Here is a 54,301-nt window from a genome sequence, read left to right on the forward strand (position 1 = left end):
CGCAGAGTACTATCATTCGGTTCACCCGCTGGGTTCTCCATGATGGCCTCATATGGTTCAGGTTAAACTGCTGATAATTATACCTGAATCGGCGCAATGCCGCCACAAATCAGTATGTCATCTGGCGAATGCGGGTTTATGAAAGTTGCAGCGTGAAGACGCCGGAGTTCGGCCTTCTGCACCTTGCCCATCGCATTCCGCGGCAGTTCGTCCACGACGAAGATGCGTTTCGGCACCTTGAACTTCGCCAGAGTTTTCGAAAGCTCTCCGATGATCGCCTGTTCCTGCGGAAGTTCGCCATGCGCGGTAACGACAGCGATCACAGCCTCACCAAAATCGGGATGCGGTGCTCCCACAACCGCTGATTCACCTACTCCCGGCATGGCATCCAGAACCTCCTCGATCTCCTTCGGGTAGACATTGAAGCCGCCCGTGATGATCAGGTCCTTGGCGCGGCCGACGATGGTTACGCGGCCTTCGGCATCGATGGTGCTCACGTCGCCGGTGATGAAATAGCCATCCGCCGTGAAGTCTTCCTTCGTCCTCTCCGGCATTCTCCAATAGCCCTTGAAGACGTTGGGGCCCTTCACCTCCAGCACGCCGGGCTGGCCGCCAGTGATGCGAACCGAAACGCCGGGCAGGGCGAAGCCAACGGTGCCAGGCACGCGGTCGCCGTCATAGGGATTCGAGGTGATCATTCCCGTCTCGGTCATGCCGTAGCGTTCGAGGATTGCATGACCCGTCCGTATACGGAAGTCCTGGTGCGTCTCGGCGAGGAGTGGAGCCGATCCGGAAATGAAGAGGCGCATGGAACGCGCACATTCAGAGGTGAAGGAAGGCTCGGCGAGGAGCCGCGTATAGAACGTGGGCACGCCCATCATCAGGCTGGCTTGCGGCATGGCGCCGACCAGCGCCTTCACATCGAACTTGCCGAACCAGACGATTTCGCAGCCAGACAGGAAGGCCGTGTTGAGCGCCACATAGAGGCCGTGCACATGGAAAATGGGCAGGGCATGGAGCAGCACGTCGCTCGCGGTGATGTGCCAGAGCTTTACCAGCGTCTCGGCATTGGAGGAGAGGTTGCCGTGGGTGATCATCGCGCCCTTGGAGCGGCCCGTGGTGCCCGACGTATAGAGCAGGCCCGCGAGGTCATCGGCCCGACGCGGTGCCGTTTCATGACGATCGTCCATCGTGGCCGCCATGGTGGCAAGCGAGCCCTGGCCATCGGCATCGAGGTTGACGACCGCGAAGATCTTGTGCCGGTCAGCGAGCGTGCGCATGGCGGCCTGCCGGACGGGATCGCAGACGATGAGCTTCGGCTGCGCATCGCCCACGAAATAGTCGACTTCGGTTTCCGTGTAGGCGGTGTTGAGGGGCTGGTACACCGCGCCCGCCTTCAATACGGCGAGATAGAGCAGCACATTGGCGATCGATTTCTCGACCTGCACCGTAACCCGGTCACCGGGCTCGACGCCCAGCGCCGCCAGCGCGTTAGCATAGCGCGCCACCTGAGAGGCGAGTTCTGCAAAGCTGATGCTTGGCCCTCCGCCGGGCGTGCGGATCGACGTGCGGGAGGCGTGGTTCCGGAACGTCGATTCGAAGCGGTGATAAAGGTTCTCGCTCGACACTGTGAGTTGCTTTCCTGTCAGCCCGCCGTCATGGGCCTGTCATTTATGCGGAGCAGTCTTTGGCTTGCGGGACAATCTGTCCGTCCCGCCCAAGCCCCAAGTGACTGCCATGCCGTGGTGCGAGGCCACATGCCCCCTCTAGCCGAACGCATCCGGCATGGTTTTTCTTCTCAACCCTCGATGAAGGCCTTCATGCGCTTCAGGGCCTCGACGATGTCCGCCTCGCTCGCCGCATAGGAGAGCCGCATGAAGCCTTTGCCATTGGTGCCGAAGCTGTCGCCGAAGATCAACGCCACAAAGGCCTTGTCGAGCAGCTCCCGCGCCAGGTCGCGCGATTCCCATCCCGTCGCCGAGATGTTGGGGAACGCGTAGAAGGCGCCGCCCGGCACCCGGCAACGCACGCCCTTGATGTCGTTCAACCCCTTCACCACGATGTCGCGGCGCCTCTGGAAGCTCTTCCGGAAGGCCTCGATCTCGTCCATCGGCCCGGTGATCGCTGCCAGCCCCGCCATCTGCGTGGCGACACTGGTGCAGGAGTGGTCGACGGTGATGAGCTTCTTCACATACTCGATGAGTTGTTTTGGCCAGATGCCGAAGCCCAGCCGCCAGCCGGTCATCGCGAAGGTCTTGGACCAGCCGTCGAGAATGATGGTGCGGTCGCGCAATTCCGGGAAGCTCAGGAAACTGGTGAAGTCGACACCGTCATAGACCTGGTGGCTGTAGATTTCGTCCGACAGGATCGCCACGTCCGGAAAGCGCGCAAGGCCGTGCGCCAGCTTGGTGATCTCCTCGCGCGAGACGACGCCGCCCGTGGGGTTCGCCGGCGAATTGATGATGATCAGGCGCGTGGCGGGCGTGATGAGGGAAAGCACTTCCTCGGCATCGAAGCCGAAGTCCTTTTCCTCGCGGATCGGGTAGGGCACGGGCTTGGCACCGGATGAGCGCGCCGCATCGCGATAGGGCGGGAAGCCCGGATCGGGGTAGAGAATTTCAGTGCCCGGCCCACCAAACAGCTGGCAGGCGAAATAGAAGGTCACCTTGCCACCCGGCACGATGACGACCTCGTCGCCAGAGACGGGAACCTTGAAGCGGTTCCCTACATATTGCGCCACCGCATCTCGCAGAACGGGCAGGCCTTGCGGGCTGGTGTAGCCATGCGGGCCGTCGCGCACGGCCTTCTCGGCGGCTTCCAGAATGTGCTTCGGCGGGGTAAAATCGGGCTGGCCGATGCCGAGATTGATGACCGGGTGGCCCTTGGCTTTCAGCGCATTGGCACGGTCGAGAACGGTGAAGGCGGTCTCTTCTTCAATGGCCGCCACGGAGGGATTGAGTTTCAGCATCAGGTCACATCATCAATTGCGGGGTCAAGCAGGTGGCTGACATTGCGCCCGCCATGACCTGTATCTACGGCGGCCTTGAAGATTTCCGCAACGGATTCCGTCAGGCGTGAACTGCAACCCAGCTTTTCGGCCAGGTCTGCATAATAGCCAATGTCCTTCGCCGCGTTCGCAATTGCGAAACGATAGCCGTCGAAATCGCCCTTCAGCGCTGGTTCCACCATCTTGCGCAGCACGCCGGAATTGCCGGAGCCATTCTGCATCACCTCATAGAGGTCCTTCCAGTCGATCTGGGCAGTGCGGGCCGCGCCGAAGGCCTCCGACACCAGCGCCACCATGCCAGTGACCAGATAGTTCGAGATGAGCTTCGCCGTGTGCCCCGATCCCGGGGGCCCGAAATGCTTCACGGTGCTCGCGAAACACAGGAGGAGGGGATAGATCCGGTCGAAGGTTTTAGCACTGGCGCCGCAGAGCACGCCCAGCACGCCAAGTCCTGCCTGTTCCGGCCCGCCGGTCAGGGGAATGTCGGCGTAATCCACGCCCAGTGCGGAAAGTTCATGCGCGAGGCGTTTCGTGGCTCCGGGTTCGGACGTGCCGGAGTCCAGGATGATCTGGCCGGGACGGAGATGAGGCTTCAGCCCCGCGATCGTGTCCTCGACGACCTTCGACGTGGTCACGCAGAGCAGGATCACATCGGATACGGCGAGCCCCGCGAGGTCCTTCACTTCCCGTGCGCCCTGCCTCACAAGGTCATCCACAGGGGCCCGGTTGCGGTGCGCGATGACGTTTACACCATGGCCATGCTTCAGGAGATTGGCGGCCATGCCGTGACCCATCATCCCCGCGCCGATCAGTCCAACCTGCATGCTTGCCTCACCTGCGCTCACTCCTTATGGTCCGGCTCGAAAAAATCAGGAGTTGGCATCATGGCGCTGCATCGGAATTTCATCAATGGCGAATGGCTCGAGGGCAAGGGTATCCGCGAGAACATCAACCCGTCGGACATGAGCGATATCGTCGGTGAATATGCCCAGGCCGACAAGGTGCAGACCGAGGCCGCCATCGCCGCCGCCAAGGCCGCACAGCCCGCATGGGCCGCGACGACGCCGCAGGTGAAGGCCGACGCGCTGGAATTCATCGGCACCGAACTCCTCGCCCGCAAGGACGAGATCGGCCGCCTGCTGTCGCGCGAGGAAGGAAAGCCCCTCGCCAACGGCATCGCCGAGACAATGCGCGCCGCCCAGATCTTCAAGTTCTTCGCGCAGGAGGCCTTGCGCGTCGAGGGCGTTGCGATTTCCTCCGTCCGTCCCGGCGTCGACGTGACCATCACCCGCGAGGCGCTCGGCGTTGTGGGCTTGATCTGCCCATGGAACTTCCCGATTGCCATTCCCGCCTGGAAGATGGCGCCCGCCATCGCCTTCGGAAACACGGTGGTCTTCAAGCCCGCCGATCTGGTGCCGGGAACAGCCTGGGCATTGGCCGAGATCATCTCGCGTTCGGGGCTGCCGAAGGGCGTCGTCAATCTCGTCATGGGCCGCGGCTCGGTCGTCGGCCAGACCATGCTCGAATCGCGTGACGTGAATGCGATCTCGTTCACGGGCTCGGTCGAGACGGGCTCCAAGGTCGCCATGGCCTGTGCCGCGCGCGGCGCCAAGTTCCAGCTTGAAATGGGCGGAAAGAACCCGCTTGTCGTGCTGGACGATGCGGATATCAACATCGCGGTGGCGGCAGCACTCGATGGCGCCTTCTACCAGACGGGCCAGCGCTGCACGGCGTCCTCGCGCCTCATTGTTGGCGCAAAAGTGCATGACGCGTTCGTCGAGCGCATGGTCGATGGCATGAAGAAGCTGAAGGTCGACCACGCGCTGAAGGACGGCACGGTGATTGGTCCTGTCGTCGACGAGTCGCAGATGGCGCAGGACGAGCGCTATATCCAGATCGCGCGGGACGAAGGCTGCGAACTGGCCTGGGGCGGCGAGCGGCTCAACCGTGACACCAAGGGCAACTACCTCTCGCCCGCGCTGTTCATCGGCACCAACAATGCGCAGCGCATCAATCGCGAGGAAGTCTTCGGTCCGGTGGCATCCGTCATCAAGGTCGAGAGTTATGACGAGGCGCTGAGCGTTGCCAACGATACGGCCTTCGGCCTGTCGTCGGGCATCGTCACCACGTCGCTGAAATATGCCTCCGACTTCCGCAAGAAATCTGCGGCCGGCATGGTGATGGTGAACCTCGCCACGGCGGGCGTCGACTATCACGTGCCGTTCGGTGGCCGGAAGGGCTCAAGCTATGGCGCGCGCGAGCAGGGCCGCCACGCGGTTGATTTCTACACCGGGATCAAGACGGCCTATACGCTGGCGTAAGACACCACACACTTCTGTTGGCGAGAGCCCGACTCAATCAACCGGGGCCGGTACTTCGGTGCCGTCCCTGGACTTCCGTTCTCGCGCGAAGACGAAGAGGCCGCTTGCGACGACGATTGCGGCACCAATGAGCGTCCACATGTCGGGCACGTCCCTGAAGACGATGAAGCCGATCAGGATCATCCAGATGATCTGGGTATAGATGAAGGGTGCCAGCACAGAGGCCTGTGCCAGCCTGTGCGCCTGGATCAGCAGGAAGTGGCCGACACCTCCCGCCAGCCCCATGCCGAGCAGCAGATTCCACTCGATGCCTTGTGGCATCTCCCAATACCATGGCAGGGGCAGCACGGCGAACAGGGTGCCGAACAGGCCAACGTAAAACAGAGATGTTTCAGCCCGGTCGCGCCCTCCCACCTTGCGGGTCGCGATGTTGTAGATCGACCCGCAGAAGGTTGCGCCGAGGGAAAGAAACATGGCCCAGTGGAAACTCATCGTGCCCGGCCGCATGATGATGAGAACGCCGATGAAGCCGACCACAACCGCAAGCCAGCGGCGGATGCCCACATGCTCGCCCAGCAATGGCACCGACAAGGCGCAGACCCAGAGCGGAATGGTGAAGGAGATCGCTGCCGTCTGCGCCAGTTGCAGATAGGTGAGGGCGATGAAGTTCAGCACGGTCGACGCCAGCAGCATCAGCCCACGGATGAATTGCAGACCGATGTGGCGCGAAATGATGATGGCCGGCCGCCCGGTGCGCTCGATCAGGCCCATCGCCAGCAGGAGGGCTATGAGATAGCGGAAGAACACGGCGACGGGCGGCGGCAATGTCTGCATCACATACTTCGCCAGTCCATCGAGGACCGCGAAGATCAGGACGGCGGCAGCCATCAGCAGGATGCCTTTGACGTTGGGGTTCATCCGGTCAGTTCATTACGCGCTTTGGCGGTCAGTTCACATCGGCTGCGAGCCTACCCACCCCTGCGATTTCCGCATGGTGCTTTCGTGTGACTGACGATGGCTTACGCCAGCACGACGCCCGCCTCGGCGAGGGATTTCCGTGTCGCCTCCGCCGAGCCATCAAGGTCGATCGCCCGGCAGGCGGCCTCGATGACCTCGGTGTCGAATCCCAGCTTGCGGGCATCTTCCGCCGAGAAGCGCACGCAGAAGTCGAAGGCGAGCCCCACGCAGACGACTTTCTCGAAGCCACGCTCCTTGAGGTAGCCGCCGAGGCCCGTCGGTGTCTTCTGGTCGTTCTCGAAGAAAGCCGAATAGCTGTCGATCTCCTGCCGGAAGCCCTTGCGGATGATCAGTTCCGCATGGGGAATGTGCAAGTCCTTGTGAAAGGCCGCGCCTTCCGTGTCCTGAATGCAATGCTCCGGCCAGAGCGTCTGCGGGCCATAATGCATCATGGCGATCTCGAAAGGGTTCTTCGCGGGGTGCGAGGTGGCGAAGGACGAGTGAACCGCCGGGTGCCAATCCTGCGTCAGCACCACATGCCTGAAGCTCTTCGCCAGCCGGTTGATGAGGGGCACAACCTCGTTGCCGCCCGGAACGGCGAGTTTTCCACCGGGGCAGAAATCATTCTGGACGTCGATGACGATGAGAACGTCGGTATCCTTCCACATGATCGTCTCCTCACTCTGCGATGGCCGCGGCGCATCCCTTGAAGGCCGGGAACCGGTCCACAATGACATAGACGGGGATGGGCCGCATCACATGGGCAAGACGGCCCTTCTCCTGGAAGATCGAACGGAATGACCCGCTCTTCAGTTTCTCGACAATCGAGGGCGCAATGCCGCCTGCGAGATAAACCCCGCCGCGTGCCTGCATGGTCATGGCGGCATCGCCCGAGATGCGGGCAAGCCAGGTGATGAACTGGTCCAGCGTCTTCACCGCCGCAGCGTCGGTGCCTGCGAGTGCTGCCTGCAAAACCTCTTCGGGCGTCTGCTGGGCCGGCTTGTCGGCAATCGTGCGGTACATGAGCAGAAGGCCGCCGCCCGTGATGGCATCCTCCGACTCGAAGGGCGTGCCGGGCTTCGACATCTTTTCTCGCCAGTCGAATTCCTCGCGGGTGGCCACCGGGAGCGTGATGTGGCCCACTTCGCCGGGAAGCGCCATCCATCCGCCCAGCGGCAGAGGCGCAAGCGTCGCCATGCCGAGGCCCGTTCCCGGTCCCAGCACGATCTTGACACCGGGCCGCGGTGGCGTTTCGCCGCCGATCTGGACAACGTCGTCGCCCTCCAGATGAGGAAGCGACATGGCCAGCGCCTCGAAATCGTTCAACAGCCGGAACCGTTTCGCCACAGCGGCCTTCCGCAGCGATTCCCGTGTGAAGCTCCAGTCGCGATTGGTGAGCGAGACGACCTCGCCCTCGACCGGTCCCGCCACGGCCACGGCGGCGGCCGCCAGTTCCGTCAGGCCTCTCGCCTTCACATAAGCGCCGATCGACTCTTCCAGGGAGCCGAAATTGTTGTTTTTCTGGACCGCAATGTCCCGGACTCTGGTGGAACCGACGTCCACCAGGCCGAAACGCGAGTTCGTTCCCCCGATGTCGCCGACAAGTGCCAGTTCAGCCATGATATAAACCCCTGCTTCCCCAAGTGCCATGCCACGGCGCGTTGGGCAACAGCGAAAGCTTTGACCCTCCAGCAAAACCCGTCTAGGAAGCAGGTCAACCAATCACACCCCGGATTTGACGTGACCAACCCGCTCGAACAGGAAGTGGCGCGCAGGCGTACCTTCGCCATCATTTCGCACCCCGACGCCGGCAAGACGACGCTGACCGAAAAGCTCCTGCTGTTCGGCGGCGCCATCCAGCTGGCAGGCCAGGTGCGCGCCAAGGGCGACCGCCGCCGCACCCGCTCGGACTGGATGTCGATCGAGCGCGCCCGCGGCATCTCGGTCGTGACCTCGGTCATGACCTTCGAATACGGCGGGGTCGTCTTCAACCTGCTCGATACGCCGGGCCACGAGGACTTCTCGGAAGACACCTACCGGACGCTCACGGCTGTCGATGCCGCCGTCATGGTGATCGACGGCGCCAAGGGCATCGAGGCGCGCACCCGCAAGCTGTTCGAGATCTGCCGGTTGCGCGACATTCCGATCATCACCTTCGTCAACAAGATGGACCGCGAGTCGCGCGATCCGCTCGATCTTCTGGACGAGATCGAGAAGGGCCTGGCCCTCACGGTTGCGCCCATGGTCTGGCCCATCGGGCAGGGCAAGGACTTCGCGGGCACCTATGACCTCAACACGCCGCGAGTCCGCCAGCTGGAGCAGGACCCCGATGGCGTTCCGGTCTCAGGCCCCGCCGATCCGCTCATCGATACGCTCATCAAGGGCGAAGTTCTTGCCAAGTGGCGCGACGAGATCGAACTGGTGAAGGACCTTTGCCACAGCTTCGACCGAGAGGCCTTCCTCGAGGGTCACCTGAGCCCGGTCTATTTCGGCTCGGCCATCAAGAACTTCGGCGTGCGCGATCTTCTGGAAGCCTTGATCGCCTATGCGCCGCCGCCGCGCGACCAGCAGGCCTCGGGCCGCGTCGTCCACGCGACGGAGCCCAAGATGACGGGCATCGTGTTCAAGATCCAGGCGAACATGGACCCCAACCATCGCGACCGCATCGCCTTCATGCGCCTTGCGTCGGGCAAGCTCACGCGTGGCATGAAGGTGAAGCTGGTGCGGACCGGAAAGATAGTGGCGCTCAACGCGCCGCAGTTCTTCTTCGCGCAGGACCGTTCGATTGCGGATGAGGCCTATGCGGGCGATGTCGTCGGCATTCCGAACCATGGACTCCTTCGCATCGGCGATACGTTGACCGAAGGCGAGGACATCGTCTTCACCGGCGTTCCGAGCTTCGCGCCGGAAATCCTGCGCCGCGTGAAACTGGGCGACCCGATGAAGGCCAAGAAACTTCGCGAGGCGCTGGAGCAGCTGGCGGAAGAGGGCGTCGTGCAGCTCTTCATTCCGGCGGACGGCTCTCCTGCCATCGTCGGTGTGGTTGGTGCGCTGCAGCTCGACGTGCTGGCTGACCGCCTGGCCAATGAATACGGCGTTCCGGTCACATTCGAGCCATCGCGCTATGAGGTGATGCGCTGGATTTCCTGCGCCGACCCGAAGAAGCTTGACGAGTTCCTCACCGCAAACCGCTTCTCGATCGCAACCGACCTTGACGGCGACCCTGTCTTCATGGCGCAATCGGCGTTCAGCCTGAACTACACGCTGGAGCGGGCGCCGGAGATCAAGACGACTGAAATCAAGGAAATGCACAAGGCTGCATGAGCCTGAACCTGCCATCCCTGCCCATTGACTTCAGCCTGGCCCATGCGGTTGCCATCGGCCTGATCTTCTTCTTGTGGGGGTTCTACACGCCGATCCTCAGCCTCATCGGCAAGGGCTCGCTCAACACGCAGCTCCATGCCGTCCGGCTGCGCTGGCTGCACATGCACCAGAGCGTATCGCGCGACCAGCGCGTCATCGACGCGCTGATGCTTGGGCATATCTCCAGTTCGGTGTCCTATTTCGGTTCTGCGACGCTCATCCTTCTCGCTGCACTCGTCGGCACGCTCGTCAACATCAACCGCGTCTACATCGTCACGCGCGAACTGACCTTTCTGGCGCCCATGAGTGCTGATCTCTTCGCGCTCAATTTTGCGCTGGTGACGCTCATCTTGGTATTGTGCCTCTTTGCCTTCACCTACGCGTTGCGCAAGATGGCCTATGTCTTCGCCATGCTGGGCGGCCTCGACGTCGCCGCCGCCTCGACGCCGGAAGTGAGCGTGATGGCCGACCAGACGGCACGCGTCCTGACCGAGGCGGTGAAGTCGATCAATAACGGCATTCGCGGTTTCTACTACGCGGTCGCCTCGCTGTTCCTGTTTTCTGGCGCCACGACCTGCATCGTGGCAACGTTGCTCATCACGGCGCTGCTCTACTACCGGCAGCTCTACTCACCGACGGCTGTTGCAATCGCGAAATATGTGACGGCGCTGAAGCGAGTGAAGGAATAGGCGCTCAACCCCTGAGCGCCGCCGCCTCGCGCGCCAGCTTTTCGATTCCCGCCCAGTCCTTCGCCTCGACCAGTTTTTTCGGTGCCATCCATGAGCCGCCGATGGTGATGACGTTGGACAGCTTCAGATAGCTCTGGGCATTGGCGACATTGATGCCGCCCGTCGGACAGAAGCGAACCTGCGGCAAGGGTGATGACAACGACGAGAGATAGGGCACACCGCCTGCGGGTTCGGCGGGGAAGAACTTCTGGATCGCATAGCCCCATTCGAGCAGCGCCATGCATTCCGATGCCGTCACGCCGCCGGGCAGCAGGGCGATGTCGTGGTCTTCCGCCGCGCCGAGCAGCCTGCCAGTCGATCCGGGAGAGACCGCAAACTTGCAGCCCAGTTTCTCGCTGTCACGCAGTTGGTCGGGCGTCAGCACCGTGCCGGAGCCGACGATGGCGCCCTCGACTTCCGCCACGATGGCGCGGATACAGTCCATGGCCTTCGGCGTGCGAAGCGTGATCTCGAGGACAGGAAGCCCGCCATTGACCAGCGCACGCGCCAGCGGCACCGCGTCTTCCACGTTCTCGATCACCATCACCGGCACCACGGGGGCGAGCTTCAATGCGGCCTCGAGGCCCTTCTGGTATTCGCGTGTCATCGTCCCACTCCGAATATGGAAGCGCCCTGCGCGGCAGAGCCTGCAATGTTGCGGAATGCGGCAAACAGCTCGCGGCCCGTGCCGGCCTCGTTCCGCGACAGGTCGAGTTTCACCGCATCGCGCGTGGAAAGGTCGGCCAGCACTTCCAGCGTGCCATTGTCCGCATCGAGCCTGACGATGTCGCCGTCACGGATCTTCGCGATCGGACCGCCATCGACCGCTTCGGGCGTCAGGTGAATGGCGGCGGGCACCTTGCCGGAGGCTCCCGACATGCGCCCGTCGGTGACAAGCGCCACGCGGAAACCCTTGTCCTGCAACACCGCGAGAGGCGGCGTAAGGCGATGAAGTTCGGGCATGCCGTTGGCCTTGGGCCCCTGGAAACGGACCACCGCTACGATGTCCTGGTTCAACTCGCCCGCCTTGAAGGCAGCCTGCAGGTCTTCCTGCGAATGGAACACGCGCGCCGGGGCCTCGATCACATGGCGGTCGTTGGGGATCGATGATGTCTTGATGACGGAAGTGCCGAGATTGCCCGAGAGCACCTGCAATCCGCCGGTGAGCTGGAAGGGCTTGCCGCAGCCGCGAAGCACGGTCTCGTCATGCGAGGCTTCGGCGGCGTCCGCATAGACGAGTTCGCCCTGGGGGCCGAGTCTTGCTTCCTTCGTATAGTTCGAGAGGCCCGAACCCATGATGGTCGAGACATCCTCGTGCAGGAGGCCGGCGCCCAGCAGTTCGCGGATGAGGAAGCCCATGCCGCCCGCCGCGTTGAAGTGGTTCACGTCGGCCTTGCCATTCGGATAGACGCGCGTGAGGAGGGGGACTGCTGCGGAGAGTTCGGCCAGATCGCTCCAGTCAAGCGCGATGCCCGCAGCCGCCGCCATGGCGATCAGGTGGATCGTGTGATTGGTCGAGCCGCCGGTGGCAAGGAGGCCCACGACGCCGTTCACCACCGCCTTCTCGTCATAGATGCGGCCGATGGGGCGGTAATCATTGCCGAGTGCGGTAATGGCGAGCGCCTGCCTCGCCGACTCAGCGGTAATTGCATCGCGGAGCGGCGTGCCCGGATTGACGAAGGTCGAGCCCGGCAGGTGGAGGCCCATGATCTCCATGAGCATCTGGTTGGAATTCGCAGTCCCGTAAAATGTGCAGGTGCCGGGGCCATGGTAGGACTTGGCTTCGGCTTCCATCAACGCGTCGCGGCCCACTTTGCCTTCGGCATAAAGCTGGCGGATCTTGCCCTTTTCCTCGTTCGGCAGGCCGCTCGTCATCGGGCCTGCGGGAATGAACACCGCGGGCAGGTGGCCGAAGGATAGCGCGCCGATCACGAGGCCCGGAACGATCTTGTCGCAAACGCCGAGGTAGACGGCCGAGTCGAACATCTGGTGCGACAGCGCCACGGCGGTGGAAAGTGCAATCACGTCGCGCGAGAAGAGCGACAGTTCCATGCCTGTTTCGCCCTGCGTGACGCCGTCGCACATGGCGGGAACGCCGCCTGCAACTTGAGCTGTGCCGCCTGCCGCACGGGCCGCCTTGCGGATCAGGTCCGGATAGGTTTCGAAGGGTTGGTGCGCCGAGAGCATGTCATTGTAGGCGGTGACGATCCCGATGTTGGGAGCGGAGCCGTTGCGCAAGGCATCCTTGTCGGTGCCGCAGGCTGCAAAGCCGTGGGCGACGTTGGCGCAACCCAATGATTTGCGCTTCGGTTGCCGGGCCACGGCCTCATCGATCATGTCGAGGTAGCGCCGGCGCGAGGCCTTGCTGCGCTCTACGATCTTTTCAGTTACGGCCGATATGGTTCCGGTTACGGACATCGAAGCCTCCTGTTTCAGGGACACCAGTAGAGCGTGACAGGCGTCGGACTGCGCAGCACGGCGCGCACCGGCATGTCTTCTTCCGGGCCATCGGCCAGCGCCTTGGCGAGCACCAACTTCTTGTCGGCGCCCTCAATATGAAGTTTCAGACGGCCAGCGGCTTCCAGAACAGGAAGCGTGAATGTAAGGCGGGGCTCGCCCGCACCCGGCGCCCGCATCTCGATCAGGCGCTTCGGTGTGTCGCTGTCGATCGCTTCAGCGAGGTGGTCGCCGCCGGGAAAGAAGGACGCCGTGTGACCGTCATTGCCCATGCCGAGGACGACGACGTCGAAGGCCGCGGCCTTCGCGGCATCGGCATTGTCGAATAACGGAACGAACGATGCCGCCGCCGCGCGGTTCTTCAGCAAATGGGCGCGGACGAGACGGGCATTGGAGCGCTCGCTGGTTTCGGGCACCTGGCGCTCGTCGACGAGCGTCACCGTCACGCGCTGCCATGGGAGCTCAGCTTCCGAGAGCTTCTCGAAAAACAGCTTCGGCGTCGATCCGCCGGAGACGGCGAGGGTCGCCTTGCCCTTGGCCTCGATGGCGCGCAGCAATTCGTCGGCCACGTCGCGGGCGAGCGTCTCGGCGAGAGGCTCGCGGGCCTCGAAAATGCGTTCAGCTTCGATCATAAGTCCTGGTCCTCATACCATGTGCGGCCGTCGCGTTCGATCAACGCCACGGCGGCTGACGGTCCCCACGTGCCCGATGTATACGCCTTCGGCAACTCGCTTGATGCGGCCCACGCATCGAGCACCGGGTCGATCCAGGCCCATGCGGCTTCCACTTCGTCGCGGCGCATGAACAGCGCCTGGCTGCCACGCACCACATCCATGATGAGCCGTTCATAGGCATCCGGATTGCGCACGTTGAAGGCATCCGCGAAGCTCATGTCGAGCGGCACGTGAGACAAGCGCATGCCCCCCGGGCCCGGATCCTTGATCATCAGCCACAGCTTGACGCCCTCATCCGGCTGCAGGCGGATGACCAGCCGGTTAGGCGCGATCGGCCCGGCCGATGGTTCGAACACCGAATGCGGGATCGGCTTGAAGGTGACGACGATTTCCGAAACGCGCGAGGGCAGCCGCTTGCCGGTGCGGAGGTAGAAGGGAACCCCGCTCCAGCGCCAGTTGCGGATCTCGGCCTTCAGTGCCACGAACGTCTCGGTCTTGGACGTGTTGGAGCCAAGCTCTTCGAGATAGCCCTTCACCGCGCCGCCATTGGCAGCGCCTGCGCGATATTGTCCGCGTACGGAGAGATTTGCAACGGCATCGCCGGTGATGGGCGCCAGCGCCTTCAAGACCTTCAGCTTCTCGTCGCGGAGCGCATCGGCGGCGGTCGATGTCGGCGGTTCCATCGCAACGAGGCACAGGAGCTGCAACATGTGGTTCTGCACCATGTCGCGCAATGCGCCCGCCGTGTCGTAGTAACCAGCGCGGCCTTCGACACCCAGCGTCTCGGAAACAGTAATCTGCACGTGGTCGATATGCGCGGAATTCCAGACGGGCTCGAACAGCGCATTGGCGAAGCGCAGCGCCATCAGGTTCTGCACCGTCTCCTTTCCGAGATAGTGGTCGATGCGATAGATCTGCGGTTCGCTGAACACACGGCTGATCGACTCGTTCAAGGCATGTGCCGAGGCGCCGGATTTCCCGAGCGGCTTCTCGATCACCACCCGGCTCTGTGGCGTCACCAGCTTGTGCGTGCCGAGCTTCTCGCAGATCGGGCCGAAGAGATCAGGCCCGACGGCGAGATAGAAGACGCGGATGCGGTCGAGGCCGGGCTGCAGGGACTTTTCCAGTTCCATCCAGCCGTCGTCTTGGGCGGCATCGGCGGCGACGTAGCTGAGGCGGTCGATGAACCGTGCCATGACATCGGCGTGGCGCTCGGATTCGTCCACATGGGCCTCGAGCGATGCCCGCGCGAAGTCCTTGAACTCGTCGTTCGAGAAGGGGCGGCGGGATGAGCCGATGATGCGCGATTCTGGCGGGATCTGGCCCTGCAGGTCGCGATGAAACAGGGCCGGCAGCAGCTTGCGCTGCGAAAGGTCGCCCGTGGCCCCGAAGACAACGAGATCGAAAAGGTCGACGGGGATGATGCGCGGGGTCATGAGTTTTTTTCCGCTTGTTTCTGATGTGCGCCGCTCAAATAGCGATTTTCGGGCTCAAGTCAATGAACGGGGCAATACGTCAATGCAAGTGATTTATTGCAATTCATCGATTTTTACCTCATAGTTGCTGAAAAATCAGGATGTTGGGAGGGCGGCATGATTGTGTGTTGTGGCGAGGCGCTGATTGACTTTCTGCCTCGGAAATCCGCCGATGGATCGCCTGTCTACCAGCCCTTCTGCGGCGGTTCGGTCTACAATACGGCGATTGCGTTGGGCCGGCTTGGCGTTCCCACGGGGCTGTTTACCGGGCTCTCCACCGATTTCTTCGGCGACATGCTTCGCGAGGGGCTGAAGGCCAGCAAGGTCGATCTCCGTTACACGAAGATCTGGGACAAGCCCTCCACACTTGCCTTCGTCAAGCTCACTGACGGGCATGCACGCTATTCCTTCTTCGACGACAATTCGGCCGGCCGCATGCTGGAGAAGAAAGATTGGCCCAAGCTGGACGCAAAAGTTCAGGCGCTGCATTTCGGGTCCATCAGCCTCATCCCCGAGCCCGGCGGCACCACGCTCGAAGCGCTGATGAAGCGCGAGGCGAAGTCGCGCGTCGTCTCGCTCGATCCCAACATCCGTCCCGGCCAGATCAGGAACAGGCGATCCCACCTCGCGCGACTCTCCCGGATGATTGCCATGGCCGATATCGTGAAGGTGTCCGACGAGGATGTCGCCTACATGACGGGCAAGAGCGACTTCAAGGCCACGGCCCGGAAATGGCTTAAGCTCGGTGCCAAGATCGTCGTCATCACGCGCGGAGGCGATGGGGTGGAGGCCTTCACGCAGGGCTTTGCACTCAGCCGTCCGGCCGAAAAGGTGAAGGTCGCCGATACAGTCGGCGCGGGTGACACGTTTACTGCGGGACTTCTCACGGCCTTGCGGCAGGCGAAGCTGCTCGACAAGAAGAAGCTCGCAGCGATTTCGCAGACCGATCTCGAAAAGGCGCTGGGCTTCGCAGCACGCGCCGCCGCCGTCACGGTTTCACGTCCCGGAGCCGATCCGCCGTGGGCGAAGGAACTCGTCTAGCTTCACTCAATCGCATCGCGCTTTCGCCAGAACGCCCGTTGGGCTATCGACCCGGCCATGACTTCGTCTGAGTATCCTGTCGACCTCGTCATTCCCCAGCTTTCACAAGCGCTGGCGGCTGGTCCCTGCGCGTTGCTCGTGGCGGAGCCCGGTGCGGGCAAGACGACGCGTGTGCCGCTGAAGCTGCTCGATGCTGCCTGGTTGAAAAACCAAAAGATCGTGATGCTGGAACCCCGGCGGTTGGCCGCGCGCAATGCCGCGCACCGCATGGCCGAGACGCTGAACGATGAGATCGGCGGCACGGTTGGCTATACAGTGCGGCTCGACCGCAAGGTCTCGTCCCGCACCCGCATCGAGGTCGTCACCGAGGGCATCCTCACGCGGCGGCTCCAGTCCGATCCGGAGCTTGAGGGAACGGGCCTTGTGATCTTCGACGAGTTCCACGAGCGCTCGCTTGACGGTGACCTGGGCCTCGCCATGACGCTCGACATCCAGCGCGGGCTTCGCGACGACCTCAAGATCCTTGTCATGTCGGCAACACTCGACGCGGCGCGGGTCTCGGCGCACCTGGACAATGCACCCGTCATCGATGCGCCGGGCCGCGTCTATCCCGTCGAGACCCGCTACCTCGACAAGGCGCAGCGGCAGACCATTTCAGCCGATGCGGCGCGCGCGGTCTTTCGTGCGCTCGACGAGACGGATCAGAGCATCCTCGTCTTCCTGCCGGGCGAGGCTGAAATCCGCCGCACGGAAGGCGATCTCAACGTATCGTCGCTGCCGAAGGGCACCACGGTGCGCCCACTCTATGGCGCCATGGGGTTCGCGGAGCAGGATGCCGCGATCCGTCCGTCGCCTGCAGGTGAGCGAAAGATCGTGCTGGCCACCACCATCGCCGAGACCAGCCTCACCATCGACGGCATCGGTGCTGTCATCGACACAGGCTTCAAGCGGAGCCCGCGGTTCGATCCGGCGTCGGGCATGACGGCGCTCGAAACCGTGCGGGTGTCGCTGGCCTCTGCCGACCAGCGTCGGGGCCGCGCCGGACGACTTGGGCCCGGCGTGTGCTACCGCCTCTGGCCCGAGGCCGAGACACGGGCTTTGGCACCCCACGACCAGCCCGAAATCTTCGTTGCCGATCTTGCACCGCTGGTCCTCGAACTCGCTGCATGGGGTGTGGCCGATGCAAAGGCGCTGCCCTGGCTCGATCCGCCGCTGGCCGCGCCCTTCGCGCAGGCGCAGGACCTGCTCAAGCGGCTCGAAGCCATTGATGACTCTGGCAAGATCACGCCCATGGGCAAGGACATGGTGAAGCTGCCGCTGCATCCGCGCCTTGCCCACATGGTGGTGAAGGGCGGAAGCGCTCTTGCTGCCGATCTCGCCACTTTGCTCTCAGAGCGTGACGGGCTTCCCCGGAGCGCTGGTGCCGACATCACGTCGCGACTGTCCCAGATCAGAGGCGGTGCGCGCGACCGCATCCGGCAATCGGCAAAGCAGGTCCGCCAGATCGCCGGAATCAGGGATGAAGCCTCGGACGTGAGCGCAGGCGTGCTCATCGCCTATGCCTTCCCTGATCGCATCGCGCAGCGCCGTGGCGGCGACCGGCGATATCGGTTGTCGGGGGGCGGTGGGGCCGTCCTTCCGGAACACGATGCCTTGATGACGCAGGAATGGCTGGCGGTCGCCACCACGGATGGCGCCTCAGGCGACCAGAAGATCTACCTCGCAGCACCCCTGTCGCTGCATGAGATCGAGGAGCATTTCGAAAGCCAGATCGAGGCGCGGGATGGTGTGTTCTGGGATAGCCGCGCCAGGGCGGTGAGCGCCACGCGGTCGCGGCGGCTCGGTGCGCTGGTGCTGGAGGAGAAGCCGCAGCCCAAGGCCGATCCAGAAATGATTGCCGTGGCGATGACGCAGGGCGTGAGGGAGATGGGGCTGACCTGCATTCCGTGGAGCGATGGCTCGCGGCTGTTGCGTGCCCGGGCGATGTTCCTGCGCCGGCTTTACCCCGAGGACGGCTGGCCGGACCTTTCGGATGAGGCGCTGCTCGCCTCGCTCGAAGACTGGCTCACCCCCTATCTCGCCGGCATTAGCCGCAAGGCCCATCTCGACCGGCTGGACATGCACCAGATCATTCAGGCCATGATCCCGCATGAACTGTACCGCAAGATGGATCGCCTCGCGCCAGTCAGGATCGAGGTGCCTTCCGGTGCCGATGTGCGGATCGACTATGAGACGGAGGGTGACCCCGTGCTGCGCGTCCGCCTGCAGGAAATGTTCGGGCTTGCCCGCACGCCGGCCATCGCCGAAGGCCGCAGCCCGCTCCGCATCGAGCTGCTTTCGCCCGCAGGCCGCCCGCTTGCTGTCACCCAGTCGCTCGATACCTTCTGGACCAACGGCTACCCCTCCGTCCGCTCCGACATGCGCGGGCGCTACCCGAAGCATTCCTGGCCGGAAGACCCCCTCAACGCGACGCCGGTGAGGCCGAGAAGGCTGCGCTGATGCGGTGCTTGACCTTGTGGGGTGCCGATGCCAAACACCGCCCCAATCATGATTGACACCGCTCACATCCGCAATTTCTCCATCATCGCCCACATCGACCACGGCAAGTCGACGTTGGCCGACCGGCTGATCCAGCTTTGCGGGGCCGTGTCGGACCGTGAGATGGTGAGTCAGATCCTTGATTCGATGGACCTTGAGCGCGAGCGCGGCATCACCATCAAGGCCAATACCGTCCGCCTCGACTATACGGCGAAGAACGGTGAGAAATACGTGCTGAACCTGATCGACACGCCCGGCCACGTGGACTTCGCCTATGAAGTCTCGCGCTCGCTCGCTGCCTGCGAGGGCTCGCTGCTGGTCGTCGATGCCTCCCAGGGCGTGGAAGCCCAGACGCTGGCCAACGTTTATCAGGCGATCAACAACAACCACGAGATCGTGCCCGTCCTCAACAAGGTCGATCTTCCCGCCGCCGAGCCCGACCGCATCCGCCAGCAGATCGAGGACGTGATCGGCATCGATGCGTCTGACGCGATCCCGATTTCGGCGAAGACCGGCATCGGCGTACCAGATGTTCTCGAAGCCATCGTCAACCGCCTGCCGCCACCGAAGGGCGACCGCGACAAGCCGCTGAAGGCGCTGCTGGTCGATAGCTGGTACGACACTTATCTGGGTGTCGTCGTGCTGGTGCGCATCATCGACGGCGTGATGAAGAAGGGCATGCGGGTCAAGCTCGTCTCGACCAATGCCATCTACACGCTGGAGCGCATCGGCGTGTCGCGGCCCAAGAAGGAAATGATCGATGAACTCGGTCCCGGCGAAATCGGCTTCTTCACGGCGTCGATCAAGCAGGTGGCCGATACGCGCGTGGGCGATACCGTGGTTGATGACCGCGCGGTGGCGGTGACACCGCTTCCGGGCTTCCGGCCGGCGCAGTCCGTCGTGTTCGCGGGCTTCTTCCCCGTCGATGCGGCGCGCTTCGAGGACTTGCGCGATGCGATGGGCAAGCTGCGGCTGAACGATGCGAGCTTCTCGTATGAAATGGAAACCTCGGCTGCCCTTGGTTTCGGTTTCCGCTGCGGCTTCTTAGGCTTGCTGCATCTCGAAATCATCCGTGAGCGGATCGAGCGTGAATTCAACGTCGACATCATCACCACGGCGCCAAGCGTCATCTACAAGGTGAACATGCGCGACGGCACGCAGATCGAGTTGCACAACCCGGTCGACCTGCCCGACCAGACGCTGATCCTCAACATCGAGGAACCGTGGATCGAGGCGACGATCCTCGTTCCCGACGATTACCTGGGCTCGATCCTGAAACTCTGCGAGGACCGCCGCGGACGCCAGAAGCAGCTCACCTATGCGGGCTCGCGCGCCATGGTCGTCTATGACATTCCCTTGAATGAAGTGGTGTTCGATTTCTACGACCGCCTCAAGTCGGTTTCGCGCGGTTATGCCAGCTTCGACTACAAGATGATCGGCTATGAGGAGGGCGATCTCGTGCGCCTGCAAATCCTCGTCAATGCCGAACCCGTCGATGCGTTGGCGATGGTCGTCCACAAGGGCCGTGCCGAGCAGCGCGGCCGCGTGATGTGCGAAAAGCTGAAGGACCTCATTCCGCGCCACATGTTCCAGATCCCGATCCAGGCCGCCATCGGCGGAAAGATCGTGGCGCGCGAAACGCTCTCCGCAATGCGAAAGGACGTGACCGCCAAGTGCTACGGCGGCGACATCAGCCGCAAACGCAAGCTTCTGGACAAGCAGAAGGAAGGCAAGAAAAAGATGCGGCAGTTCGGCAAGGTCGAAATCCCGCAGGAAGCCTTCATCTCAGCTCTGAAGATGGATGAGAACTAGACGCCTCTGAGCGACCGATCCCACTTCACCAGCTTCCCCGCCGCCCACCAGCCGAAGAATGCGACGGCGGCGCCGGCGTAGCCGTCGATGGCGTAGTGCCAGGCGAGGTGGATGGAGCCGATGAAGATCAGGCTGGCGAATCCTGTGAGCAGCCAGCCGATCCAGCGGTGGCCGGAGGCGAAACCAAGTAGCGCGAAGAGGACGCTGGTGCCGACGTGCATCGAGGGCATGGCGGAGATGCCGTTCACCACGCCGGTTCCGGTCTCGTAGTTGCGCCACAACTCGTCCATCACGTTCAGCGACCAGATGGGATAGTGCGTGTTGGCTGTGTCGAGCCATGACATCAATGGAACGTAGGGGTCGGGTCCGGCGATGAGCTTGCCATAGAAGCACGGGCCAACCGATGAAAGCAGTGTGCCGAGGACGCAGGTGCCGAGGAACCATGTCAGCGTGAAACCGAGCAGGAAGCGCTGACGGAGTTCGGTGTCGTGTTTCGCGAAGCCCTGCCAGAACCACAGGGTGAACATCACGAAGAACCAGGCATTGTAGTTCACGTTGAGAAGAAGCGTGATCCACGCATGGTCCAGCAGCGGGCTCAGCCATTGGAAGGGATGGGTGCCGAAGTGCAGCGCCTTGTCCCATTCCATGAAGGTCACGTCCCACTGGAACGGAACGGCCAGCGGAATGGCCCGCTTGATGAAAGTATAACCCACCATGTAGACCGTCATGAAGATGACGGCATGGAGCCCGTTCGAGATGCGGGTGGGGGTAAAGTAATCGTCTCTCAGCTTGGCGCCGAGCGCGAGGGCGAGGCTGCCCTGATGGCCTGTTCGCGCGAGGCGCACCGTCTCCTTCGCGAGCCCGATGATCATCATGACGAGCAAGACCAGCAGCACGGGGCCGGAGAAGATCATCACCATCTGCAAGTCGAGCGGAATGCCGAGTACTTGCGATTCGAGAACCGCCGCCGTCAGAACGAAGAGCGCAAAGGAGTACAGGAGCGCATGGGTGCGGAGGCCGTCGCGGATTGCATTCAGTGTTTCAGCGGCGCGGCTGACGGGAACAGCGAGAGAGGTCATGCGAAGCTCCGCTTCACCCACCAGCCGCTGAGTTTCCAGCAGGCGATGGCGATCAAGGCACCCAGATAGCCATCGACGGCATAGTGCCATCCGAGCAGGATGGACCCTAAGAAGATCGAGAGCGAAAACAGCGCGCTGAACCAGATGAGCCAGCGTTTGCCCGAGGCCAAGGCGCAAAGGATGAAGAGGATCGTCGTCGCGACGTGCATGGAAGGCATGGCCGATACGCCCTCGATCTCGCCGAAACCGTCAAGGTGGCTTTGCCAAAGCGTGGCCTGCGTCGGCACGGCCCAGATGGGATAATGCGAGTTTGCCTCCGCAAGGTAGGACATGAGCCCGGCATACGGGTCCGCGTCCGTCACCACGAAGCTGTAGAAGCACGGGCCTGCCGAGGACAGAAGCGTGCCGAGCAGGCAGGTGCCGACTGCCCACGTCATGAGATAGGACAGGAGATACTGTTGGCGAAGCCGCGTGTCGTCCTTCCGGAAGCCCTGCCAGAAGAAGAAGGCCGTGAGCACGGCGAACCACAGGTTATAGTTCACGTTCACCAGGAAAGTGACAAACGGATACTGGAACAGCGGCGCCAGAATCTCGTGCGGCAGCCAGCCGAAGTGCAATGCCTTGTCGAGCGCCATGAAGGGCTGGTCCCAGGCGAAGGGAATGGCGATGGGGATGTTCTTCTTGATCGTGAGGAAGCCGACGAAGAATACGCCGTTGGCGGTGAAGGCGTGGATCGTGTTGGAGACGCGCGATGGTGCCAGGATGTCGTCGAGCAGCTTGGCCTTGAGCGCCTTCGCGGGGCTTCCCTGATAGCCGGTCCACCACAGCCTTGCCAATTCGATGGCGAGCCACAGGCCGATGATGAGGAAGAGGAAGACGAACGTTGTGCCGCTGACGATACCGACGAGGCCGAAGGACAAGGGAACGCCCAGCCACATGCTCTGGATGAGGCCCACGCCATAGGTGCCGAGCGCCAGCGCATAGAGCATCGAGTGCTGGCGGAATCCGGCCAGCACGGCGGCTCCGGTCTGCCTCAGTCTCGCCGATGCCCCGGCCGTCAGGCGTTGGGCAAGCCTATCATAGGTGGTCGTGGTCATCATATCCCCGTCGAACGCGGAGCCTATCCTGCGACAATTGCGTTAAGGACGGGTTTGGGGATGATCCGAATGGAAAGCTGGACCATATTTTGGAATGATTCTAAGATTAACTCCCGCATGAATGGACTGACCCGATCTTGAAAAGCTTCTCCGACCTCACCGAACAGGAAATCCTGGCCCTCGCCATCTCCAGCGAGGACGACGATGCGCGCGCCTATGCGGGGTTCGCCCATTCCCTGATGGACACGTACCCGGCATCCGCCAAGGTTTTCATGGAGATGGCGGAAGAGGAACACGACCACCGCCGCTGGCTGACCGAGCTCTACCAGAAGAAGTATGGCGACTTCATCCCGTTGATCCGACGCAGTGACGTGCAGGGCTTCGTACGCCACAAGCCCGCGTGGACCATCGGCAAGATGAACATCGAGGAGATGCGCCAGCGCGCGGAAGTCATCGAACTCGAGAACTATCGCTTCTACAAGCAGTCCGCCGAACAGAGCCAGGATCCGCAGATCAAGAAGCTACTGCTGAACCTTGCCGAGGCCGAGAAAGGCCACGAATCGCTTGCGGTGAAGCTGGGCTTCCAGCACCTGACGGCAGATGCCAAGATCGAAGAAGGCGAGGCCAAGCGCCGCCTGTTCCTCTTGCAGGTCATTCAGCCCGGCCTTGTGGGGCTTATGGACGGCTCCGTGTCAACACTGGCGCCGCTCTTCGCGGCCGCCTTCGCCACTGGCAATACATGGGAGACATTTCTTGTCGGCATGGCGGCCTCGGTCGGCGCTGGTATTTCCATGGGGCTCGCGGAAGGTCTGTCAGACGACGGAAAGCTCACGGGCCGCGGTCATCCGCTGATTCGCGGTGTCGCTGCGGGTGTCATGACGGCGGTTGGCGGACTGGGCCACACGCTGCCCTATCTTATCCCCGACTTCCAGATTGCCACCTGGGTTGCGATCATCGTCGTGTTCTTCGAACTCTGGGCGATCTCGTGGATCCGCTACAAGTACATGGACACGCCGTTCCTGAAGGCGGCGTTCCAGATTGCGGTGGGCGGCTTTCTTGTGTTCCTGACGGGCATTCTGATCGGCAGCGCCTGACCGGGCAGGCGAGCCATCACGACATGCGGATCAAGACGGCGCCCGCGACGATGAGCATGGCGCCGGCAAGCCGTGGCCATGTCACGGTTTCCTTGAGGTAGCGCATCGAGAGCAGCATGACGATGAGAATGCTGGTCTCGCGCAGTGCAGCCACGCTGGCAATTGGGGCTTCCGACATGGCCCAGATGGCAATCCAGTAGGCGCCTGCGGAGAGCAATGCGCCGGCCGTTCCCGATTTCCAGAACGGCGCAACCTGACGCACGATGCCGGGGCCCCTGAGCCAGAAGGCCGTTCCAGCGAGGAAGATCGCATCGAAGACAAAGACGAGTGCGGCATACGAGGAGGGCGAGCCCGAGACGCGCCCGCCCAACCCGTCGACCACGGTATAGGCTGCAACGAAGACAGACGTGCCCAGCGCGAAGAACAGCGTTGCCGGATCGAGGCGAAGACTGTGCTTTCCCCTGAGACTCACGAACCAGATGCCGGCCACCAGAATCCCGATCCCCAGCGCACCGATGGCGCTCACTTCTTCATGGACGATGATGACAGTGGCGAGAAGCGTGAGGAGCGGGGCAGCTCCGCGGGCGATGGGGTAGACCTGGCTCAGGTCGCCTGTGCGGTAGCTGCGGGCGAGGAAAAGATTATAGCCCAGGTGAAGCACGCCGGATGCCAACGCATAGGGGAGCGAGGCGGCGGCGGGCCACGGAAACACCGCGAGCATGCCGAGCCCCATCACGCCCATGAGCGTCTGGATGAGGCAGAGGGACAGGAAGCGATCCAGCTTCAGCTTGACGAGGACGTTCCAGCTCGCATGCATGACAGCGGCGAGGAGAACGGCGAGAAAGACGGTGAGATCCAAGGCACTTGCTCCGGCGCGATGCCTTAGCCCAAGAAGGGGCGAATCACCACGAAGCTTTCGTGCGGCCTATCGGCGGTCAATTGACCGCCAGAGACTCTAGCAGCCGGTGCAGGCCAGCGTGGCGGATTGACGGGGGCGAAGGGCGATCTGCTCGCTCATCGAGAAGCTTGTCGCTCCGAGGATGTTCTCGCCGAGAAAAGTCGCAACGTAGGGCGAGTAAGTCGTGCAGAGTACGGCGACGATCAGGTCATTGCCGTCGGTCATCAGATTGTCCATGTCGGCAGTGCTCGGCGCGGCGCAATTGGCGCCATTGGCGGACCGTCGCGTCCACTGGTTGGTTATGGTGCCGCTTACTCTGCGATACTGATGTACCTCGACCCGGATGTTGGTCATCGGCGTGGGTTTCATGACCAGCGCCGCGGCCCTGAAGTAGTCGTCAATATCGGCGGCTGTCAGTGAGGTATCGTTTTGCGTCACGAGATCGGCTACCACGCTGGCGGCATAGGTCACCTTGCGATTCAGAGAGATCATCGCGGTCAAGTCGACGAGGCCAAAATACAGGAACAGAAGAAACGGCATGATGAATGCCACTTCCAGCGCGGCGAGGCCGGATTGGTTCTTCCAGAGGCGGACAAGTGTGCGGAGCATGTGCATCAGGTTCCAAACGGCTCGTTGCGGAAAACGGCAAGGCCATAGAGGCGGCGGATGCGCCCGTCTCTGAAGTTGCCAAGGAAATCCATGAAGGGGAAGGCGAAATCCCAATCGTAGGTGGCTATCACGGTCGAAGCTCTGAGCTGTCCTCCCGGCTGATACACCATTGTATAGTCGCTCCCGTCTGCTCCAACGCCAACAGTCAGGGGGTCGGCGATGGATGTCGTGAGCGCCGCAAATGTGGTGGCGCTGTTCACGTAGACGTTGACCGCTCCATTGCAGTCGATGATGATGCTCACACCCTCGCAGATCTTGTCCTTGAAGTCGGAAGATGAAAGGATGATTGTTCCGTCTCCCGCCGAGACCTGGCCGGTTCGGACCATGCGGGCCGCTTCCTGGACGGAGTTCTGGATCACGTATTCCGTGAAGAGCATCAGCCCGGTCTCGCAAATGCAGCCGAGCACGAAGAAGAATGGTCCGGCAACAAGTGCGAACTCGACCGCCGTCGCACCGTCCTGCGAACGCTTGTATCGGGCGGCAAGGCGCCCCAGCCAGGAACTTGAAGGAATTTTCATCACGGTCTCCTGTCGCGGAGAACCCCGGTCTTCTCGCTGACCGGCTCTCCAGAACGATTAAATGCTAGCAAAACGGCATTTAGGATTGGTGAAACACTCGATTCAATTTTTACACAATCTTGCCAGGACGGCTGCCAAAATGGAAAAGCCCCGGAGATCCGGGGCCTTTGGTCGAGATGGATGGAATGACTATTGTGAGGGATCGTTCTGGCCGTTCCCGCCATCGGTGTCTTCTTCGCCGGGCTTCTGGTCTTGCGCAATGCCGAGCTTGTTCTTGTGCTGTTCGTGAACAACCTTGAACGCGTCCTTGTCGTCGCCAATGTGCAGAACCACCTCGCAATCACCCTTGCATGTATAGGTGGAGCGCAGAACACCGCCGGGTGAGCCCTTGAACACCACCGCGCTGTAGTCGTCTTCGAGGCCGACATTCACATTATACTCGGCGAGCGCATTGCCGCCATCGTCAAGGACCATGACATTGGTCTTTCCGAAGGCGCGGCCATGCAGGAAAAGTTGATTGCCCTGGATCGTGACATCCACAATGCTGGGATTGCCGACAACAACCGTGCCCGGAGCCCGATCGAGCCTGATGATTCTCGACTGATCGGCCAGCACCGTCAGTGATTCTGCGGCGTGGGCTGAAGACACTGATGCAAATAGAGCCAAACCCATCAAGGCGGAGAAAGCGTGCAACTTGGTCGGGATAGACATGTGAGCATGGACTCCGGATAAGGGACCGCAGCGACGAGGCGGGACCCGCTGTTATTCGGCCCCCATTTGACGCAAGAATGGTGAATCTTCCCTTAAGCCTTCTGCCGCGCGGCAAAGTTCCCTCCTGCACAGCGATCATCACCAGCCGTTCCGCAAGGTTTGTGGCCGGGTCAAAGGCATTCGTTCTCTTTCATTGAACAACTGTCCCAATGTTCACCTGGTGTAACTACAGGAGAATCTTGCACAATCTCATAGTGCAACGAATTGCTTCTTTGGCCTGCTGTGCTTCACAGAGTAATTCTCCTGCTCGATGTCAAAATACAGAAAATAGTAACCACGATATACAAGTATAAATTCAATTTTAAAGAACGAATAAATGCTTCGTAAACCAAAATGCCCAAGCCTGACAGCATTTAAGACCTTTAACGGCTCGATTTACTTGGCATTAAAACGTCCCGCCTAATGTCCGGAGCATGGTTCACGGAAGACAGCGCAGAGAGCGCGGTTGAGTATGAGCCAGGTGCTGTAATCTAGTGGAGTTTAAAATGAACAAGTTCATGCGTTTCGTGAAGGATGAATCTGGCGCAACGGCTATCGAGTATGGCCTGATCGCTGCTGCCATGGGCCTCGCCCTCGTGACCGCCATGCCGATCCTGGCCTCGGCTGTCACCGGCAAGTTCTCGTCGCTCGCCGGCCACATTTCGTCTGGTACGTAATACCATCGCTGCCTGAGGCAGCGGCGGTTCAACACCATCTCAATACGGGAAAGTTGCAAAATGAAAAATCTCCTCCGTTTCGTGAAAGACGAGTCGGGCGCGACCGCCATCGAGTATGGTCTGATCGCTGCTGCCATGGGCCTCGCCCTCGTGACCGCCATGCCGATCCTGGCCTCGGCTGTCACCGGCAAGTTCTCTTCGCTCGCCGGCCACATTTCGTCGGGCACGTAATCGCGTTTCCTTGCGCTGCCTCCGGGCTGCCGAAGGAACTGACGACCGGAATCCACCGGCTTTCGAGCCGGTGGATTTTTTGCGCAGGCCTGCGCCTTAGAGTTAACCCGCTCTTAAACCACCCCGTGGGACTGTCGCTCCACCATCTCCCCTTCATACCGTGGACTAGATCGGTCGCTTCATGACAGGCTTTCTTTCCGTAACTGTATTCCCGCTTCTGATGATCGTTGCCGGGGCGGGCGACGCACTCTCCATGCGGATTCCGAACTGGCTCACGATCCTCATCGCGTTGTTGTTCTTCCCGATGGCATTCATCACCGGAATGCCCTGGGACATGATCCTGCTGAACATCGGCGTTGGCTTCGGCATGTTTGTCGCGGGCTTCATACTCTTCTCGTTGGGGCTGTTTGGCGGTGGCGACGCGAAGCTCCTCGCTGCAGCCGGCCTCTGGCTCGGCTGGCCCGATCTCATTCCGTTTCTCGTGATGACAGCCTTCGCGGGCGGGATTCTCGCGCTCTGTGTCGGGCTCTGGTCCGCAATCAACGTCGCATCCGAGATCAAGGATGGCTCGATCTTCCGCCGCCTGGGGTCGATCAAGCCGAATGTTCCCTACGGCTATGCCTTCGCCATTGGCGCCATCCTCGCGTTCCCCCAGAGCTGGTGGATGCCGGCCGGGATCGTGTGAGTCATGAACAGAGTTAACGCAAATTTGACCATTCCATCAGAAAGTAGACAACGCGGAACAGCGTTTGCGTCGCAGACAAGGATTTATCGATGAACAAGGCACGTATTCTCATTCTCGGGCTGGCGCTCGGCTCCGCTGCTCTGGCCGGTGTGCTTGCCAAGGGCGTGATCGGCAAGAAGTCCGTCAAGGAAGTCGTCGAAGTCAACAAGGTTCCGATGGTGCAAGTCCTCGTGGCCTCCAAGGACCTCGCTCTCGGCGAACGTCTCGGCGATGCCGCCATCAACTGGCGCGACTGGCCGCAGGACAATGTCGGTGAGCTGATGATCACCAAGGATTCGAATCCCGACGCGCTCGAGAAGATGAAGATGGCGCGTGCCCGCCTGCCGATCTTCAGCGGCGAGCCCATCGTCGACCGCAAGCTGGTGATGCCCAATGAAGGCGGTTTCATGAGCGCTATCCTGCCGCAGGGCATGCGCGCCATCTCGGTCGCCATTTCCGAGCGCTCCGCCGTGAGCGGCTTCATTCTTCCCAACGACCGCGTCGATGTCATCCTCACGCGCAAGCTCGATGGCCCGGATGGTTCGGGCAAGGTTGTGCGCAGCGAGACCGTTCTCACCAACGTGCGCGTCCTGGCGATCAACCAGACCTTCCGTCAGGAAGCCGGCGAGGACAAGGTCACCGTCACCGAAGGCAAGACCGCGGTGCTGGAACTGGATCCGCAGCAGTCCGAAGTGATCACCAAGGTCGAGGCCGCGGGCGAGCTCTCTCTGGCGCTCCGCTCGATTGCCGAGGGCGGGGATAGCGGTGTGCAGGACACAAGGCCCGTGCTCTCCGACGCCTTCAAGGGCAGCAAGAAATCCGCCGATGGCGATCGCGTGATCGTCCGCTACGGCGTCGAAACCGTCATCACCAGCCGCTGAGGCCTATGAACATGTTCCTCTCCAATATCGCTCACCTGCTCGCCGGCCGGCACCGTTCCGGGACTTCGCGTGTGGCTGTGATGGCAGGCGCCACTCTCGCGCTTGCTTCCATGGCGCTGCTTCCCGCGGCTCCCGCCTTCGCCACGGATTACGATTTCAGCCAGACCACTGGCGGCCAGCAGGATGACGGGCACTTCCTCCGCATCGGCCTCGCCAAGAGCGCGGTGATCAAGCTGCCCGCGGACGTAAAGGATGTCATCGTCGGTGACAGCGCCGTCGTCGATGTTGTCATCCGCAACAAGACCACGGCCTATCTCTTCGGCAGGTCGCCGGCTCAGACCAACATCTTCTTCTTCGACGCCAACGGTCAGGAAGTGCTTCACCTTGATCTCGAAGTGACGCTCGACTCGAAGGCCATCAAGAAGCTGATTGATCGCACCATCCCAGGTAACAAGATCCAGGTCGATACGACCGGCATGAATGTTGTGCTGAAGGGCACCGCCGCCAATGCCGTCGAATCGAAGATGGCCGAGGATCTGGCGCTGCGCTTCGTGAACGATACCTGCGAATGCAAGATCCTCAACACGCTGAAGATCGCCGAGGGCGACCAGGTGATGCTGAAGGTGCGGGTTGTCGAGCTCAAGCGCACGGTGATGAAGCAACTCGGCATCAACATCAATTCGCAGTTCAGCGTCGGCAAGTTCGATTTCGGGTTCAATTCAAACCCGATGCCGGTCAACCAGCCGGCTATCTTCGACGCGGTGGGGTCCTATCTCGATGACGGCGTCTCGGTTGACGTTCAACTCAAGGCCCTCGAGACCCAGGGACTTGCGACGACACTGGCCGAACCCACGCTTACCGCAGTATCGGGTGCCCCGGCCCGTTTCCATGCCGGCGGTGAATATCCTTACGACTATTGCACCGGCGATATTGGTGACCGCAGTTGCAGTGTGTCGTTCAAGCCTTACGGCATCTCACTGGACTTCACACCGACTGTCCTTTCGGAAGGCCGGATCGGCTTGAACGTCCGCACCGAGGTGAGCGACATCGGTGAGATCACCAGAAGCGGCGAGCCCACGATCGACACGCGCAACGCGCAGACGTCGGTCGAAATTCCCAGCGGCGGTTCGATGATGCTTGCGGGTCTCATCAAGGATGTCACGACACAGGATCTCGACGGGACACCCGGCTTGCGCTCCGTACCGGTTCTGGGAGCTCTGTTCGCCAGCCGCTCCTACCAGAAGAACCAGAGCGAGCTTGTTGTGATCGTCACGCCCTACATCGTGAACCCGGTGCACGAGTCCGATCTTGCGACGCCGATCGACGGTTTCAATCCGCCGACAGACGTGCAGCAGATATTCTTCGGGCGCCTCAACAAGATCTACGGCCCGCCCGGCAAGCACCCGAACGGTGTCTACCATGGCCAGGTCGGCTACATCATCGAGTAGGTTGGAGAGAGTCATGACGTATCATCCGATGTTTTCCTCCAGCGCACGCCGCGTGCCGACGATGCTGGCCTTGATGACCGCGGTTCTTCTCGCCGGCTGTTCGCAGGAGTACGGCACCTTCGACGACCAGTATGTCGCAACCTCGATCGAGGAGCGCTATCCGATCAAGGTCGTCGATGCGCCTGTGAAGATCAACGTATCGGCGAAGGCGGGAAGCCTGCGGCCCGAGCAGCTCAACAGCGTGATCAACTTCGCCCAGGACGCGCGCGGCAATGCCACCTCCATCGTTTCGGTGACCTATGCTTCCGGCAGCAGGTCGGCCCGCAATGTCGCCGAGCAGACAGTCGGCGTGCTGGTGGAGCAGGGCGTTCCGCGCTCGATGATCCGCACCAGCAGCTACAAGGGCACCGCGCCAAGCGTCACGCTTGCCTTCCACCGCAAGGTCGCCGTCACCAAGGAATGCGGTGACTGGTCGGAAAACCTCAAGGGCAACAACTATAACGAGCCCTATCCCAACCAGGGCTGCGCGCTCCAGAACAACATGGCCGCCATGGTGGCAAGTCCGGAAGACTTCGAGACTCCGCGTGGCATGTCGCCGGCCTACGGTGCGGCGCGCTCGGGCGTGATCAAGAAATACAACGCTGGTGCCTGGACGGCGCCCAACACCGACCCTGGCTTCTCCGAGCCCGCTACGGCGGGCGGCGGGCAGTAAGCTGTTCAACAGATTGAAATATTCAGGACGGGCACAATGATAAACCAAACCGCGCAGGCAAATGCCGGCTCTTTCGGCAGTGACCAGAGTCTTGTTGCCCTGGTGCCCCGCATCAACATCCATGCTTTCTGCGACAACCAGCAGACAGCCGAGACGATGCAGATGGCAGCTGGCGACCGCCGCATGGCCAGGGCTCACACGACCATCCAGCTCGGCGGCATCATGGCAGCCGTCCAGGTGTTCCAGACTCAGGCGACCCCCAACGTGCTGCTGGTCGAGACCCATGGATCGCGCGATGTGATCCTGTCCGAGCTTGGCGAACTGGCTCAGGTCTGCCAGCCCGACACCAAGGTTATCGTCATCGGCCACCTGAACGATGTAGTCCTCTACCGCGAGCTCATCCGGCAAGGCGTCAGCGAATATCTCGTGGCGCCGCTTCATCAGATGCAGGTGATCGAGACAATCGCCAATCTTTACCAGAATCCCAAGTCGTCGCCGCTTGGCCGCGTCATCGCCTTCGTTGGCGCCAAGGGTGGCGTCGGCTCCAGCACGGTGGCTCACAACACCGCCTGGATGATGTCGAAGCGCTATGCGACAGAGACTGTCATCACGGATCTCGACCTTGCCTTCGGAACGGCGGGCCTCAACTTCAATCAGGATGTGTCCAGCGGCATCTTCGACGCTCTCGGCCAGCCTGACCGTCTCGATGCTACCCTGATCGAGCGGCTTCTGACTAAGCTCGGTGACAAGCTCAGCCTTCTCAGCGGTCCGGGCGGTGTCGACCGTGACGTGAGCATCGAAGCCCATGCCATCGAGGTGATCCTCAATGCCATGCGGTCGAGTGTTCCCTGCATCGTGGTCGACGTGCCGAACATGTGGGCACCCTGGATCAAGTACACGCTGATGCATGCCGACCTGGTGGTGATCACAGCCACCCCGGAACTGGCAAGCCTCCGCAACACCAAGAACTTGGTCGATCTCCTGAAGTCCGCGCGGCCCAACGATCCGCCGCCGAAACTCATTCTCAACCAGGTGGGTGTTCCGAAGCGGCCCGAGATTCCTCCGGCTGACTTTGGCAAGGCCGTGGGCATCGATGTCGCCTGTATTCTGCCGTATGACGCGCAGACCTTCGGCACGGCTCAGAGCAATGGCCAGATGGTCTTCGAGGTCGCAGCGAAATCAAAGGCCGCCGAGGCCCTTGGCAACTTCGTCCAGATCATCGCTGGAACCGACAAGCCTGCCAAGCGTGCGGCGAAGCTCTCGCTGCCCCTGCTCGGCAAGCTGTCGATGCTGAGGAAGAAGTAATGTTCGGAAAGCGCTCAGACGACAATCGTGCAACGACCGGCCTGCCGCCCGCCGGTCAGCCGTCAGTTCCGCCGGCTGCCCTGTCAGCGCCTGGTGCCGCCATTCCCGACCTGCCAATGCCCGGAGGATTTGGTGCGCAGTCCGCCCGGCCCGCGCAGCAGGCAAGCGCCCCTGTCGCGGCCCCGGCCCAGAAGAAGCCAGAGGCGAGCGCTGGTCCGCGGAAATCCGAAAACTACTACGACATCAAGAGCACGATCTTCAACGCGCTGATCGACGCCATCGACCTGACCCAGCTCGGTCAGCTCGACCGCGACGCCGCGCGCGACGAGATCCGCGACATCGTCAACGAGATCATCACCCTGAAAGACGTGGTGATGTCGATCGCCGAACAGGAGGACCTGCTCGAGGACATCTGCAACGACGTTCTGGGCTATGGTCCGCTGGAGCCTCTGCTGGCGCGCGACGACATCGCCGACATCATGGTCAATGGCGCCAGCACGACATTCATCGAAGTTGGCGGCAAGATGCAGAAGACAGGCGTGCGCTTCCGCGACAACGCCCAGCTTCTCAACATCTGCCAGCGCATCGTGAGCCAGATCGGCCGGCGTGTTGACGAAGCAAGCCCGATTTGCGACGCCCGTCTCATGGACGGTTCGCGTGTGAACGTGATCGTGCCGCCTCTCGCCATCGACGGCCCGACCCTCACCATCCGCAAGTTCAAGAAGGACCGCCTCAAGCTTCCCGATCTCGTGAAGTTCGGATCGATCACGCCGGAAGGCGCCACGATCCTCGAGATCATCGGCCGCGTGCGTTGCAACGTCCTGATCTCCGGCGGTACGGGTTCAGGCAAGACCACGCTCCTGAACTGCCTGACCGGCTACATCGACCACGATGAACGCGTCATCACCTGCGAAGACGCCGCCGAATTGCAGTTGCAGCAGCCGCATGTGGTGCGTCTCGAAACCCGCCCGCCCAACCTTGAGGGCGAAGGCGAGATCAACATGCGCGATCTCGTCAAGAACTGCCTGCGTATGCGTCCTGAACGCATCATCGTCGGCGAAGTCCGTGGCCCCGAAGCCTTCGACCTCCTGCAGGCGATGAACACGGGTCACGACGGGTCGATGGGAACGCTCCACGCCAACTCTCCGCGTGAAGGCATCTCGCGTCTGGAATCGATGATCACTATGGGCGGCTTCTCATTGCCGTCCAAGACCATCAAGGAAATGATCTGCGGCTCGATCGACGTCATCGTGCAGGCCTCGCGCCTGCGTGACGGTTCGCGCCGCATCACCCACATCACCGAAGTGGTCGGCATGGAAGGTGACGTGATCATCACCCAGGACCTCTTTGTCTACGAAATCGTGGGCGAGGACGCGAATGGCAAGATCATCGGCCGCCACCGCTCGACAGGCATCGCGCGTCCGCATTTCTGGGACCGCGCACGCTACTACAATGAAGAACGCCGCCTTGCCGAAGCCCTCGAGAAGGCCGAGGCACGGAACGAGGTTGACTGATTGATCCTTCCAGAAAGCAGGTAGTTCGATGTTCTTCGGAGCCGATCTGACACAACTCGCATTCATCGCCATGGTTGCCGTGGCCGTGGGCGGCGTTGCCTTGGCGCTTTTGTTTCCGCTGATCTCAGGTGGTGGTGCGGAGGCCCGTGTCCGCGCCATTGCCGAGAACAGGAAAGCCATGTCCTCGCAGAAGCAGTCTGCCTTCAGCAGGCTGGTGGACGGCCAGAAGGACAATCGCCGCAAGCAGGTTCAGGAAACGCTCAAGCAGATTGACGAACGCGAGCGGCAGCGCAAGAAGCGCATGACCCTGCGCATGATGATCATGCAGTCCGGCCTCGACATCTCGCCCAACATGTTCTGGGTGATTTCGCTGTTCACGGGGATCGCGTTTTCAGTGCCGCCGCTGGTGTTCGGTGTGCCGTGGTACGTGGCCGTGCTGGGCGGCATCGTGGGCTTTCTCGGCTTCCCGCGCTGGTTTCTCAATTTCCTCCGCAAGCGCCGGCAGAACATTTTCCTGCATGATTTCGCCGATGCCATCGACGTGATGGTGCGCGGCCTCAAGGCGGGCCTTCCGGTATCCGATGCCATGAAGATCATCGCGGCCGAGTCGGGCCCGCCCGTTGGACCCGAGTTCATGGAAGTTGTCGAGGGTCAGCGCGTGGGTATTACCATCGACCAGGGCATCGAGCGCATGTTCGAGCGGATGCCGCTGTCGGAAGTCAACTTCCTCGGCATCGTCATGTCGATCCAGTCGAAGACCGGCGGCAATCTTTCCGAAGCGCTGGGCAATCTTTCAAAGGTGCTCCGCGACCGCAAGAAGATGAAGGCCAAGATTCGTGCCGTGTCGCAGGAAGCCAAGTCCTCGGCGGCCATCATCGGCGCGCTGCCCTTCGTCATCATGGGTGCCCTCACCGTGCTGAACCCCGAGTACCTGAACCCGCTCTTCAACACCAGCACCGGTAACATCATGCTGATGGGCTGCGGAATGTGGATGCTCACCGGCGTCCTGGTGATGCGCAAAATGATCAACTTCCAGATCTAGAATCAGGGCTTTACCCATGTTGAACTTCATCGCCAGCCTGCTTCAGATCGAAACGATGATCACGATCCTGATCGGGCTGGCTGCTTTCGCAACGGTGCTGACCATCGCAGCGCCGATGCTGGAAACCGACACACTGAAGACCCGCATGAAGTCGGTGGGTCAGGAGCGCGACAAGCTGCGCGCCGCGCAACGCGCGCAACTGGTCGGCAACGAGAACAAGCTTCGCGACAAGAAGCAGGTCGGACTGGCGCAACAGCTGGTTGACGCGCTTAACCTGAAGAAGGTGTTCGAGGCCGAAGCCTCGCGCGACCTTCTCCGCCAGGCAGGCCTGAGAAGCGAGCGTCATCTCGTGACGTTCCTTGCCGCGCGGTTTGCCGTGCCGCTGGTCCTCGCGGTTCTCGTGTTCGTCTATTCGTCGACGCTTTATGCCGACAAGGTAGCCCCGCCGATGCGGCTGGCCGCCACCGGCATCGGCGCCGTGTTCGGATATTATCTTCCGTCGATCTTCGTCAAGAACATGGTTGGACGCCGCCAGGAGTCGATCCGCAAGGCATGGTCCGATGCGCTCGACCTCCTGCTCATCTGCGTTGAATCCGGCATGGCGATCGAGCCGGCGTTCCAGCGCGTGGCCCGCGAAATTGGCTCGGCCTCCGTGCCGCTCGCCGAAGAAATGACGCTGACGGTTGCCGAACTCTCCTATCTGCAAGACCGCCGCAAGGCTTATGAAAATCTGGGCAAGCGCACTGGTCTGTCGACCGTCAGATCGGTCGTCACCAGCCTCATCCAGTCCGAGCGCTACGGTACGCCGCTGGGCACCGCGCTGCGCGTTCTCGCCCAGGAAAACCGCGATACCCGCATGGCAGAAGCCGAAAAGAAGGCTGCGGCCCTTCCGCCAAAGCTGACGGTTCCGATGATCCTGTTCTTCCTGCCGGTCATCTTCGTCATCATCCTCGGGCCGTCCATCATCATGGTGATGAAGCTCGAATAGGATTTACCTGTGAGTGCGTGCGTAGGAAGGCGCGGGCTGCGTATCTGCCCGCGCCTTTTTTATGCCGCGCATCTTCACGCCACGCCTGGACCATCCAACCGGACAAGACAAAGCCCGCGGAGTGTCATCCGCGGGCTCATGGAAGCCTGGTAGTGAGGCGGACGATCAGCCCGAGGCACCCTCGCTGATCTGCTGCCACGTGTTGGGCTGGGACAGCATCTTCTGCAGGTAGGCCATGTTCTCCTGAACCTGTTCGGCCGGCAGGTCCTCGCTCGCAAGCTTGCTCGCCTCGTCGAAGCGGCCTTGCAGGCCGACGACCAGAGCAAGGTTCTGGCGAATGCGCGGCTCGGTCTTGGAGCGCGGGATGGCATCGGCCTGGCGCAAGGTTGTCTCGGCCTGCTTCAGGTCGCCCTCAAGTGCAAAGGACATGCCCATGTTGTTCTGTACCGAGAGGTTCTGCGGGTCGAGCGTCAGCGCCTTCTGATACTCAGCGCGTGCCTTCTGATAGAGGCCTTGCTGGTCATAGGCGGAACCGAGTGCCGAATGTGTACGCCAGTCCGCATCGCCAGACTGCGCGGCGCGTTCCAGCACGGGGACCGCTTCGTTGGACCGCCCGATGCTCACAAGCTTGCGGCCATAGAGACTCGCGAGCTTGGTGTTGGCCGGGTTGAGGGCAACAAGCTTGCGGTAAACCTCGAGCTGCTTCTTGCTCTGGCCGATGGATTCGAGAGCATTGGCATAGGCAAGGCCCTTGCTGACGTTCTTTGGGTCGGACTCCCATTTCTTGCTGAGTTCCGCGGTAGCCTCATAAGAGACTGGCACAGAGGTGGAGGCTGTGGAGAGATCGCTGGAAGAATCGAGACTGGAGCTTGACTGCTTGCAGCCGGCAAGGGCCGTCGCCGATGCCAAGGCAAAGAGAATAGCAATGTACCTGCCGCAGCGCGCCATGATCGAACTCCAACACTTCAGTCGTGGAATGATCTTTGGCGGCGACTGGTCAATAATTGATTAACCATACGCGTTAACCGGGTTAAGAGAACTCAATTCATCAGGAGCTTGCCCATGCACGATCCCGCCGACCTTCTTCTCAGCCCCTCCCAGCGCGGCATTCCGCTGTCAGTCATTCCGGCCGACGGGTGGAGGAAGGCGCGCGCCGAACTCGATGCCGACGCGCGGGCCTGGACGGATGCCCATGGCTTCAAGGCCCAGCCGGGCAAGGTCCTCGTGGTGCCGGGTCCCAAGGGTGCGATCGGCCGTGTGCTGGCCGGTGCGCCGTCCGATGCCGATCCCTTCTCGCTGTCGAAACTGTGCCGGTCGCTTCCGGACAACACCTATGCTCTCGACGGCGCGATCGGAAATGCGGAGCTGTTCGCGCTCGGCTGGTGTCTCGAAGCATATGGGTTCGACGTCTATGGCAAGACTATGCCGCCGCTGGCGAAGCTGGTGTGCCCTAAGGGCGTGGACCGCGAGGCGGTACTCCGCGCCGCGAAAGCCACCTATCTGGTACGCGATCTCATCAATACGCCCGCTTCCGACATGGGGCCGGACGAGCTTGAGGCGGCGGCCCGCGCGGTTGCTGCGGCCTACAAGGCAAAGCTGAAGGTCACATCCGGGCGCGCTCTCGAAGAGGGCTTCCCGATGATCCACGCGGTCGGGCGCGCCAGCCCGCAGGCGCCGCGCCTCATTGATTTCTCCTGGGGACCGGCGGGCGCCCCCAAGGTGACGCTCGTCGGCAAGGGTGTCTGCTTCGATACGGGCGGCCTCGACATCAAGTCCGCGTCCGGCATGGCGCTGATGAAGAAGGACATGGGCGGTGCCGCCAATGTGCTCGGCCTCGCGCAGATGATCATGGGGGCGAAGCTCAAGGTGCGCCTTCGCGTGCTGCTTCCGGTGGTCGAGAATTCGATTTCGGGCAATGCCTTCCGGCCGGGCGACGTGCTTGTCAGCCGCAAGGGCATCACGGTTGAAATCGGCAACACCGATGCGGAGGGCCGGCTTGTGCTGGGCGACGCGCTGGCGCTTGCGGACGAGGAGAAGCCCGACCTGATGGTCGACATGGCAACGCTCACGGGTGCCGCCCGCGTGGCGCTGGGTCCTGACCTGCCGCCCTTCTACACCAATGATGACGCACTCGCCGAGGCCATCGCCGTAGCTGGACGGCGCGAGAACGATCCCGTCTGGCGGATGCCCTTCTGGCAGCCCTATACGCGGCTGTTCGAATCCGGCGTGGCCGACATGAACAACAGCGGCGATTCAGGATTTGCGGGCTCGATCACCGCTGCCCTGTTCCTCAAGCGTTTCGTGGAGCAGGCGAAAGCCTACGTCCACTTCGATGTTTTCGGCTGGACGCCCATGCCTCGCGCGGGACGGCCCAAGGGCGGCGAGGCGCAGGCCATGCGAGCGCTGTTTACGGTAATCCGGGAACGCTACGCCAAGTAGCTTGCGCGGGCGTGGGATTCCCGCCAGACTGATACGGCTCCGAAACGACCCCCCGGTTGCGCAGGAAGGTCCCGTATGCCCGTTGCGTTGACGACTGCCCAGGCTCTCACCCTATGGCATGATGTGTCGCTGTCGATGGTGAAGGATGACGAACCGGATCTCTCCATCCGGCAGATGTCCATCCTCCTCACCATCTATCTCGAAGCGCCGCCCCACACGGTGCGCGGCCTCGCGGGAAAACTGGGCGTATCGAAACCCGTCATCACGCGGGCGCTCGACTCGATGGGAAAGCTTGAACTGGTGACCCGCAGGCGCGACGAGAAGGACCGCCGCAACGTGCTCATCCAGCGCACCGTGAAGGGCGCGCTTTACCTCGAACGCCTTGCGGACACGATTGGCAATATCTCGCGAAGCATCTAACACGTTACTCCATGACCAAGCTCGACCCGCGCCTCAACGCCTTCCGCCCCAACCTTGCTGACATGGCCCTCAAGGGCCAGGTAGAGGCCGCCAGCTATATCGAACCGCGGAACATGCAGGTGATCGAGCCCGTCATCGGCGTGCACAAGGCACCGCGCTTCGATGCCATGCAACTCACTCAGGCCCTGCTGGGTGAAAGTGTGAAGGTCTTCGCCGAAGAGGAGGGTTGGGCTTGGGTTCAACTCGAACGCGACGGCTATGTCGGCTACGTCAACGCCAATGCGCTGAGCGGAAACATCCTGTTGCCGACCCATCGCGTCGCGGTGCCGTCGACCTTCATGTATCCCGAGCCCAACCTCAAGACGCAGCCCGCCGTGCTCCTGACCCTGAATGCGCAGGTGACGGTCACCGGTGGCGACGAAAAGTTCTCGAGACTCTCAAACGGCCGCTTCGTCTTCACGCCCCACCTGAAGCCCGCACAATCCTTTGAGGCAGACTTTGTTGCGGTTGCCGAGATGTTCCGGCACGTTCCCTATTACTGGGGCGGCAAGTCAGTGCAGGGGCTTGATTGTTCAGGGCTGGTGCAAGTCGCGCTGGAAGCCTGCGGAAGGCCAGCGCTGCGTGACAGCGACATGCAGGAGAACTCACTCGGCCAGAAGCTGATGGTCAATGATCTCGACGGGTTGCGGCGCGGCGATCTCGTCTTCTGGGACGGCCATGTCGGCATCATGAGGGACGCCGCGACTCTCCTTCACGCCAATGGCCATCACATGATGGTGGTGGCTGAGCCCCTGAAGGAAGCGGTCGACCGCATTGCGGCGCGCTACGGGCAGATCACCTCGATCAAGCGGCTCTAGCGCATTGGGCGAACAAGTGGAATCACTTGCGAAGCGGAAAATGCGCCAGATTGAAAGCGTTCGAGCAACTTGTCGGCGGTCATCTGACCGCCGGTTGCTCTAATACCCGCGCGCCCGGTCCACCAGATTGTCCAGCGCTTCGCCGCGCTGGTGCTTTGCAATGTTGCCCGCCACATAAGCGCAGATCGTCTCGGGGTCGCTGTCGGCGGCGCAATGCGGCGTGACCGTCACCTTGGGATGGGTCCACAAGGGGCTGTCCTCTGGCAGTGGTTCCGTCGTGAACACGTCAAGCGTTGCCGCATGAAGCTCGCCAGCATCGAGGGCGGCCAGAATATCTTCCGCCACCTGCTGGCGGCCACGGCCGGCATTGATGACGATGGGAGCGCCGAAGGGGCCTTTCCGCGACAGCTTGCGGATCGTTTCGCGGTTGATGATGCCGTCGGTGTCGGCGGTCGCCGGCAGAAGCGAAACAAGAACGTCGGTGCGGGCGAGGAAGGCATCGAACTCCGATTCGCCTGCAAAACTTTCCACACCCGGAATGGTCTTGCGGCTGCGGCTCCAGCCTGCGACGCGGAAGCCCAGGTCGCGCAGGCGTTCGGCTGAATCCGCGCCCATCACGCCCATACCCATGATGCCGACGCTCAAGTGCTTGGCGGCATGCGTGGGGAAACTGTCCCACACCCGGCGCTTCTGGTTCTCGTCCAGCCGGCGCTGCTGGCGGTGGTGCATCAGCACGTGCAGCACGATATATTCCGTCATGCGGCCTGTCAGGTCGGGATCGTTCACGCGCACGATGGGGATGTTGTCCGGCAGGGTCGGGTCCTTGAGGATTGCGTCGACACCCGCCCCAAGCGACATGATCACCTTGAGGTTCGGCAGGCTCTTCACCACGCCGGGCGGCGGCAGCCAGGCGGCACAATACTCGATATCCTCAAGGCGCCCCATGGCGTCTGGCCAGGCACGCACATCGAGGCCGGGCGCCACCTTGCGCATGGCGGAGGTCCACACGTCGATCGGCCATGTGGGCAGAATGAAAAGAAAAGCCATCTACTGATTCACCACACCTTCGGGCGCGACCTTGAGGTTCAGGGCCGCCGCAATGAGAGCCTTGGTATAGTCGGTCTTCGGGTTGGTGAAAACCTCTGCCGTAGGCCCGCTCTCCACCGTCACGCCGTTCCGCATCACGATCACTTCGTTTGCCAGCGCGCGGACCACTTTCAGGTCATGGCTGATGAACATGTAGGCGAGGTTGTGGGTTTTCTGCAGACCGCGCAGCAGGTCCACGATCTGCGCCTGCACCGACATGTCGAGGGCAGACGTCGGCTCGTCCAGCATGATGAACTTCGGCTCCAGCGCCAGCGCACGCGCAATGGCGATGCGCTGCCTCTGGCCGCCAGAGAACTCATGCGGGTAGCGATCCATGGTCGAGGGGTCGAGGCCCACTTCGGTCAGGGCCTTGGCGACGACATCGCGGCGCTGCTGATAGGAGAGCGAGCGGCCTTGCACCGTCAAGCCTTCTTCCACGATCTGCTGGATCGACAGGCGGGGCGAGAGGGAGCCGAACGGATCCTGGAAGACGATCTGCATCTCCTTCCGCAGAGGCCGCATCATGGACGTGTTGTAGCCGTCGATGCGCTGGCCCATGTAGACGATGGGGCCTTCGGAGCGGATGAGCCGCAGGATCGCGAGGCCGAGCGTAGTCTTGCCAGAGCCCGATTCACCCACGATTCCCAGCGTCTGGCCGCTTCGCACCGTGGCATCGACGCCATCCACCGCCTTGATGTGGCCGATGGTCTTGCGGAAAAATCCGCGCCGGATCGGAAACCAGACCTTGAGGCCCTTTGTTTCGACGACGACGGAAGCCGTGGGATCGCTCGGCGGCGGCGCGCCCTTGGGCTCCGCCGTAAGCAGCATCTGCGTATAGGCGTGCTGGGGATTGGCGAAGACCTCTTTGGCGTCTCCCGCCTCGACCACTTTCCCCTTTTGCATGACCACCACCGTGTCGGCCATGTGCCGCACGATGCCAAGGTCATGGGTGATGAGCAGCAGCGCCATGCCGTATTCCTGCTGGAGTTCCTTCAGCAGTTTCAGGATCTGCGCCTGCACCGTCACGTCGAGGGCCGTCGTCGGTTCGTCGGCGATCAGCAGGTCGGGGTTGTTGGCGAGCGCCATGGCGATCATCACACGCTGGCGCTGGCCGCCCGAGAGCTGATGCGGATAATCGAGCAGCCGCGTTTCGGGATCGCGGATGCCAACCTTGGTCAGGAGGTCGACAATGCGCGCGCGTGCCTTCTCGCCCTTCAGGTTCTGGTGCAGCTCCAGAATCTCGCCGATCTGCCGCTCGACCGTGTGCAGCGGGTTGAGCGAGGTCATCGGCTCCTGGAAGATCATGGTGATGTCGTTGCCGCGCACGCGCCTCAGGTCGCGCTCGTCGGCATCGAGCAGTTCCTCGCCCTTGAACTTCACCGATCCCGATGGATGCGAGGCAGAAGGGTAGGGCAAGAGCTTGAGGATCGACAGGGCGGAGACGGACTTGCCCGAGCCCGACTCGCCCACCAGCGCCATCGTCTCGCCCCTGGCGATCGAGAAGGACACCTTGTCCACGGCGAGCGATGTCTTGCCGCCCTGGTGGAAGGCGACGGACAGGTCCTTCACGTCGAGAAGCGGCTCGCTCATGAGAAGGTCTTCCGCGGATCGAGTGCATCGCGCACCGCTTCACCGATGAAGACGAGCAGCGTCAGCATGACGGAGACCACGAAAAAGGCGGTGATGCCCAGCCATGGCGCCTGAAGGTTGTTCTTTCCCTGGGCGACGAGTTCGCCCAGCGAGGGTGAGCCAGGGGGCAGGCCAAAGCCGAGGAAGTCGAGCGAGGTGAGCGTCGTGACAGAGCCTGAGAGGATGAAGGGCATGAAGGTGATGGTCGACACGATGGCATTGGGCATCAGGTGCTTGAACATGATGCGGGCATCCGACAGGCCGAGCGCGCGGGCGGCCCGCACATATTCGAAATTGCGCGCCCGCAGGAATTCTGCGCGCACCAGTCCGACGAGTCCCGTCCACGAGAACAGCACGAGTATGAACAGCAGGATCCAGAAGGTGGGCGTGATGAAGGCCGCGAGGATGATCAACAGATAGAGCGTCGGCATCGACGTCCAGATGTCGATGAAACGCTGGAACAGCAAATCCGTCCAGCCGCCGAAATAGCCCTGAACCGCGCCCGCTGCCATGCCGATAACGGATGAGAACAGCGTGAGGATGAGGCCGAAGAAGACCGAGATGCGGAAGCCGTAGATGAGACGTGCCACCACGTCGCGGCCCTGGTCGTCGGTGCCCAGCCAGTTCAGGTTACCGAACGTGCAGTTGGGATCCGTCGCACCATTCTGGAACTTGGCGCAGGCCTCTTCACGCGTCAGCTTGTAGGCGGGAGGTGACGGTGCGGGCCGTGGCAGCTCGTTGTTGACGGTGTTGTAGGAGTAGCGGATCGGCGGCCACAGGATCCAGCCATTGGCTTCGATTTCTTCCTGGTTCACCGGATCGCGGAAATCCGTGCGGGCAAGGAAGCCGCCGAACTTCGATTCGGGGTAGTCATAGAAAGTCGGATAGAGGAACTCGCCCTTATAGGAGACGAGGATCGGCCGGTCGTTGGCGATGAAGGGCGCGAACACCGACATGAGGAAGAACACGAGAAAGATCCAGAACGACCAGTAGCCGCGCTTGTTCTGCTTGAACAACTGCCAGCGCCGTTCGTTGAGGCCCGAGAACTTGAAGAGTGCCATGGCCTAGACATCCCGCCGTTCGAAATCGATGCGGGGATCGATCCAAGTATACATGAGGTCCGATATGAGGCCGATGACAAGGCCCACCAGCGTGAAGATGTAGAGATTGGCGAAGACGATCGGATAGTCGCGGTCGAGTGCAGCCTTGTAGGTGAGGTAGCCCAGCCCATCGAGCGAAAACACGGTTTCGATCAGCAGCGAGCCCGTGAAGAACGCGCCGAGGAAGGCACCGGGGAAACCCGAGATGACCAGCAGCATGGCATTGCGGAAGACATGGCCATAAAGCACCTGGCTCTCGGTCAGTCCCTTGGCCCGCGCCGTCGTCACGTATTGCTTGCGGATTTCATCAAGGAAAGAGTTCTTGGTCAGCAGCGTCATGGTGGCAAACCCGCCGATGCCCATGGCGATCAGGGGCAGCACCAGATGCCAGGCATAGTCCATGATCTTGCCGAACCAGCTCAGGCTTTCGAAGTTGTCCGAGGTGAGCCCGCGCAGGGGGAACCAGCTGAAGTAGCTTCCGCCTGAGAATACCACAATCAGCATGATCGCCAGAATGAAACTCGGAATCGCATAGCCGATGATGATGACGCCGGAGGTCCAGACATCGAATGTCGAACCGTCGTTGACCGCCTTGCGGATGCCGAGCGGGATCGAGACCATGTACTGGATGAGGGTGAGCCAGAGGCCCAGCGAAATCGATACCGGCATCTTCTCGACGATGAGGCTGATGACCGAGCGGTCGCGGAAATAACTCTCGCCGAAATCGAAGGTGATGTAGTCGCCGATCATCTTCATGAAGCGTTCGGGCGCAGGCTTGTCGAAGCCGAACTGCTTTTCCAGCGACTTGATGAATTCCGGATCGAGGCCTTGCGCGCCACGGTACTTGAAACTGGTCGCGTCGCCGGGAATGGCCTGGTTCTGCTGGCCGCCGGCCTCGTTGCCGGTGTTGCCGCTCACTCGGCCCGTCGAGTCGGTGTCGGTTCCCTGCATCTTGGCGATGACCTGCTCGACAGGTCCACCCGGAACGAACTGGATGACGGCGAATGTCATGAGCATGATGCCCAACAGCGTCGGGATCATCAGGAGCAAGCGTTTGAGGATATAGGCGCCCATGAAGCGGGATCAGTTTCCGTTGGCGATTCGTGCGGCCTTGGTCTCGTCATACCACCAGGTATCGAGGATGCCACGGTCGTATTTGGGTTTTATGGGCGGCCTGCCGAACTTGTCCCAATGGGCCACCCAGTGGCTGCCCTTGTGCCAGTTAGGCACCCAGAACTGCTCGGCGCGCAGCACGCGGTCCAGCGCCCGGCCGGCGACTTTCAGCTCCTCGCGCGACTTCGCTTCGACCACCTTGTTGATCAGCGCGTCGATCTCGGGGCTTGCTACGCCCGACATGTTGTAGGTGCCGGGCCGGTTGGCGGAGGATGAGCCGAAGAAGATGCGCAAGCCGTCGCCGGGGGTGAGCCCCGACATGAAGCGGCTGGAAATGACGTCGTAGTCATAGTTCTTCTGGCGGTCCTGGTACTGCGCCTCGTCCACCGTGCGGATGGTGGCATTGACGCCGATGAGCTGCAGGTTGCGCACATAGGGCCCGAGGATGCGCTCAAAGACCGGGCTGTCGATGAGGAACTCGACGTCCAACGTCTTTCCCTTGGCATTGCGGCGGACCGAGCCTTCGGCTTTCCAGCCTGATTCGTCGAGCAGCTGCGAGGCCTCGCGCAACAGCTTGCGATCCTGGCCTGAACCATCCGACACCGGTGGCAGCGGCGCTTCGCCAAACACTTCTGGCCTGAGACTGGCGCGGAAAGGTTCAAGCAGTGCCAGTTCGTCAGCCGGCGGAACGCCTACCGCCTTCAAGGGCGACATTTCAAAGAAACTGGCGGTTCGGTCATAGGAGCCGAAGAACAGGTTCTTGTTGGTCCATTCATAGTCGAAGGCGAGGTTCAGCGCCTTGCGGACGCGGATGTCCTTGAACGTGTCCCGCCGCAGATTGAAGAAGAAGCCTTGGGCGCCCGAGGGTGTCTCGTCGGGGAGAACCACCTGAACGACCCGGCCAGCCTTCACGGCGGGAAAGTCATAGCCCGTCGCCCAGTCGCGCGAGGTATATTCTTCCCGGAGATCGATAACGCCGGATTTCAAGGCTTCGAGAGCCGCCGTGCGCTCGCGGAAATAGTCGAAGCGGATTTCATCGAAGTTGAAGCGGCCCCTATTCACGGGCAGGTCCTTCGCCCAGTAATCGTCCCGGCGGCCATAGGCCACATATTCACCGGGCTTGAAGGACTTCACCTTGTAGGGACCGGAGCCCAGCGGCGGCTCAAGCGAGGTCTTCGCGAAATCGACTTTCGCGTAATAGGCCTTGGAGAAGATCGGCAATCCGGCAACGGTCAGCGGCAGGTCGCGGGTGCGCTCGCCCTTGAAGCGATAGGCCACCTCGTGCGGCCCTTTCACGTCGCAGGCCTCGACATCGCGGATCGTGATCTTGATCCGCTCGTCGCCTTCGGTCGACAGCAGCCGGAAGCTGTCGCACACATCCTCGGCGGTGAGTGCCGTGCCATCGGCGAACCTCGCCTCGGGGCGCAGCAGGAAGGTCACGGATTTGCTGTCAGGCGAAACATCGCCGGTCGTCGCCACGAGGCCATAGACGGCATCGGGCTCGTCCGCGGCGCGCGCCATCAGGCTGTCGAACATCAAGGCAAAGCCCTGCACCGGATCACCCTTCAGGATATAACCGTTGAAGCTATCGAAGGTGTCGCGCGGAACGGGGCCGATCAGCGATATCTTTCCGCCCTTCGGCGCATCGGGATTGACGTAGTCGAAGTGCCGGAAGTCAGCCGGATACTTGAGATCGCCGAACACCGACAGCCCGTGACGCGGCCCGGCGAGCGAGTCCGCGGGCAGGAGGGTCAGAGCGAAAAGCGCCGCCGCAATCCGCTTCACTGAGAGGCCACCTTCTTCGCCTTTTCCTCATCCCACCACCATGTCGTGGGGAATCCCGTCGACAGGTCCGGCAGCTTCTCGGGACGCCCGAAACGATCCCAGCGCGCGGTGCGCTCATAGTCGATGTACCACATGGGCACCACGTAATGATGCCATATCAAGGCACGGTCCAGCGCCTTGCAGGCGGTGACAAGGCTCGCACGGTCGCGCGCAAAAATCAGCGTTTCAACAAGCTTGTCGATCGCAGGGTTCCTGATACCGGCCAGATTGCGGCTGCCGTTGCGCTCCGCCGCCTCGCTGCCCCAGAAGTCGCGCTGCTCGTTACCGGGCGACAGCGACTGCCCCCAGTTGCCGACGATAATGTCGTAGTCGAATGTCTGCGTGCGGCGCTCGTACTGGGCGCTGTCGAGCAGCGTGGTGATCTTCACGTCGATGCCGAGCAATTCGAGCTGCTGCTTGTAGGGAAGGGCGATCCTCTCGAACAGCGGAGAGTCGAGAAGAATCTCGAACTTGAGGCTCTCGCCCCTGGCATTCTTCAACACCGAGCGGCCACCGTCCTGCGTTACCAGCCAGCCGGCCTCTTCCAGAAGCTTCGAGGCCTGCCGGAGATTCTTGCGGCGGTTCTGCGGCGTGTCATTCACCGGGTTCGTGTATTCTGCGGTGAAGACTTCCGGCGGGAGTTCCGCCTTCAGCGGTTCGAGGATCGCCAGTTCCTCGGGCGAGGGAAGACCTTTCGCTTCCATCTCTGAGTTGTTGAAATAGCTCCGTGAGCGCACATATTGGCCAAAGAAAAGGTTGGTGTTCGACCACTCGAAATCGAAGGCATAGTTCAGGGCCTGCCGCACCTTCGGATCCTGGAATATGCCGCGGCGGAGGTTCATCGCCCAGCCCTGCATGCCCTCGACCTGCTTGAGGTGAATGTCTTCCTTGATGACGCGGCCGGACTTCACGGCGGGGAAGTCATAACCGGTTGCCCACGTCTTGGAGGAATTCTCTGAGCGCCAGTCGTACTGGTCACCCTTGAATGCTTCGAAGGCCACATTGGCATCGCGGAAATAAACGTATTCCACTTCGTCAAAATTGTTCTGACCCACGTTGACCGGGAGGTCTTTGCCCCAGTAGTCGGGCACACGCTTCATAAGGATCGAGACGCCGGGCTTGATGACGCTCGCCACATACGGGCCGGAGCCCAAGGGCGTTTCGAGCGTCGTCTCCTTCACGTCGCGCTGTCTTCCATCTGCATTCATGGCCGTCCACCAGTGCTTCGGCAGCACCGGCAATTGGCCGGTGATCAACGGCAACTCGCGGTTATCTTTCATCGTGAAGGTGAAAGTCACCTCGTGCTCGCCCGTCTGTTCGGCCTTGGCGATGTTCTTGTAATAGAAATTGTAGAAGGGATTTGCGTCCCGCAGCGACTGCATGCTCCAGATCACGTCGTCCGGAGTCATCGGTTTTCCATCATGGAAGCGGGCCTCGGGACGCAGGCGGTAGACCACCATGGAGCGATCCTCGGGGTGCCACACGGCGTTGGACACAAGTCCGTATTCCGTCGACGGCTCGTCCAGGGCCGATGTCAACAGGGTGTCGTTCGACAGCGCCGGGCCTGGCTCACCCTTGTAGCTGTAGGGGTTCAGGCTGTCGAAAGACCCCACGATGCCGAAGCGCACCCGGCCGCCCTTCGGGGCATCCGGGTTCGTATAGTCGAAATGGGTGAAGTCCGGTTTGTACTTGACGTCATCGAACAGGGTGAGGGCGTGCCGGAACTCACGGTCCTCCGCGTGAGCGAACTGGACCCCCACGACGTGAGCCGCCGGAGCGAGGCCGGCGATCTTGAGCAGGGTGCGGCGGTTCATCGGCATGGAGGGAAACCTTCGGGACATGAATCTCGAGTCAAGCATAGACAGGGCAGCGGGCAAAAGAAAACACCGGCAAGAGACTTGCCGGTGTTAAATTTTGATGAGCTTTGCGGCGTTTACGGGGCGGGGAAGGGCACGGGCGTGGGCGCCAGTGTGGCAAGATAGGCCAGCAGGTTGGCGCGGTCGGCATCCTTCTTCAGTCCGCCATAGGCCATCTTGGTGCCCGGAATGGCGCCCTTCGGATTGAGCAGGAACTCGTTCAGCGCCTCGTATGACCACGGCTCGGCCTTCTTGGCGGCCATGGCGTCCGAATACGAAAAGCCCTCATGCGCGGCATGATTGCGGCCAACGATCTCATAGAGATTGGGACCCACCTTGTTGGGGCCACCGGATGTGAAATCGTGGCATGCGGCGCAGGCCTTGGCGACGGCCTGGCCCTTGGTGGCATCGGCCGATGCGAGCAAGGTGCCAAGCGACACTGCCGGGGGGGCTTCCTCGCCGCCAGCCGCTGTTTCGCCGGTTGCTGCCTCAGCCACCTCAACCGCGAAGCCCGGCTTCTCCGGCGCTTCCTGGTGATAGATGACCTTGGAGAGTTCGCTCAGCCCGAACACGACAAGAGCCGTCCCCAGAAGCGCACCCGCGATCTTGTTGAATTCAAAGCTGTTCATCGAAGGATCAGACCCCTTGAGCCGTCAGTCGGGCGCGGAAACTAGTGCTTTCTCATCGGCATCGCAATACGTATAAGAGCGGCTGTACCAATTTGCCGCGCCCGAGCTTAAGTCCATGATTGAAAATCAGAATACCATCGTCGTCATACCTGCACGTATGGCGTCCACGAGGCTTCCCGGCAAGCCGCTGGCCGATATCAACGGCCTTCCCATGATCGTGCATTGCTGGAAGCGGGCGGTCGAAGCCAACGTCGGACAGGTGCTGGTGGCAGCGGCGGAAGTCGAAATCGCCGATGTCATCAAGTCGCATGGCGGCGATGCCATCGTCACAAACCCGGCCCTCCCCTCAGGCTCCGACCGAATCGCGGAAGCGCTGTCGCTGCGCGATCCGCAGCGGCGCTTCGGCTTCGTGGTCAATCTGCAGGGTGATCTTCCGACCATCGATTCGCTGTCGATCCAGCGCTGCCTTGCAGGCCTGGTGAATGAGGCCGCGGACCTTTCAACGATCGCGGCCCGGATCGAGACGGCTGAAGACATTGCGAACCCGAACATCGTCAAGGCCATCGCGCCCTTGAGCGATGAGCGCGAGGTGGCCTTCGCGCGCGACTTCGTGCGGAACGTGGGGCCGGAACATGAAGCCCCTTACTGGCATCATATCGGGGTCTATGCCTATCGCCGCCCGGTGCTGGAAAAGTTCGTGTCGTTGCCCGTCAGCGCGCGCGAGGCAGAACGCAAGCTCGAGCAGATGCGTGCCTTGGACAATGGCATGCGCATCGTGGCGGTGCGGGTTGACAAGGTGCCCCTTGGCGTCGATACGCCGCACGAACTCGAAACCGCCCGCCGCATGCTGAGGAAGTCCTGATGCCCTTGAAGATCGCCTACCAGGGCGAACCCGGCGCCAATTCGCACATTGCCTGCCTGGAAGTTTACCCGGCCTGCGAGCCCATGCCCTGCGGCACCTTCGAGGATGCCTTCCAGGCGGTGGTCGACGGAGACGCCGATCTCGCGATGATCCCCATCGACAATTCGGTTGCGGGCCGCGTGGCCGACATCCATCACCTGCTGCCGCGTACGAACCTCTACATCATCGGGGAGCACTTCCTGCCCGTGCACCATCAGCTGATGATCGTGCCGGAGACGGAGGCTTCGCGCGTCAAGTCGGTGCATAGCCATGTCCATGCGCTGGGCCAGTGCCGCAAGGTGATTCGTGAACTCGGCATCAAGCCCGTCGTCGCCGCCGACACGGCAGGTGCGGCGCGGGAATTGTCCGAGGGCCGCGATGCCACGCGCGCCGCGATCGCCTCGCGGCTCGCCGCCGACATCTATGGCCTCAAGATCATCCGCGAGGACATCGAGGACGAGAGCCACAACACCACGCGCTTCGTGATCCTGTCGGCAACGCCCCAGGATGCCGAGCCCGAGGACGTGCCCGTCATCACAACCTTCGTCTTCCGTGTACGGAACGTTCCGGCGGCGCTCTACAAGGCCATGGGCGGCTTTGCCACCAATGGCGTCAACATGACAAAGCTCGAATCCTACCAGCTCGAGGGGCAGTTTTCGGCAACGCAGTTCTATGCCGACATCGAGGGGCACCCGTCCGAACGGAACGTGCGTCTGGCGATGGAAGAGCTTGAATTCTTCACCAGCTACCTGCGGGTTCTCGGAATCTACAAGTCCTCGCCGCACCGCGCCGAGATCGCGCGCCGGATGCAGCTGCAGCCCTGAGGCTGGTTCAGAGGCCGAGGGCCGTCTTCACGAGGTCATGCGCGATCGCCATCGGGTTGGCCGCGTAGAGGTTCTGCGGATGGGTGCGCTCGACCATCATCCGCGCTTCTTCCGGCGAGAACCAGCGCGCGTCTTCCAGTTCCTTCTGGTCGAGCGTGATCTCGTCCGACAGGGCCTCGCCGATCAATCCGATCATCAGGTTCGACAGGAAAGGCCAGGGCTGGCTCGTCACGTAGCGCACGGCGCCGACCCTCACGCCGGACTCCTCGAACACCTCGCGGCGGGCTGCATCCTCGATGGTCTCGCCCGGTTCCACGAAGCCCGCCAGCGCCGAATACATGCCGGGTTTCCACGCGCTCTGCCGCCCCAGCAGGATGCGGCCCTCGTGAACGACCACCATGATGGCCACGGGATCGGTGCGCGGGAAATGGTCCATGTTGCAAGAGGGGCAATGCCGGCGATATCCGGCATCGGCGATTTCATTTTTCGCACCGCAGTTGGAGCAGAAGGTCCGTCGCTCGTGCCACTGGATCAGCGAGCGGGCCTGCGCGAGGATTCCAAGCTGTTCGGGCGGCAGTGCCTCTTCCATCGCGAGGCTGCGAAGGTCGCGTAGGCCCTCGGTTTCATCCGTCTTGCAGGCAAACCACGGCGTCAGCATGGAATCGAGCCCGAGGAAGACGGTGAGCGGGCCGGTCTCGGCATTGCCTGTCAGAAGCTGGCCGTCGCGCAGCACCGCGGAATCGCCCGATATCCGCACCAGCTTCGCATCGGGCCTTGCCCGTTGCGTGGCGATCCAGCTTGCATCCGGACGGTCATTGGCTTTGCGGTCGAGGGTATTGACGACATAGGCGAGCGGCATGAATGCAATCCGGAAACGAAAAACGCACCCGGCTTTTCACCCGGATGCGTTTTGGCTGCAAGCGGAATGCAGGTTCAGCTGGTGGCGGCCTTGGGAGCCGCGCCTTCGCGTTCCTTCAGCATGCCATCGACCACGACGACGGTGCGTTCGAGATCGGCGATGGCATCCTCGAGTTCGACGCGCTGCTTGCGGAGCGCCTCGAGGCGTTCACGCATCTTTGTGGAGGCGATGCGGAGCTGCGTCAGCTGGCCGTCACGCAGATTGTAGAGATCGAGCATTTCCTTGATCTCTTCAAGCGCGAAGCCGACCTTCTTGCCGCGCAGGATGAGCTGCAGGCGGGCGCGGTCACGGTAGCTGAACAGCCGTGTCCATCCACGGCGCGCGGGATGAAGAAGGCCCTTCTGTTCGTAGAACCGGAGGGTGCGGGGCGTCACGTCAAATTCCCGGCAAAGCTCCGTGATCGAATAGGTCCGGTCGCGGTTGGACCGGTCTTTCATTTCTGCTGCAGTCATTGGTACGCTCCAAGCGGATTGGCTTTCGCCGATGGGTCAACATATAGGCGCATCGGATTCAGTTGTGTATCCCCCGCGTCAATTACATCGCTGTGGGGCCGGAATTTTCCGCAATCATGGTTAGATGTCGTCTCTGGCGAAGCGATCAACTGCCCCCTCCGACCGACGATTCGCGCCAAAGGATCAACCGCTTAACTGAATATTTACCAAACCCGTTAACTTTTGGACAGGGAAATCCTGCGCCGTTTCCAAGGTCATCACCCGATGACCGTTGGAGCAAGCGCCGCCAGACGAGAGAAAAAGCACAATGAAACCGGGCATTCCTTGGAGCGTCAAAGGCATCGAACCAGAGGTTCGCGAGGCGGCAAAGCATGCTGCGCGGAAGGCTGGCATGACACTTGGTGAATGGCTGAACACGGTGATTCTCGACCAGAACGAGCAGGGTGCCAGCCCATCTCCGGTCCAGAACCAACAGGATGCGGAAGAATTTTCCGCGCCGTCCGAACCGGCCGCCCATCGTCCGGCACCCCGGCGCGAAGAACCAGTACGCCGCGAGGAAAGCTCGCTGCGTCTCGAAGACATTGCTCAGCAACTTTCGCAGCTGGCTCAACGTGAGCGCGAATCCGCCACCATCATGTCCTATGAGCCGCCTCGTCCGCAGGCCGAGGATCGTGACACGATGAACCGCATCCTCAGCCGCATCGACAACAACGAGCGGCAGGCCGTCGAGGCCTTCACGGCCGTCAACGAGCGCCTCTCGGTGCTCGGCCGCCAGATCGCCATGGCGGCAAAGCCCAGGACCTTCGAGAAGCCCGAGGATGTCCCTGGCTTCTCCTCGCTTGAAGCCGCGATCCGCAATGTCGTCGAGCACATCGAGGTCAGCGAGAAGCGCACCCGCGATGGCCTCAAGTCGATGCAGGACCGCCTTGGCGAAATGGCCGAACGCGCCACGCACCCCGGCAATCCCGATGACCTCCTCAGGTCGGCACCCGCTTTCACCAGCCTTGAGTCCCGTTTGGCCGAAATGTCGAATCGCATCCAGCGATCCGAGAGCCTGCTTCATGCCGGCCTGCCCGATCTTGTGAAGAAGGAGCTGAACCAACTCGCCGACCGGATCGAGAGCGTGAAGTCCTCGGCCGAGTCGATGGCCGAACAGGCCCAGTCAGCTGCCGCCGGTATCGCGCGGAACGAGCTGCGCGACATCGAAACCCGTATCCTCGGCGTTCTCAAGGAGGCCCAGGCGACCATCGGCAGCCAGCAGTCGACGGCGGCTGATCTGCTGCGGCTCAGGGGCGAGATCGGCGGCCTCAACAAGCGCATCGATGACGTCAAGACCTCGACCGCGACCGACCGCGACGTGCATGCGCTGCGCGTCGCCGTCGAACAGCTCTCGACGCGCGTCGCGCAGGGAACCGACACACGGCCCATGGCTGACATGGAGCGGCGCATCGGCGATCTCAGCCGCAAGATCGAGCAGAATACCTCCGCCACCCGCAACCTGCCGCAGTTCGGCGAACTCGAGCGGCGCATCGCGGAACTCGACCATCGCCTCGGCGAGGCCATGCGCCTCCAGGGCGACCACAAGGCCATCGAGAACCTGGAGCAGCATATCGCCGCGGTGAACGATCGCGTCGGCCGCACCGAACAGCAGCTCGGCCATCTGGAGACGATGGAGCGTGCGATCCACCAGCTCTACGAGAGCCTGGAGCAGAACCGGTCACATGCCAGCCAGACTGCGGAAGACGCAGCCAGCCGCGCCGTCGAGCGCTTCATGGCGGCGCAGACCCATGAAGGGCCCTCGCCGGAACTCCGGGCGATGGAAGAAGGTCTCCGTGCCGTCCGCGAGAGTGCGGCCGGTGCCGAGCAGCGCAACCAGGAGACCCTAGAGGCCGTCCACGAGACGCTGGAACAGATTGTCAACAAGCTGGCGGAACTCGAGACCGCCTCGGCAGGGCATCAGCTGGCCGTCAACATGGCGCAGCATGCTGCGGCACAGGCGCAGACCGAAAACCCGGCTCCCGCCCATCTACCCCCGACGCAACCCGAGCCGCAGGCGCCGTTCTTCGATCCGACGGGCGCATTCGACCAGAATGTCTTTGCGGCTCCCGCCGAACCCGTTCCAGCTGCACAAACCTATACGGCTGAAGCCAAGCCTGCTTCCGTTGAGGAGGTTGCGCCTGCCGCCGCCGCGCCGGACTTCTCCGCGGGCGCCGCTGCGGGCCTTGGCGAAGGTGACGATTTCATCGCCGCCG

General features: G+C 61.9%; 49 protein-coding genes. 23 read left to right on the forward strand and 26 right to left on the reverse strand.

From position 1 onward, the window contains the following. Nucleotides 1–77 precede the first annotated feature (77 nt). The 3 genes from ACEW8Q_RS20430 to ACEW8Q_RS20440 all read right to left on the reverse strand — a co-directional run bounded on the left by ACEW8Q_RS20430 (nt 78) and on the right by ACEW8Q_RS20440 (nt 3,831). Nucleotides 78–1,628 (reverse strand): malonyl-CoA synthase, encoded by a 1,551-nt coding sequence (locus ACEW8Q_RS20430; protein WP_373505911.1) that lies wholly within the window; start codon nt 1,626–1,628, stop codon nt 78–80. A 170-nt stretch (nt 1,629–1,798) separates the two neighbouring features. Beyond that, a complete protein-coding gene (locus ACEW8Q_RS20435; protein WP_373505912.1) occupies nt 1,799–2,968 on the reverse strand; it encodes a pyridoxal phosphate-dependent aminotransferase in 1,170 nt (389 codons plus the stop codon). Next, complete coding sequence (locus tag ACEW8Q_RS20440; protein WP_373505913.1) at nt 2,968–3,831, reverse strand: NAD(P)-dependent oxidoreductase; 864 nt, start codon at nt 3,829–3,831, stop codon at nt 2,968–2,970. Before ACEW8Q_RS20440 ends, ACEW8Q_RS20435 begins: the two co-directional genes overlap by 1 nt. 60 nt (nt 3,832–3,891) lie before the next feature. On the opposite strand from ACEW8Q_RS20440, the gene ACEW8Q_RS20445 reads away from it, so the two are divergent. Next, nucleotides 3,892–5,328, forward strand: coding sequence for an aldehyde dehydrogenase family protein (locus tag ACEW8Q_RS20445; protein WP_373505914.1), 1,437 nt, complete (start codon nt 3,892–3,894; stop codon nt 5,326–5,328). Nucleotides 5,329–5,361: 33 nt separating this feature from the next. Here the strand turns inward: ACEW8Q_RS20445 and ACEW8Q_RS20450 are convergent, their stop codons facing one another. The 3 genes from ACEW8Q_RS20450 to glk all read right to left on the reverse strand — a co-directional run bounded on the left by ACEW8Q_RS20450 (nt 5,362) and on the right by glk (nt 7,905). After that, nucleotides 5,362–6,246 carry a DMT family transporter gene (locus ACEW8Q_RS20450; RefSeq protein ID WP_373505915.1) on the reverse strand — a complete coding sequence of 295 codons (885 nt, stop codon included), beginning with the start codon at nt 6,244–6,246 and terminating at the stop codon, nt 5,362–5,364. A gap of 101 nt (nt 6,247–6,347) precedes the next feature. After that, nucleotides 6,348–6,953 carry a bifunctional nicotinamidase/pyrazinamidase gene (pncA, locus tag ACEW8Q_RS20455; RefSeq protein ID WP_373505916.1) on the reverse strand — a complete coding sequence of 202 codons (606 nt, stop codon included), beginning with the start codon at nt 6,951–6,953 and terminating at the stop codon, nt 6,348–6,350. A 10-nt stretch (nt 6,954–6,963) separates the two neighbouring features. Next, a complete protein-coding gene (gene glk, locus ACEW8Q_RS20460; RefSeq protein WP_373505917.1) occupies nt 6,964–7,905 on the reverse strand; it encodes a glucokinase in 942 nt (313 codons plus the stop codon). Between the two features lie 120 nt (nt 7,906–8,025). Between glk and ACEW8Q_RS20465 the strand changes: the two genes are divergently transcribed. Then, complete coding sequence (locus tag ACEW8Q_RS20465; protein ID WP_373505918.1) at nt 8,026–9,609, forward strand: peptide chain release factor 3; 1,584 nt, start codon at nt 8,026–8,028, stop codon at nt 9,607–9,609. Then, nucleotides 9,606–10,337, forward strand: coding sequence for a DUF599 domain-containing protein (locus ACEW8Q_RS20470; protein ID WP_373505919.1), 732 nt, complete (start codon nt 9,606–9,608; stop codon nt 10,335–10,337). The genes ACEW8Q_RS20465 and ACEW8Q_RS20470 overlap by 4 nt, the downstream gene beginning before the upstream one ends. Nucleotides 10,338–10,341: 4 nt before the next feature. On the opposite strand, the gene eda is transcribed toward ACEW8Q_RS20470, so the two are convergent. Genes eda through zwf form a run of 4 tightly spaced genes read right to left on the reverse strand, consistent with a single transcriptional unit; the run spans nt 10,342 to nt 14,943 of the window. After that, the gene (gene eda, locus ACEW8Q_RS20475) at nt 10,342–10,983 is read right to left on the reverse strand and encodes a bifunctional 4-hydroxy-2-oxoglutarate aldolase/2-dehydro-3-deoxy-phosphogluconate aldolase (protein WP_373505920.1); all 642 of its coding nucleotides are present in this window, start codon (nt 10,981–10,983) and stop codon (nt 10,342–10,344) included. After that, nucleotides 10,980–12,794, reverse strand: a complete 1,815-nt coding sequence (edd, locus tag ACEW8Q_RS20480; RefSeq protein WP_373505921.1) for a phosphogluconate dehydratase — start codon at nt 12,792–12,794, stop codon at nt 10,980–10,982. The genes eda and edd overlap by 4 nt, the downstream gene beginning before the upstream one ends. A 14-nt stretch (nt 12,795–12,808) precedes the next feature. After that, nucleotides 12,809–13,465, reverse strand: coding sequence for a 6-phosphogluconolactonase (gene pgl, locus ACEW8Q_RS20485; protein ID WP_373505922.1), 657 nt, complete (start codon nt 13,463–13,465; stop codon nt 12,809–12,811). Continuing rightward, on the reverse strand, nt 13,462–14,943 hold the full coding sequence (gene zwf, locus ACEW8Q_RS20490) for a glucose-6-phosphate dehydrogenase (protein ID WP_373505923.1): 1,482 nt from the start codon (nt 14,941–14,943) through the stop codon (nt 13,462–13,464). Before zwf ends, pgl begins: the two co-directional genes overlap by 4 nt. Before the next feature lie 156 nt (nt 14,944–15,099). Between zwf and ACEW8Q_RS20495 the strand changes: the two genes are divergently transcribed. From ACEW8Q_RS20495 to lepA, 3 genes are read left to right on the forward strand one after another with little or no spacing between them, the layout of a single operon-like run. Beyond that, nucleotides 15,100–16,023: a carbohydrate kinase gene (locus tag ACEW8Q_RS20495; protein ID WP_373505924.1), complete on the forward strand. Its 924-nt coding sequence runs from the start codon at nt 15,100–15,102 to the stop codon at nt 16,021–16,023. Nucleotides 16,024–16,080: 57 nt separating this feature from the next. Next, nucleotides 16,081–18,522, forward strand: coding sequence for an ATP-dependent helicase HrpB (gene hrpB, locus ACEW8Q_RS20500; protein WP_373505925.1), 2,442 nt, complete (start codon nt 16,081–16,083; stop codon nt 18,520–18,522). Nucleotides 18,523–18,570: 48 nt separating this feature from the next. Further along, nucleotides 18,571–20,373 carry a translation elongation factor 4 gene (gene lepA / locus ACEW8Q_RS20505; RefSeq protein ID WP_373505926.1) on the forward strand — a complete coding sequence of 601 codons (1,803 nt, stop codon included), beginning with the start codon at nt 18,571–18,573 and terminating at the stop codon, nt 20,371–20,373. Here lepA and ACEW8Q_RS20510 read toward each other — a convergent pair. Beyond that, complete coding sequence (locus tag ACEW8Q_RS20510) at nt 20,370–21,452, reverse strand: phosphatase PAP2 family protein (RefSeq protein ID WP_373505927.1); 1,083 nt, start codon at nt 21,450–21,452, stop codon at nt 20,370–20,372. The two genes, lepA and ACEW8Q_RS20510, sit on opposite strands and share 4 nt — an antisense overlap. Then, nucleotides 21,449–22,552, reverse strand: a complete 1,104-nt coding sequence (locus tag ACEW8Q_RS20515) for a phosphatase PAP2 family protein (RefSeq protein ID WP_373505928.1) — start codon at nt 22,550–22,552, stop codon at nt 21,449–21,451. The genes ACEW8Q_RS20510 and ACEW8Q_RS20515 overlap by 4 nt, the downstream gene beginning before the upstream one ends. Nucleotides 22,553–22,686: 134 nt before the next feature. Here ACEW8Q_RS20515 and mbfA point away from each other — a divergent pair, with 134 nt between their 5' ends. Beyond that, on the forward strand, nt 22,687–23,643 hold the full coding sequence (gene mbfA / locus ACEW8Q_RS20520; protein WP_373505929.1) for an iron exporter MbfA: 957 nt from the start codon (nt 22,687–22,689) through the stop codon (nt 23,641–23,643). Nucleotides 23,644–23,659: 16 nt separating this feature from the next. Here the strand turns inward: mbfA and ACEW8Q_RS20525 are convergent, their stop codons facing one another. The 4 genes from ACEW8Q_RS20525 to ACEW8Q_RS20540 form a co-directional block, all read right to left on the reverse strand. Further along, nucleotides 23,660–24,502 (reverse strand): EamA family transporter, encoded by an 843-nt coding sequence (locus ACEW8Q_RS20525; RefSeq protein WP_373505930.1) that lies wholly within the window; start codon nt 24,500–24,502, stop codon nt 23,660–23,662. 96 nt (nt 24,503–24,598) lie between these two features. Continuing rightward, nucleotides 24,599–25,150, reverse strand: a complete 552-nt coding sequence (locus tag ACEW8Q_RS20530) for a TadE/TadG family type IV pilus assembly protein (RefSeq protein WP_373505931.1) — start codon at nt 25,148–25,150, stop codon at nt 24,599–24,601. A 5-nt stretch (nt 25,151–25,155) separates the two neighbouring features. Beyond that, nucleotides 25,156–25,728, reverse strand: coding sequence for a TadE/TadG family type IV pilus assembly protein (locus ACEW8Q_RS20535; RefSeq protein WP_373505932.1), 573 nt, complete (start codon nt 25,726–25,728; stop codon nt 25,156–25,158). Nucleotides 25,729–25,917: 189 nt separating this feature from the next. Beyond that, entirely contained in the window at nt 25,918–26,439 is a 522-nt protein-coding gene (locus ACEW8Q_RS20540) for a pilus assembly protein N-terminal domain-containing protein (protein ID WP_373505933.1), read from the reverse strand. Nucleotides 26,440–26,984: 545 nt separating this feature from the next. On the opposite strand from ACEW8Q_RS20540, the gene ACEW8Q_RS20545 reads away from it, so the two are divergent. From ACEW8Q_RS20545 to ACEW8Q_RS20590, 10 genes are all read left to right on the forward strand, one after another. Continuing rightward, nucleotides 26,985–27,155, forward strand: coding sequence for a Flp family type IVb pilin (locus tag ACEW8Q_RS20545; RefSeq protein ID WP_373505934.1), 171 nt, complete (start codon nt 26,985–26,987; stop codon nt 27,153–27,155). Nucleotides 27,156–27,215: 60 nt separating this feature from the next. Then, nucleotides 27,216–27,386 (forward strand): Flp family type IVb pilin, encoded by a 171-nt coding sequence (locus ACEW8Q_RS20550; protein ID WP_373505935.1) that lies wholly within the window; start codon nt 27,216–27,218, stop codon nt 27,384–27,386. A gap of 181 nt (nt 27,387–27,567) precedes the next feature. Next, nucleotides 27,568–28,071 carry a prepilin peptidase gene (locus ACEW8Q_RS20555; protein ID WP_373505936.1) on the forward strand — a complete coding sequence of 168 codons (504 nt, stop codon included), beginning with the start codon at nt 27,568–27,570 and terminating at the stop codon, nt 28,069–28,071. An 89-nt stretch (nt 28,072–28,160) separates the two neighbouring features. After that, the gene (gene cpaB / locus ACEW8Q_RS20560) at nt 28,161–28,991 is read left to right on the forward strand and encodes a Flp pilus assembly protein CpaB (RefSeq protein ID WP_373505937.1); all 831 of its coding nucleotides are present in this window, start codon (nt 28,161–28,163) and stop codon (nt 28,989–28,991) included. An 11-nt stretch (nt 28,992–29,002) separates the two neighbouring features. Continuing rightward, nucleotides 29,003–30,439: a type II and III secretion system protein family protein gene (locus tag ACEW8Q_RS20565; RefSeq protein WP_373505938.1), complete on the forward strand. Its 1,437-nt coding sequence runs from the start codon at nt 29,003–29,005 to the stop codon at nt 30,437–30,439. A gap of 13 nt (nt 30,440–30,452) precedes the next feature. Further along, nucleotides 30,453–31,151, forward strand: coding sequence for a CpaD family pilus assembly protein (locus tag ACEW8Q_RS20570; RefSeq protein WP_373505939.1), 699 nt, complete (start codon nt 30,453–30,455; stop codon nt 31,149–31,151). 36 nt (nt 31,152–31,187) lie between these two features. After that, complete coding sequence (locus ACEW8Q_RS20575; protein WP_373505940.1) at nt 31,188–32,456, forward strand: CpaE family protein; 1,269 nt, start codon at nt 31,188–31,190, stop codon at nt 32,454–32,456. Further along, the gene (locus ACEW8Q_RS20580) at nt 32,456–33,970 is read left to right on the forward strand and encodes an ATPase, T2SS/T4P/T4SS family (protein WP_373505941.1); all 1,515 of its coding nucleotides are present in this window, start codon (nt 32,456–32,458) and stop codon (nt 33,968–33,970) included. Before ACEW8Q_RS20575 ends, ACEW8Q_RS20580 begins: the two co-directional genes overlap by 1 nt. Nucleotides 33,971–33,998: 28 nt before the next feature. Then, nucleotides 33,999–35,012, forward strand: coding sequence for a type II secretion system F family protein (locus ACEW8Q_RS20585; RefSeq protein ID WP_373505942.1), 1,014 nt, complete (start codon nt 33,999–34,001; stop codon nt 35,010–35,012). 16 nt (nt 35,013–35,028) lie between these two features. Next, the gene (locus tag ACEW8Q_RS20590) at nt 35,029–36,000 is read left to right on the forward strand and encodes a type II secretion system F family protein (protein WP_373505943.1); all 972 of its coding nucleotides are present in this window, start codon (nt 35,029–35,031) and stop codon (nt 35,998–36,000) included. Nucleotides 36,001–36,165: 165 nt separating this feature from the next. Here the strand turns inward: ACEW8Q_RS20590 and ACEW8Q_RS20595 are convergent, their stop codons facing one another. Next, nucleotides 36,166–36,948 (reverse strand): tetratricopeptide repeat protein, encoded by a 783-nt coding sequence (locus ACEW8Q_RS20595; protein ID WP_373505944.1) that lies wholly within the window; start codon nt 36,946–36,948, stop codon nt 36,166–36,168. Nucleotides 36,949–37,062: 114 nt separating this feature from the next. Between ACEW8Q_RS20595 and ACEW8Q_RS20600 the strand changes: the two genes are divergently transcribed. From ACEW8Q_RS20600 to ACEW8Q_RS20610, 3 genes are all read left to right on the forward strand, one after another. Further along, nucleotides 37,063–38,439, forward strand: a complete 1,377-nt coding sequence (locus ACEW8Q_RS20600; RefSeq protein ID WP_373505945.1) for a M17 family metallopeptidase — start codon at nt 37,063–37,065, stop codon at nt 38,437–38,439. Between the two features lie 75 nt (nt 38,440–38,514). Then, on the forward strand, nt 38,515–38,859 hold the full coding sequence (locus ACEW8Q_RS20605; RefSeq protein WP_373505946.1) for a MarR family transcriptional regulator: 345 nt from the start codon (nt 38,515–38,517) through the stop codon (nt 38,857–38,859). Nucleotides 38,860–38,870: 11 nt separating this feature from the next. Then, nucleotides 38,871–39,716: a C40 family peptidase gene (locus ACEW8Q_RS20610; protein ID WP_373505947.1), complete on the forward strand. Its 846-nt coding sequence runs from the start codon at nt 38,871–38,873 to the stop codon at nt 39,714–39,716. Between the two features lie 99 nt (nt 39,717–39,815). Here ACEW8Q_RS20610 and ACEW8Q_RS20615 read toward each other — a convergent pair whose 3' ends face one another. The 7 genes from ACEW8Q_RS20615 to ACEW8Q_RS20645 form a co-directional block, all read right to left on the reverse strand. Next, a complete protein-coding gene (locus ACEW8Q_RS20615; RefSeq protein WP_373505948.1) occupies nt 39,816–40,763 on the reverse strand; it encodes a 2-hydroxyacid dehydrogenase in 948 nt (315 codons plus the stop codon). Further along, nucleotides 40,764–42,392: an ABC transporter ATP-binding protein gene (locus ACEW8Q_RS20620; protein ID WP_373505949.1), complete on the reverse strand. Its 1,629-nt coding sequence runs from the start codon at nt 42,390–42,392 to the stop codon at nt 40,764–40,766. After that, a complete protein-coding gene (locus ACEW8Q_RS20625; protein WP_373505950.1) occupies nt 42,389–43,492 on the reverse strand; it encodes an ABC transporter permease in 1,104 nt (367 codons plus the stop codon). The genes ACEW8Q_RS20620 and ACEW8Q_RS20625 overlap by 4 nt, the downstream gene beginning before the upstream one ends. 3 nt (nt 43,493–43,495) lie before the next feature. Beyond that, nucleotides 43,496–44,605, reverse strand: a complete 1,110-nt coding sequence (locus ACEW8Q_RS20630) for a microcin C ABC transporter permease YejB (RefSeq protein WP_373505951.1) — start codon at nt 44,603–44,605, stop codon at nt 43,496–43,498. A gap of 9 nt (nt 44,606–44,614) precedes the next feature. Next, the gene (locus ACEW8Q_RS20635; RefSeq protein WP_373505952.1) at nt 44,615–46,429 is read right to left on the reverse strand and encodes an extracellular solute-binding protein; all 1,815 of its coding nucleotides are present in this window, start codon (nt 46,427–46,429) and stop codon (nt 44,615–44,617) included. After that, entirely contained in the window at nt 46,426–48,288 is a 1,863-nt protein-coding gene (locus ACEW8Q_RS20640; protein WP_373505953.1) for an extracellular solute-binding protein, read from the reverse strand. The genes ACEW8Q_RS20635 and ACEW8Q_RS20640 overlap by 4 nt, the downstream gene beginning before the upstream one ends. A gap of 113 nt (nt 48,289–48,401) precedes the next feature. Next, nucleotides 48,402–48,953 carry a cytochrome c family protein gene (locus ACEW8Q_RS20645; RefSeq protein ID WP_373505954.1) on the reverse strand — a complete coding sequence of 184 codons (552 nt, stop codon included), beginning with the start codon at nt 48,951–48,953 and terminating at the stop codon, nt 48,402–48,404. A gap of 115 nt (nt 48,954–49,068) precedes the next feature. On the opposite strand from ACEW8Q_RS20645, the gene ACEW8Q_RS20650 reads away from it, so the two are divergent. Then, nucleotides 49,069–49,815: a 3-deoxy-manno-octulosonate cytidylyltransferase gene (locus ACEW8Q_RS20650; protein WP_373505955.1), complete on the forward strand. Its 747-nt coding sequence runs from the start codon at nt 49,069–49,071 to the stop codon at nt 49,813–49,815. Continuing rightward, nucleotides 49,815–50,678, forward strand: coding sequence for a prephenate dehydratase (locus tag ACEW8Q_RS20655; RefSeq protein WP_373505956.1), 864 nt, complete (start codon nt 49,815–49,817; stop codon nt 50,676–50,678). The genes ACEW8Q_RS20650 and ACEW8Q_RS20655 overlap by 1 nt, the downstream gene beginning before the upstream one ends. Nucleotides 50,679–50,685: 7 nt before the next feature. On the opposite strand, the gene nudC is transcribed toward ACEW8Q_RS20655, so the two are convergent. Then, the gene (gene nudC / locus ACEW8Q_RS20660; RefSeq protein WP_373505957.1) at nt 50,686–51,537 is read right to left on the reverse strand and encodes an NAD(+) diphosphatase; all 852 of its coding nucleotides are present in this window, start codon (nt 51,535–51,537) and stop codon (nt 50,686–50,688) included. A gap of 74 nt (nt 51,538–51,611) precedes the next feature. Beyond that, on the reverse strand, nt 51,612–52,049 hold the full coding sequence (locus ACEW8Q_RS20665; protein ID WP_373505958.1) for a MerR family DNA-binding transcriptional regulator: 438 nt from the start codon (nt 52,047–52,049) through the stop codon (nt 51,612–51,614). A 391-nt stretch (nt 52,050–52,440) separates the two neighbouring features. Between ACEW8Q_RS20665 and ACEW8Q_RS20670 the strand changes: the two genes are divergently transcribed. After that, the coding region (locus ACEW8Q_RS20670; protein WP_373505959.1) for a hypothetical protein at nt 52,441–54,301 on the forward strand (1,861 nt) is incomplete at its 3' end.

It is taken from the genome of Aestuariivirga sp., assembly GCF_041738905.1.
Classification (GTDB): domain Bacteria; phylum Pseudomonadota; class Alphaproteobacteria; order Rhizobiales; family Aestuariivirgaceae; genus Aestuariivirga.

Coding starts and splice junctions, on each gene's coding strand:
- ACEW8Q_RS20435 (WP_373505912.1), bottom strand. CDS start 2,968: ATGCTGAAACTCAATCCCTCCGTGGCGGCCATTGAAGAAGAGACCGCC.
- ACEW8Q_RS20440 (WP_373505913.1), bottom strand. CDS start 3,831: ATGCAGGTTGGACTGATCGGCGCGGGGATGATGGGTCACGGCATGGCC.
- ACEW8Q_RS20445 (WP_373505914.1), top strand. CDS start 3,892: ATGGCGCTGCATCGGAATTTCATCAATGGCGAATGGCTCGAGGGCAAG.
- ACEW8Q_RS20450 (WP_373505915.1), bottom strand. CDS start 6,246: ATGAACCCCAACGTCAAAGGCATCCTGCTGATGGCTGCCGCCGTCCTG.
- pncA (WP_373505916.1), bottom strand. CDS start 6,953: ATGTGGAAGGATACCGACGTTCTCATCGTCATCGACGTCCAGAATGAT.
- glk (WP_373505917.1), bottom strand. CDS start 7,905: ATGGCTGAACTGGCACTTGTCGGCGACATCGGGGGAACGAACTCGCGT.
- ACEW8Q_RS20470 (WP_373505919.1), top strand. CDS start 9,606: ATGAGCCTGAACCTGCCATCCCTGCCCATTGACTTCAGCCTGGCCCAT.
- eda (WP_373505920.1), bottom strand. CDS start 10,983: ATGACACGCGAATACCAGAAGGGCCTCGAGGCCGCATTGAAGCTCGCC.
- edd (WP_373505921.1), bottom strand. CDS start 12,794: ATGTCCGTAACCGGAACCATATCGGCCGTAACTGAAAAGATCGTAGAG.
- pgl (WP_373505922.1), bottom strand. CDS start 13,465: ATGATCGAAGCTGAACGCATTTTCGAGGCCCGCGAGCCTCTCGCCGAG.
- zwf (WP_373505923.1), bottom strand. CDS start 14,943: ATGACCCCGCGCATCATCCCCGTCGACCTTTTCGATCTCGTTGTCTTC.
- ACEW8Q_RS20495 (WP_373505924.1), top strand. CDS start 15,100: ATGATTGTGTGTTGTGGCGAGGCGCTGATTGACTTTCTGCCTCGGAAA.
- hrpB (WP_373505925.1), top strand. CDS start 16,081: ATGACTTCGTCTGAGTATCCTGTCGACCTCGTCATTCCCCAGCTTTCA.
- lepA (WP_373505926.1), top strand. CDS start 18,571: ATGATTGACACCGCTCACATCCGCAATTTCTCCATCATCGCCCACATC.
- ACEW8Q_RS20510 (WP_373505927.1), bottom strand. CDS start 21,452: ATGACCTCTCTCGCTGTTCCCGTCAGCCGCGCCGCTGAAACACTGAAT.
- ACEW8Q_RS20515 (WP_373505928.1), bottom strand. CDS start 22,552: ATGATGACCACGACCACCTATGATAGGCTTGCCCAACGCCTGACGGCC.
- ACEW8Q_RS20530 (WP_373505931.1), bottom strand. CDS start 25,150: ATGCTCCGCACACTTGTCCGCCTCTGGAAGAACCAATCCGGCCTCGCC.
- ACEW8Q_RS20535 (WP_373505932.1), bottom strand. CDS start 25,728: ATGAAAATTCCTTCAAGTTCCTGGCTGGGGCGCCTTGCCGCCCGATAC.
- ACEW8Q_RS20540 (WP_373505933.1), bottom strand. CDS start 26,439: ATGTCTATCCCGACCAAGTTGCACGCTTTCTCCGCCTTGATGGGTTTG.
- ACEW8Q_RS20545 (WP_373505934.1), top strand. CDS start 26,985: ATGAACAAGTTCATGCGTTTCGTGAAGGATGAATCTGGCGCAACGGCT.
- ACEW8Q_RS20550 (WP_373505935.1), top strand. CDS start 27,216: ATGAAAAATCTCCTCCGTTTCGTGAAAGACGAGTCGGGCGCGACCGCC.
- ACEW8Q_RS20555 (WP_373505936.1), top strand. CDS start 27,568: ATGACAGGCTTTCTTTCCGTAACTGTATTCCCGCTTCTGATGATCGTT.
- cpaB (WP_373505937.1), top strand. CDS start 28,161: ATGAACAAGGCACGTATTCTCATTCTCGGGCTGGCGCTCGGCTCCGCT.
- ACEW8Q_RS20565 (WP_373505938.1), top strand. CDS start 29,003: ATGTTCCTCTCCAATATCGCTCACCTGCTCGCCGGCCGGCACCGTTCC.
- ACEW8Q_RS20570 (WP_373505939.1), top strand. CDS start 30,453: ATGACGTATCATCCGATGTTTTCCTCCAGCGCACGCCGCGTGCCGACG.
- ACEW8Q_RS20575 (WP_373505940.1), top strand. CDS start 31,188: ATGATAAACCAAACCGCGCAGGCAAATGCCGGCTCTTTCGGCAGTGAC.
- ACEW8Q_RS20580 (WP_373505941.1), top strand. CDS start 32,456: ATGTTCGGAAAGCGCTCAGACGACAATCGTGCAACGACCGGCCTGCCG.
- ACEW8Q_RS20585 (WP_373505942.1), top strand. CDS start 33,999: ATGTTCTTCGGAGCCGATCTGACACAACTCGCATTCATCGCCATGGTT.
- ACEW8Q_RS20590 (WP_373505943.1), top strand. CDS start 35,029: ATGTTGAACTTCATCGCCAGCCTGCTTCAGATCGAAACGATGATCACG.
- ACEW8Q_RS20595 (WP_373505944.1), bottom strand. CDS start 36,948: ATGGCGCGCTGCGGCAGGTACATTGCTATTCTCTTTGCCTTGGCATCG.
- ACEW8Q_RS20600 (WP_373505945.1), top strand. CDS start 37,063: ATGCACGATCCCGCCGACCTTCTTCTCAGCCCCTCCCAGCGCGGCATT.
- ACEW8Q_RS20605 (WP_373505946.1), top strand. CDS start 38,515: ATGCCCGTTGCGTTGACGACTGCCCAGGCTCTCACCCTATGGCATGAT.
- ACEW8Q_RS20610 (WP_373505947.1), top strand. CDS start 38,871: ATGACCAAGCTCGACCCGCGCCTCAACGCCTTCCGCCCCAACCTTGCT.
- ACEW8Q_RS20615 (WP_373505948.1), bottom strand. CDS start 40,763: ATGGCTTTTCTTTTCATTCTGCCCACATGGCCGATCGACGTGTGGACC.
- ACEW8Q_RS20620 (WP_373505949.1), bottom strand. CDS start 42,392: ATGAGCGAGCCGCTTCTCGACGTGAAGGACCTGTCCGTCGCCTTCCAC.
- ACEW8Q_RS20625 (WP_373505950.1), bottom strand. CDS start 43,492: ATGGCACTCTTCAAGTTCTCGGGCCTCAACGAACGGCGCTGGCAGTTG.
- ACEW8Q_RS20630 (WP_373505951.1), bottom strand. CDS start 44,605: ATGGGCGCCTATATCCTCAAACGCTTGCTCCTGATGATCCCGACGCTG.
- ACEW8Q_RS20640 (WP_373505953.1), bottom strand. CDS start 48,288: ATGCCGATGAACCGCCGCACCCTGCTCAAGATCGCCGGCCTCGCTCCG.
- ACEW8Q_RS20645 (WP_373505954.1), bottom strand. CDS start 48,953: ATGAACAGCTTTGAATTCAACAAGATCGCGGGTGCGCTTCTGGGGACG.
- ACEW8Q_RS20650 (WP_373505955.1), top strand. CDS start 49,069: ATGATTGAAAATCAGAATACCATCGTCGTCATACCTGCACGTATGGCG.
- ACEW8Q_RS20655 (WP_373505956.1), top strand. CDS start 49,815: ATGCCCTTGAAGATCGCCTACCAGGGCGAACCCGGCGCCAATTCGCAC.
- nudC (WP_373505957.1), bottom strand. CDS start 51,537: ATGCCGCTCGCCTATGTCGTCAATACCCTCGACCGCAAAGCCAATGAC.
- ACEW8Q_RS20665 (WP_373505958.1), bottom strand. CDS start 52,049: ATGACTGCAGCAGAAATGAAAGACCGGTCCAACCGCGACCGGACCTAT.